At 74.1% G+C, this 55033-nt stretch carries 52 protein-coding genes (1 of these 52 cut by a window edge); 20 read left to right on the top strand and 32 right to left on the bottom strand.

Annotation, left to right across the window (positions count from 1 at the left end):
- The 7 genes from AQJ30_RS01300 to AQJ30_RS01270 form a co-directional block, all read right to left on the bottom strand.
- Window positions 1-553 carry the 5' portion of an SRPBCC family protein gene (locus AQJ30_RS01300; protein ID WP_079083705.1) on the bottom strand. 32 nt of this gene lie to the left of the window's left edge, so 553 of the gene's 585 nt are visible here — the first part of the coding sequence; the start codon lies at window positions 551-553; its stop codon lies beyond the left edge, outside the window.
- Between the two features lie 78 nt (window positions 554-631).
- Window positions 632-1987: a carotenoid oxygenase family protein gene (locus tag AQJ30_RS01295; RefSeq protein WP_067227771.1), complete on the bottom strand. Its 1356-nt coding sequence runs from the start codon at window positions 1985-1987 to the stop codon at window positions 632-634.
- Between the two features lie 46 nt (window positions 1988-2033).
- Entirely contained in the window at window positions 2034-2474 is a 441-nt protein-coding gene (locus tag AQJ30_RS01290; protein ID WP_067227769.1) for an SRPBCC family protein, read from the bottom strand.
- A gap of 51 nt (window positions 2475-2525) precedes the next feature.
- A complete protein-coding gene (locus AQJ30_RS01285) occupies window positions 2526-3971 on the bottom strand; it encodes an MFS transporter (protein WP_067227767.1) in 1446 nt (481 codons plus the stop codon).
- A gap of 98 nt (window positions 3972-4069) precedes the next feature.
- Complete coding sequence (locus tag AQJ30_RS01280; protein WP_067227765.1) at window positions 4070-4636, bottom strand: TetR/AcrR family transcriptional regulator; 567 nt, start codon at window positions 4634-4636, stop codon at window positions 4070-4072.
- A 228-nt stretch (window positions 4637-4864) separates the two neighbouring features.
- On the bottom strand, window positions 4865-6862 hold the full coding sequence (locus AQJ30_RS01275; RefSeq protein WP_067227764.1) for an ATP-binding protein: 1998 nt from the start codon (window positions 6860-6862) through the stop codon (window positions 4865-4867).
- Between the two features lie 570 nt (window positions 6863-7432).
- Complete coding sequence (locus tag AQJ30_RS01270; protein WP_067227762.1) at window positions 7433-8689, bottom strand: geranylgeranyl reductase family protein; 1257 nt, start codon at window positions 8687-8689, stop codon at window positions 7433-7435.
- A 193-nt stretch (window positions 8690-8882) separates the two neighbouring features.
- On the opposite strand from AQJ30_RS01270, the gene AQJ30_RS01265 reads away from it, so the two are divergent.
- Window positions 8883-10238 carry a dipeptidase gene (locus AQJ30_RS01265; protein WP_067227761.1) on the top strand — a complete coding sequence of 452 codons (1356 nt, stop codon included), beginning with the start codon at window positions 8883-8885 and terminating at the stop codon, window positions 10236-10238.
- A gap of 60 nt (window positions 10239-10298) precedes the next feature.
- On the opposite strand, the gene AQJ30_RS39060 is transcribed toward AQJ30_RS01265, so the two are convergent.
- From AQJ30_RS39060 to AQJ30_RS01240, 5 genes are all read right to left on the bottom strand, one after another.
- A complete protein-coding gene (locus AQJ30_RS39060) occupies window positions 10299-10604 on the bottom strand; it encodes a hypothetical protein (protein WP_245726763.1) in 306 nt (101 codons plus the stop codon).
- Window positions 10605-10989: 385 nt separating this feature from the next.
- Window positions 10990-11430, bottom strand: coding sequence for an ALF repeat-containing protein (locus AQJ30_RS01255; protein ID WP_067227759.1), 441 nt, complete (start codon window positions 11428-11430; stop codon window positions 10990-10992).
- Between the two features lie 209 nt (window positions 11431-11639).
- Entirely contained in the window at window positions 11640-12701 is a 1062-nt protein-coding gene (locus AQJ30_RS01250; protein ID WP_067227758.1) for an NUDIX hydrolase, read from the bottom strand.
- Between the two features lie 148 nt (window positions 12702-12849).
- Window positions 12850-13041, bottom strand: coding sequence for a hypothetical protein (locus AQJ30_RS01245; protein WP_067227756.1), 192 nt, complete (start codon window positions 13039-13041; stop codon window positions 12850-12852).
- 221 nt (window positions 13042-13262) lie between these two features.
- The gene (locus tag AQJ30_RS01240; RefSeq protein ID WP_067227754.1) at window positions 13263-14216 is read right to left on the bottom strand and encodes an ROK family protein; all 954 of its coding nucleotides are present in this window, start codon (window positions 14214-14216) and stop codon (window positions 13263-13265) included.
- Window positions 14217-14457: 241 nt separating this feature from the next.
- Here AQJ30_RS01240 and AQJ30_RS01235 point away from each other — a divergent pair, with 241 nt between their 5' ends.
- From AQJ30_RS01235 to AQJ30_RS01225, 3 genes are all read left to right on the top strand, one after another.
- Complete coding sequence (locus AQJ30_RS01235; RefSeq protein ID WP_067227752.1) at window positions 14458-15507, top strand: LacI family DNA-binding transcriptional regulator; 1050 nt, start codon at window positions 14458-14460, stop codon at window positions 15505-15507.
- Between the two features lie 7 nt (window positions 15508-15514).
- Window positions 15515-16261, top strand: a complete 747-nt coding sequence (locus AQJ30_RS01230) for a hypothetical protein (protein ID WP_067227750.1) — start codon at window positions 15515-15517, stop codon at window positions 16259-16261.
- A 101-nt stretch (window positions 16262-16362) separates the two neighbouring features.
- Window positions 16363-16752, top strand: coding sequence for a VOC family protein (locus AQJ30_RS01225; RefSeq protein ID WP_067227748.1), 390 nt, complete (start codon window positions 16363-16365; stop codon window positions 16750-16752).
- Window positions 16753-16823: 71 nt separating this feature from the next.
- On the opposite strand, the gene AQJ30_RS01220 is transcribed toward AQJ30_RS01225, so the two are convergent.
- Entirely contained in the window at window positions 16824-18128 is a 1305-nt protein-coding gene (locus tag AQJ30_RS01220; protein ID WP_067227747.1) for a DUF6986 family protein, read from the bottom strand.
- A 191-nt stretch (window positions 18129-18319) separates the two neighbouring features.
- Here AQJ30_RS01220 and AQJ30_RS01215 point away from each other — a divergent pair, with 191 nt between their 5' ends.
- Complete coding sequence (locus tag AQJ30_RS01215; protein WP_067227745.1) at window positions 18320-19240, top strand: endonuclease/exonuclease/phosphatase family protein; 921 nt, start codon at window positions 18320-18322, stop codon at window positions 19238-19240.
- Between the two features lie 56 nt (window positions 19241-19296).
- On the opposite strand, the gene AQJ30_RS01210 is transcribed toward AQJ30_RS01215, so the two are convergent.
- The 4 genes from AQJ30_RS01210 to AQJ30_RS01195 all read right to left on the bottom strand — a co-directional run bounded on the left by AQJ30_RS01210 (window position 19297) and on the right by AQJ30_RS01195 (window position 22522).
- Complete coding sequence (locus AQJ30_RS01210; RefSeq protein WP_067227743.1) at window positions 19297-20259, bottom strand: electron transfer flavoprotein subunit alpha/FixB family protein; 963 nt, start codon at window positions 20257-20259, stop codon at window positions 19297-19299.
- Window positions 20260-20310: 51 nt separating this feature from the next.
- Complete coding sequence (locus tag AQJ30_RS01205) at window positions 20311-21099, bottom strand: electron transfer flavoprotein subunit beta/FixA family protein (RefSeq protein ID WP_067227742.1); 789 nt, start codon at window positions 21097-21099, stop codon at window positions 20311-20313.
- A 219-nt stretch (window positions 21100-21318) separates the two neighbouring features.
- Complete coding sequence (locus AQJ30_RS01200; protein WP_079083704.1) at window positions 21319-21900, bottom strand: flavin reductase family protein; 582 nt, start codon at window positions 21898-21900, stop codon at window positions 21319-21321.
- 208 nt (window positions 21901-22108) lie between these two features.
- On the bottom strand, window positions 22109-22522 hold the full coding sequence (locus tag AQJ30_RS01195; RefSeq protein WP_079083703.1) for a TlpA family protein disulfide reductase: 414 nt from the start codon (window positions 22520-22522) through the stop codon (window positions 22109-22111).
- A 75-nt stretch (window positions 22523-22597) separates the two neighbouring features.
- Between AQJ30_RS01195 and AQJ30_RS01190 the strand changes: the two genes are divergently transcribed.
- Together AQJ30_RS01190 and AQJ30_RS01185 are read left to right on the top strand one after the other, a co-directional pair.
- Entirely contained in the window at window positions 22598-23014 is a 417-nt protein-coding gene (locus AQJ30_RS01190; protein WP_067227739.1) for a DUF4395 domain-containing protein, read from the top strand.
- 188 nt (window positions 23015-23202) lie between these two features.
- Window positions 23203-23931: a lysophospholipid acyltransferase family protein gene (locus tag AQJ30_RS01185; RefSeq protein ID WP_067227738.1), complete on the top strand. Its 729-nt coding sequence runs from the start codon at window positions 23203-23205 to the stop codon at window positions 23929-23931.
- A gap of 91 nt (window positions 23932-24022) precedes the next feature.
- Here the strand turns inward: AQJ30_RS01185 and AQJ30_RS01180 are convergent, their stop codons facing one another.
- A complete protein-coding gene (locus tag AQJ30_RS01180) occupies window positions 24023-24916 on the bottom strand; it encodes an SDR family oxidoreductase (RefSeq protein ID WP_067227736.1) in 894 nt (297 codons plus the stop codon).
- 209 nt (window positions 24917-25125) lie between these two features.
- Between AQJ30_RS01180 and AQJ30_RS01175 the strand changes: the two genes are divergently transcribed.
- A complete protein-coding gene (locus AQJ30_RS01175) occupies window positions 25126-26019 on the top strand; it encodes a LysR family transcriptional regulator (protein WP_067227734.1) in 894 nt (297 codons plus the stop codon).
- A gap of 5 nt (window positions 26020-26024) precedes the next feature.
- Here AQJ30_RS01175 and AQJ30_RS01170 read toward each other — a convergent pair whose 3' ends face one another.
- From AQJ30_RS01170 to AQJ30_RS01155, 4 genes are all read right to left on the bottom strand, one after another.
- A complete protein-coding gene (locus AQJ30_RS01170; RefSeq protein WP_067227733.1) occupies window positions 26025-26618 on the bottom strand; it encodes a transglutaminase domain-containing protein in 594 nt (197 codons plus the stop codon).
- A gap of 89 nt (window positions 26619-26707) precedes the next feature.
- Window positions 26708-27778, bottom strand: coding sequence for a threonine aldolase family protein (locus AQJ30_RS01165; protein WP_067227731.1), 1071 nt, complete (start codon window positions 27776-27778; stop codon window positions 26708-26710).
- Window positions 27775-28521 (bottom strand): SDR family oxidoreductase, encoded by a 747-nt coding sequence (locus tag AQJ30_RS01160; protein WP_067227729.1) that lies wholly within the window; start codon window positions 28519-28521, stop codon window positions 27775-27777. The genes AQJ30_RS01165 and AQJ30_RS01160 overlap by 4 nt, the downstream gene beginning before the upstream one ends.
- Before the next feature lie 38 nt (window positions 28522-28559).
- Window positions 28560-29957 carry a DUF6421 family protein gene (locus AQJ30_RS01155; RefSeq protein ID WP_067227728.1) on the bottom strand — a complete coding sequence of 466 codons (1398 nt, stop codon included), beginning with the start codon at window positions 29955-29957 and terminating at the stop codon, window positions 28560-28562.
- Between the two features lie 252 nt (window positions 29958-30209).
- Between AQJ30_RS01155 and AQJ30_RS01150 the strand changes: the two genes are divergently transcribed.
- Window positions 30210-30893 (top strand): glycerophosphodiester phosphodiesterase, encoded by a 684-nt coding sequence (locus AQJ30_RS01150; RefSeq protein WP_067227726.1) that lies wholly within the window; start codon window positions 30210-30212, stop codon window positions 30891-30893.
- A 19-nt stretch (window positions 30894-30912) separates the two neighbouring features.
- Here AQJ30_RS01150 and AQJ30_RS01145 read toward each other — a convergent pair whose 3' ends face one another.
- The gene (locus AQJ30_RS01145) at window positions 30913-31455 is read right to left on the bottom strand and encodes a GNAT family N-acetyltransferase (RefSeq protein WP_067227724.1); all 543 of its coding nucleotides are present in this window, start codon (window positions 31453-31455) and stop codon (window positions 30913-30915) included.
- 141 nt (window positions 31456-31596) lie between these two features.
- On the opposite strand from AQJ30_RS01145, the gene AQJ30_RS01140 reads away from it, so the two are divergent.
- Both AQJ30_RS01140 and AQJ30_RS01135 read left to right on the top strand, forming a co-directional pair.
- A complete protein-coding gene (locus tag AQJ30_RS01140) occupies window positions 31597-31989 on the top strand; it encodes a VOC family protein (RefSeq protein WP_067227723.1) in 393 nt (130 codons plus the stop codon).
- Window positions 31990-32061: 72 nt separating this feature from the next.
- Window positions 32062-32826: a VOC family protein gene (locus tag AQJ30_RS01135; protein ID WP_067227721.1), complete on the top strand. Its 765-nt coding sequence runs from the start codon at window positions 32062-32064 to the stop codon at window positions 32824-32826.
- A gap of 40 nt (window positions 32827-32866) precedes the next feature.
- Here the strand turns inward: AQJ30_RS01135 and AQJ30_RS01130 are convergent, their stop codons facing one another.
- Window positions 32867-33520: a MarR family transcriptional regulator gene (locus tag AQJ30_RS01130; protein WP_079083702.1), complete on the bottom strand. Its 654-nt coding sequence runs from the start codon at window positions 33518-33520 to the stop codon at window positions 32867-32869.
- A complete protein-coding gene (locus AQJ30_RS01125; protein WP_067227720.1) occupies window positions 33517-35202 on the bottom strand; it encodes an FUSC family protein in 1686 nt (561 codons plus the stop codon). The genes AQJ30_RS01130 and AQJ30_RS01125 overlap by 4 nt, the downstream gene beginning before the upstream one ends.
- 198 nt (window positions 35203-35400) lie before the next feature.
- Between AQJ30_RS01125 and AQJ30_RS01120 the strand changes: the two genes are divergently transcribed.
- Both AQJ30_RS01120 and AQJ30_RS01115 read left to right on the top strand, forming a co-directional pair.
- On the top strand, window positions 35401-35991 hold the full coding sequence (locus AQJ30_RS01120) for a DUF5134 domain-containing protein (RefSeq protein ID WP_067228838.1): 591 nt from the start codon (window positions 35401-35403) through the stop codon (window positions 35989-35991).
- Between the two features lie 150 nt (window positions 35992-36141).
- Window positions 36142-37077: a M56 family metallopeptidase gene (locus AQJ30_RS01115; RefSeq protein WP_067227718.1), complete on the top strand. Its 936-nt coding sequence runs from the start codon at window positions 36142-36144 to the stop codon at window positions 37075-37077.
- 86 nt (window positions 37078-37163) lie between these two features.
- Here AQJ30_RS01115 and AQJ30_RS01110 read toward each other — a convergent pair whose 3' ends face one another.
- Window positions 37164-38615 carry an MFS transporter gene (locus AQJ30_RS01110; RefSeq protein WP_067227717.1) on the bottom strand — a complete coding sequence of 484 codons (1452 nt, stop codon included), beginning with the start codon at window positions 38613-38615 and terminating at the stop codon, window positions 37164-37166.
- A 106-nt stretch (window positions 38616-38721) separates the two neighbouring features.
- Between AQJ30_RS01110 and AQJ30_RS01105 the strand changes: the two genes are divergently transcribed.
- The 3 genes from AQJ30_RS01105 to AQJ30_RS01095 all read left to right on the top strand — a co-directional run bounded on the left by AQJ30_RS01105 (window position 38722) and on the right by AQJ30_RS01095 (window position 40806).
- Complete coding sequence (locus AQJ30_RS01105) at window positions 38722-39228, top strand: winged helix-turn-helix transcriptional regulator (protein ID WP_067227715.1); 507 nt, start codon at window positions 38722-38724, stop codon at window positions 39226-39228.
- A 129-nt stretch (window positions 39229-39357) separates the two neighbouring features.
- Window positions 39358-40047, top strand: a complete 690-nt coding sequence (locus AQJ30_RS01100) for a phosphatase PAP2 family protein (protein ID WP_067227714.1) — start codon at window positions 39358-39360, stop codon at window positions 40045-40047.
- 60 nt (window positions 40048-40107) lie between these two features.
- Window positions 40108-40806 (top strand): HAD family hydrolase, encoded by a 699-nt coding sequence (locus AQJ30_RS01095; RefSeq protein WP_067227712.1) that lies wholly within the window; start codon window positions 40108-40110, stop codon window positions 40804-40806.
- Window positions 40807-40881: 75 nt separating this feature from the next.
- Here AQJ30_RS01095 and AQJ30_RS01090 read toward each other — a convergent pair whose 3' ends face one another.
- Complete coding sequence (locus tag AQJ30_RS01090) at window positions 40882-41136, bottom strand: DUF2630 family protein (RefSeq protein WP_067227711.1); 255 nt, start codon at window positions 41134-41136, stop codon at window positions 40882-40884.
- Window positions 41137-41377: 241 nt separating this feature from the next.
- Here AQJ30_RS01090 and AQJ30_RS01085 point away from each other — a divergent pair, with 241 nt between their 5' ends.
- On the top strand, window positions 41378-42091 hold the full coding sequence (locus AQJ30_RS01085; RefSeq protein ID WP_067227710.1) for a TetR/AcrR family transcriptional regulator: 714 nt from the start codon (window positions 41378-41380) through the stop codon (window positions 42089-42091).
- On the opposite strand, the gene AQJ30_RS01080 is transcribed toward AQJ30_RS01085, so the two are convergent.
- Window positions 42079-43581, bottom strand: coding sequence for an LVIVD repeat-containing protein (locus AQJ30_RS01080; RefSeq protein ID WP_067227708.1), 1503 nt, complete (start codon window positions 43579-43581; stop codon window positions 42079-42081). The genes AQJ30_RS01085 and AQJ30_RS01080 overlap by 13 nt on opposite strands.
- Window positions 43582-43771: 190 nt before the next feature.
- Here AQJ30_RS01080 and AQJ30_RS01075 point away from each other — a divergent pair, with 190 nt between their 5' ends.
- The gene (locus AQJ30_RS01075) at window positions 43772-44413 is read left to right on the top strand and encodes a DUF305 domain-containing protein (RefSeq protein WP_067227707.1); all 642 of its coding nucleotides are present in this window, start codon (window positions 43772-43774) and stop codon (window positions 44411-44413) included.
- A gap of 130 nt (window positions 44414-44543) precedes the next feature.
- The gene (locus tag AQJ30_RS01070) at window positions 44544-45902 is read left to right on the top strand and encodes an FAD-dependent oxidoreductase (protein ID WP_067227705.1); all 1359 of its coding nucleotides are present in this window, start codon (window positions 44544-44546) and stop codon (window positions 45900-45902) included.
- 69 nt (window positions 45903-45971) lie between these two features.
- Here the strand turns inward: AQJ30_RS01070 and AQJ30_RS01065 are convergent, their stop codons facing one another.
- Window positions 45972-46346 (bottom strand): ArsR/SmtB family transcription factor, encoded by a 375-nt coding sequence (locus AQJ30_RS01065; protein ID WP_067227704.1) that lies wholly within the window; start codon window positions 46344-46346, stop codon window positions 45972-45974.
- A 120-nt stretch (window positions 46347-46466) separates the two neighbouring features.
- Between AQJ30_RS01065 and AQJ30_RS01060 the strand changes: the two genes are divergently transcribed.
- Window positions 46467-47543: an NADH:flavin oxidoreductase/NADH oxidase gene (locus AQJ30_RS01060; RefSeq protein ID WP_067227702.1), complete on the top strand. Its 1077-nt coding sequence runs from the start codon at window positions 46467-46469 to the stop codon at window positions 47541-47543.
- Between the two features lie 156 nt (window positions 47544-47699).
- On the opposite strand, the gene AQJ30_RS01055 is transcribed toward AQJ30_RS01060, so the two are convergent.
- From AQJ30_RS01055 to AQJ30_RS01045, 3 genes are all read right to left on the bottom strand, one after another.
- The gene (locus AQJ30_RS01055; RefSeq protein WP_245726762.1) at window positions 47700-52238 is read right to left on the bottom strand and encodes a cation-translocating P-type ATPase; all 4539 of its coding nucleotides are present in this window, start codon (window positions 52236-52238) and stop codon (window positions 47700-47702) included.
- A gap of 9 nt (window positions 52239-52247) precedes the next feature.
- A complete protein-coding gene (locus AQJ30_RS39920) occupies window positions 52248-52973 on the bottom strand; it encodes a hypothetical protein (protein WP_342671609.1) in 726 nt (241 codons plus the stop codon).
- Between the two features lie 501 nt (window positions 52974-53474).
- Window positions 53475-54833: an extracellular catalytic domain type 1 short-chain-length polyhydroxyalkanoate depolymerase gene (locus AQJ30_RS01045; protein WP_067227700.1), complete on the bottom strand. Its 1359-nt coding sequence runs from the start codon at window positions 54831-54833 to the stop codon at window positions 53475-53477.
- Between the last annotated feature and the right edge of the window lie 200 nt (window positions 54834-55033).

Below are 55033 nucleotides of genomic sequence, written 5' to 3'. Positions count from 1 at the left end.
TGAGGTTGTTGACCCAGTTGTGGAGGGAGTTGTCGAGGGCGGCCTGCAGGACGGCCTGGTTGGCTTCGACGGGGGTGCCGGTCCAGGACTCCTCGGTGTGGACGAGGACGCCGTGCGCCGTGGGGGTGAACGTCCACACGTGGACGGCGGTGATGCCCTGGGCGGGGCCGCCCCAGGCCAGGCGCTTGCCGGGAACGACCTGCCGGACGGTAGAGGTGATGTCGAGGCCCTCCGTGGTCCAGCGGAAGGTGGAGCCGGGTCGCAGGCGTCCGGGGGTGTCCTTGACGACGGAGACGACGTCGGGCTGCCAGGCGGGCCAGTTCTCGACGTCGGTCTGGATCTTCCAGATGGTGCGCAGGGGGGCGTGGATGAGGATGTTCTCGCGGGTGATGACGGGGGCGTTGTGGTCGATTTCCACGTTGCCGGTGTGGGCGATCAGGGCCTGGCTGGAGGCGGCCGGCTCGTCGTCGCCGAGGGCGTAGGCGGTGCCGGTGGCGAGGAGGAGGGCGCCGGTGGTGGCGGCGAGGAACTTGGTGGCGGTGAGGATGCGCATGGTCAGGTCCTTGCGTGTCGGTGAGCCGGTTGGGGGCCTGCCTGCGGCGGGGCGGGTCCGCCCCGCCGCAGGGGTGGGTCAGTTGTGGGGCTCGCTGTCGGGGATCCAGGAGCCGTGGATGCCGCCGGTGACGCGGCGCGGGAGGTGGACGGTGGCGATCCGGTCGAGGCCGGAGGCGTCCAGGACCAGGAGCTGGGAGGCGTCCTGCTTGAGGTCGGAGACGACGGTGAGGAGGTAGCCGTCGTCCTCGCGGGTGGCGCCGGCGGCGGGGACGAAGACGGCTTCGCTGGGCAGGCGGGCGTCGCCCATCTGGTGGACGCGGCGGGCGCCGGTGGTGCGGTCGTACTTGACGACGCCGTAGCCGCCGAAGCCTTCCTGGTCCGGGAAGGAGACCGCGTACTGGTAGCGGTGTTCGGCTCCGAGGAACTCTTCGTTGAGGGTCGGGAATTCGACGGCGAGGTCGTCGATGATCTGCTCGTCGACGCTGCCTGCGTCGAGGTCGACGACCCAGCGGCGGGTGTAGGAGCGGGTGTTGGGCTCGGTGCCGCGGCCGGGTGCGCCGACCCACCAGTTCCAGGAGAGCTGGAAGCCTTCCCGGTCGACGGTGGGGCCCTCCAGGACGATGCGCCCCTGCGCGTCCTCGTAGGCGTTGGCGGCGTGGAGCATGTTCCCCGGCTCGATGGAGAACCAGCGGATCTTCCCGGCGCCCTCGTCACCGCGGGGCATGACGCCGATCCGGGCCGGCTGGTCGTCGTTCCAGCCGTAGGGGATGCCGGAGTGCTCGTCGGGGTCGAAGGTGACGGTGCCCTCGACGAAGACCACGTGATGGCGGGTGATCGCGAAGTCGTGCTTGAGGGAGGCGGTCGCGCCGGGGATCTCGGCGCTGTGCGTGATCTGCCCCGTGGCGTCGGCCACGTAGTGGATCAGGTAGGGCGGGAACGGGGAGGAGCCGAAGAAGTGCAGTTCCCCTGAGACCGGGTCGGTCTTCGGGTGCGCGGTCATGGCGCTGCGCAGCTTGCCGTCGAAGTCGAAGGCGCCGACGGTGTCCAGCTCGGGTGTGAGTTCGAAGGGGAAGTTCGCCTCGCACAGGGCGAGCAGGCGGCCGGCGTGCTCGATGACGTGGGTGCCGGCAGTGCTGGCGGTCAGGTCGATCCCGTGGTCGGTCATGTAGGGGGCGCCGTCGAGGGCGGGGGTGCGGACCCAGCGGTTGCGGTACCACTCGGCGTGGCCTTCGCGCAGCCGGATGCCGTGGACCATGCCGCTGCCCTTGAACCAGTGGCTGGGGGTGACGCCCGGCTTGGGGTTGTGGCTGTTGCGGATCAGGCGGCCGGTCAGCTCCGGCGGGAGGGTGCCCTCGACGGTCAGTCGGGTGGCGGTGATCTCGTCGACGGCGGGCGTGTAGTGGCCGGTGAGGTACGGCTTGTCGGCGGTCATGGCGGGAATCTCGTTTCGTGGGTGCGGCGGGGACAGGACTGGTGCTTCAGTTGCTCTGCTCGGCTCGGGACTTGAGGCTCGCGAGCCAGGTGGTCAGGGACTGCTGCAGGGCCTGGCCGAGCTGCTCGGTGGCGGCGTCGACGGGGGCGCCGCTCCAGGACTCCTCGGTGTGGACCGTGACCTGGCTGCCGGTCTGCTCGAAGGTCCACACGTGGACGCCCTCGATGCCGTTGGCGGGGCCGCCCCACACCAGGCGCTGCCCGGGGACGATCTCGCGGAGGGTGGAGGTGATGTCCAGGCCGTGGGTCTTCCAGTGGAAGGAGTTGCCCGGCAGGAGGGGTCCGTCGAGCTCGGCCTGATCGACGTCCGCGTTCCACTCGGCCCAGGCGTCGATGTCGGTGTGCAGGGCCCAGATGCGCTCCAGGGGGGCGTCGATGACGGTGGACAGGCGGACGATGACGGGGGCGGTCTCGTCGATGGTGAACATGGACGCGGTTCCTCTCGGTCGATGTGGTGTCGGGTGCTGGGGGTCGGTGGGTCAGTGGTGGGCCGCGGGCTGCGGGACGGGCCCGTCGGAGGCCGGGGCCGCAGAGCGTCGGCGGGAGAGTCCGAGCGCGAGGGCAGCGGTGGCGGCCAGGACCGCGGAGCTGATGGCGAAAGCGGTCCGGTACCCGGCGGTCAGTGCCTCCAGGTGCGGTTGGTGGGGGGCCGCGTGGGCGGTGGCGGTGCCTGCGAGGGTGGCCAGGACGGCCAGACCGACCGCGCCGCCGACCTGGCGGGTGGTGTTGACCAGGCCGCCGGCCAGTCCCGAGTCCTGGACGGGGGCACCCTCGACGGACAGGGCAGTCAGCTGGACGAAGGCGATGCTCAGCCCGAGGCCGATCAGGATGCTGGGGCCCAGGACGTCGACGGCGTAGCTGCCATGGGCGCTGACACGCGACAGCCACAGCAGTCCGGCGGCCTCGGTCAGCAGCGCGCCGGTGACCGTGACGGTGGCGCCGATGCGGCGGGAGATCCGCGGCGCGAGGGTGGAGCCGAGCATGTTGGCGAAGGCGAGCGGGAGTTGGCCGAGCCCTGTGGCCAGCGGGCTGTCGCCGAGGACCTGCTGCTGGTAGAGCGGCAGGAAGAAGAACAACGCGATCCACACCGATCCCAGCAGCGCCATCAGCACGTTCCCGGCGGCGACCCGCCCGGTCCGCAACACGCGCGGCGGCAGCAGCGGGTGCGGGTGGCGGCGCTCGACCAGGACGAACGCGGCGAACAGTGAGGCAGCGACGGCGAAGCTCCCCAGGACGGAAGCATCACTCCACCCGGTGCGGCGCGCGGTCGTCAGACCCCACACCAGCGCGGTGAGGGCGACGGTCACGGTGGCCGTGCCGAGGAGGTCGAAGCGTCCGCTCACCTGGGCAGGCGCCCTTGGCACGCCGGCGACCGCGGCGGCCAGGACGAGGGTGGTGCCGATCGCGACCGTGTAGAAGATCCACTGCCAGCCCCACGCCTGGGTGAGCACGCCTCCGAGGAGGACCCCGGCCGCCCCGCCCGCACCGGACACCGCCCCCCACACCCCGAGCGCCTTCCCGCGACCGGGGCCCGGAGGGAACACGTCCATCACCAGGGCCAGTGCCGCGGGGGCGATCGCCGCCGCCCCCAGCCCTTGCACCGCCCGCGCCGCGATCAGCACCGGGGACGTGGCGGCGAGCCCCGCGGCCAGCGACGACGCGGCGAAGACCCCGAGGCCCACCAGCAGGATCCGCCGCTGGCCCAGCAGGTCCGCCGCCCGGCCGCCGGCCAGCAGCAGGGCCCCGAAAGCCAAGCCGTAGGCATTGACCACCCAGGTGGTGGCGCTGTCCGACAGGCCCACGCCCGACCGGATCTGCGGCAGGGCCACGTTCACGATCGAGGTGCCCAGCATGACGGTGAACTGCGCCCCTGCCAGGGCCGCGAGAGCGGCTCCAGGGCTGCGGGTGGTGCCGGTCGTTCTCACGGGAACACTCCTTGTGTGGTTGACCACTCACATTTGTCGTCCAAGAGAGGCGGGACTGGGTGCCCCGCCGATGGTCCGGCCGCGCGGTCGCGCTCGGCTCAGTAGTGCCTGATGCCGGCCGACAGCGTCCTGGCCCAGGGGGTGTCCACCCCTTCGGCCCCCATGGAGACGATGAGATGGCACAGCATGCCCCGCGCGAAGAACTCCTGGACCTGCTGCTCCGCGCCACTGGAAGCGCCGCGCACGTACTCCACCAGCCGGGCGTAGCCCTGCCGCACGGCCTCGCGCACGGCCGGCTCGGACACTGCCGCCGCCTGGGCGTGGAGCTGGATCAGCATCAGATCGTTGTCGCTGATCAGGCGGGCGTACGCCTCGCCCATGGAATCGAGGACGACCTCCGGGGAGCTACCCGTGGCCTCGGCCGCAGCCCGCTCCAGAGCGGCCCGCACCTGCACGAAGCAGTACTCGACCACCGCCGTGAACAGCAGTTCCTTGCTCGGGAACAGCCGGTAGACGTACGCCTGCGAGATGCCCGCCGCCTTGGCCACCTCGGTCGTCGTGGTGCCCCAGTAACCGCGGGCGGCGAAGGCGCCGATCGCGGTGCGCAGCACCGTCTCACGGCGCTCCTCGGCGGTGGACAACTGACGGGGTCGATCGCTCTTCATGTGAGTACTCAACCACTCACACATTGGGGAGTCAACCCGTGGCGGCGTCCGCAGGCGGTGCGGCTCGCGGTCCGGAGGTGCGCGCCGTGGGCCGGCGGGGTGGAAGCGTCGGGGCCTGCAAGCGGTGGGGTTCATGCCTCGTAGCGTGGCCCCGTCGGCCGTCCACTTCCCAGCCCTCCAGGTGTCCGGCGCTGTCCACGCCTGTCCACTCGGCCGGCGCCGGAGGACTCACGCCGTGCCGTACAGCTCCTTGTCCCACAGTGACGCGCACAGCAGGTCGAGCCCCTGCCTCAGGTGGCGCCGGAATGTCCCGTAGGGAAGGCCCAGGCGCCGCGCCGCGGCCTCCTGCGTCGGCGCGCCCGAGAAGAACGCGGTCGCCAGGGCCTCCTTGGCCCGCACGCCGCGCGGGTCGCCTGCGAGCGCCTCAACCGACTCTCGCAGCAGGTCCTTCAGGCCCTGCACCGGATCATCGCAGTCGGCCACCAGGCGGGTGCGCAGCAAGGCGCAGGCGGCGAACGCGCCGGGGTCGCGCCACAACTGCAGTGCTTCGCGGACGGCTTGGTCGAAGGCCGGGCGCGGTGTTCCCGACGGCCCGGACAGCGGCGGCATCTCGGTGGCGTCGATCAGGTGCCGGATCCACTGTTCCACCGGGATCTTGCGCCAGTCGATGGTGAACAGCCCGTACTCGCGGCCGCCGACTTCGCACCGGACCCCGGAGTCGGCCAGGACTCCCTGCAGCCGCTCCGCCCAGGCCGTGTGGTCGTGGTAGACGAGGAAGCCGTGCGCGCGTCCGCGTGCCCGCATGGCTTCCGCCTGGACTCGGGAGTTGCTCAAGTCGATCACGCGCGAGGGCACTTGGTAGCGCTCGGGATAGATCGAGAACCGGGTCATGGCGATGTGCTCGCCCTGCCGCACCGGTGCGGTCTCCTGGCTGTACTGCCACGCGGCCGCAACGACCGGGTCGCGGTCGATGTCGTCCTCCGGCGGCGCCGGGAGGACCAGGCGCGTGGTGAACGCGACGATCCGCCCGCTGGAGGTCAGCCGGAAGACGCTGAAGCCCTGCGGTTGCCGGGCCAGCCAGTACCGCACCAACTCGGCCGATTCCGGGCCCTCGGCCTGCTCCGCCATGGACAGCACCAGGCTGTGGTCTTCCTCCCGGAGGACATCCTCGTACAGGTCTTCCCCGGCACTGACCCACACCCTCGTCCGCTGCAGCTTCCGGACGTCCCGGAACAGGTAGAACAGATCGTCGGTGACCGCCCGCACCCGCTCCGGCCGGGCCTCGCGCAACAGACGCAAGTACTCCTCCGCCAAGCGCTGCCGCATCGCCTGGAACGCGGTGGGCGCCCGCCAGCGCAGGTCGGCCACCAATGTCTCCCGCGCCGCGTCATGCGGGTACAGCCCCAAGGGCGTCGACTCGATGAACGGCAGCTCACGCAGCCACTGGAACAGCTCCGACGCGTCCTGATCGGCGAGCACTGCCGCGAGCAGTTCCTCGGTGGTCGAGTGGGCCTGCGCTGCCACCTCAAGGGCTCGACGATGAGCAGCGGAGGGAACCTCCCCGACCAGTCCGGCCACCAACGTGCGGAGCACCTCGGCCGAGGGGGTCCACTCAGCGCCCACCCGCCCGGCGGAGTCGGCTGCCGCGGCCAGCGTCAGCGCCAACGGATTGCCCCCGGCGAAACGCAGTACCGCGTCCCGCCGCTCCGGCCGCACCGATGCCGCCTCCAGCAACGCTTCGGCCTCGCCCCCGCTGAGCGGACGCAGCTCCCGGACCTGCAGCAGACCTGCCCACGCGGGGTCAGCGGTCCACTGCGGCTGCGGAGCAAGCCGCCCGGCCAACACCACCAGCGCCCCCGGAGCGGCCCGGGGCAGGAACCGCTGCCACAACCGGCTCTCCAGCCACTGGCAGTGCTCGAACGAGTCGACGAACAGCACCGTCCCGGGAACGCTCACGAAAGCGTCCGCCGCGTCCTCGAAGTCCGCCGGGTCGCGCCCGAGGAACCGGCCGTCCAACTCGACCAGACCCCGTCCCTCGGCCCGCACCGTATCCCCCAGACGCCGCAGCAAAGCCGACTTGCCGATCCCGCCCGGCCCGACCAGCCAGAACACGAACGGCGCGTCGGCGTCCCCCCGCAGGGCCTTGCCGAAGCAGTCCAGCTCGACCTCACGACCCACGAAGGAACGTGCCCGAGCACTGGTGAGCCTGGCACCCAGCGAGTGCATCCCGCCTCCTGTGTCCCCGAAGAGTCCGCGACGGACCCGACCGACGTCAGTAACTGCCCCGCCGCATCATCGCCACAGGCCAACAGACAGCCTCCCCGGCCACCGTGGCGACCGGGTTGCCCCGCGAGGTCATCATCCCGCTCGCCGCACCCGGTGCGCATGCGTCGCGGGCACCCGCCGCGCGACGACGGCACTCTGGCCTGGCCGGACGCCCCCGCAGGATGCACCGCCCTCCGCCGCGAACCCGGTTTCGTGTGCGTCGTCGAGCTCTCGGCCGAGGCGTACCGGCCGCCCGCCCACAGCTCGGTTTCCGCCGGCGAGCAGTCCGGTCCAGGACGGTCTACCGGCACCGCACCGAGCGGCCTGGCCGGCGGCCGATCGTGCTCGGTGTGGCCGGCCGGGGACAAGAGTCCGGAGTCGAGGGCCCCGGGCGGCCCGGAACCGACGAGCGGGGTTGCCCGGGGCCGGTCGCCGAACGGGTGCGGGGGAGCCGGTCGGTCACCTTGGGCGAGGCCGGCCCGACGGGACAGCGGCGGGAGACGGTGGGCGACCGCCTCCCGGACGGGCGGGTCAGGACTCCGCCTGCTCCTCCGCCTCCGGCTTCGCCGGCACCGCAGCCGGCCGCCGGTCGAACGCCAGGAGTGCGCGCTGGGCGAGCGGGTGGGTGCGCATCAGCTCGCCGAGGGTCGTCCGGCCGCGGGTGATGTCCGTGAACGCCCGCCAGGCGGGCCGGAAGCCGGTGAGCGCGGCGTGGAAGACGCCGGGGCGCCGCTCGAACACCGACAGCATGCTCTTGCCGACCGCCATCTCCACGCCCAGCCCCGCCTTGATCGCGAACGCGTAGTTCAGCGCCTGGCGGCGGGTGTCGACCGCGTCGTGCGCCTCCGCGATACGCACCGCCCACTCGCCCGCGAGGCGGCCCGAGCGCAGCGCGAAGGAGATGCCCTCACGGGTCCACGGCTCCAGCAGACCGGCCGCGTCCCCGCAGACCAGGACCCGCCCGCGGGACAGCGGCGAGTCGTCGGCGCGGCACCGGGTCAGGTGGCCGGAGGAGATGCTCGGCTCGAAGCCGGCCAGGCCCAGGCGGCCGATGAAGTCCTCCAGGTACCGCTTGGTGGCGGCACCCTCGCCGCGCGCCGAGATCACGCCCACCGTGAGCGTGTCGCCCTTGGGGAACACCCAGCCGTAACTGCCGGGCATCGGGCCCCAGTCGATGAGCACCCGGCCCTTCCAGTCCTCCGCGACGGTCTCCGGGACCGGGATCTCCGCTTCCAGGCCGAGGTCCACCTGGTCCAGCTTCACCCCGACGTGGGCTCCTATGCGGCTGGCGCTGCCGTCGGCGCCGACCACCGCGCGGGCCAGCAGCGTCTCGCCGCCCTGGAGGACGACCGCAACGGTGCGCCGGTCCGGGACGGCCGAGCCGTGCTGCTCGACCCGCGTCACCGTGACGCCGGTGCGCAGCTCGGCGCCCGCCTTCTGGGCGTGCTCGACCAGTTGCTGGTCGAACTCGGGCCGGTTGATCAGACCGAACAGCATCTGCCGGGAACGGCGGGTGCGGCTGAAGCGGCCGTTGTTCGAGAACGTCACCGCGTGCACCCGGTCCTTGAAGGGCAGCTCGAAGCCGGGCGGCAGTGAGTCGCGGGAGGGGCCGATGATGCCTCCGCCGCAGGTCTTGTAGCGCGGCAGTTCGGCCTTCTCCAGCAGCAGGACGCGTCTTCCCGCGACCGCCGCCGCGTACGCGGCCGAAGCCCCCGCGGGTCCCGCGCCCACCACGACGACGTCCCACACCTGCCGCACGTCGTCCGCCGAAGAGTTCTCGCTGCTCACGATGGTCTACTGCTCCCGATCCGCCGCCTGCCGCTGCTGTCCCCCGCATCCTACGGCGGAGATCGTCACGCACCGCCGGGCAGGGAGACGACCGCGAGATGCCCCGCGCCGCGGCAGGCGCGTACGCTCGCACGGTCGTTACGCACACACGTGCGCTCACGAGTACAACGTCGCACCCACAAGGAGCGTGCCCATGTCGTCGCATCCGATCGCCGGGACCGTCGCCGCGCTGATGCCGCAGGCCAGGACGGAGCTGGCCGAGCTGGTGGCCTTCCGGTCGGTGGCGGACTTCGACCAGTTCCCGAAGAGCGAGAGCGAGGCCGCCGCGCGCTGGATCACGGACGCGCTGACCGCCGAGGGCTTCCAGGACGTGGCCGTGCTCGACACGCCCGACGGCACGCAGTCGGTGTACGGCTACCTGCCCGGCCCCGAGGGTGCGAAGACCGTCCTGCTCTACGCCCACTACGACGTGCAGCCGCCGCTGGACGAAGCCGGCTGGACCACTCCGCCGTTCGAGCTGACCGAGCGGGACGGCCGCTGGTACGGGCGCGGCGCCGCCGACTGCAAGGGCGGCGTGATCATGCACCTGCTCGCGCTGCGCGCCCTGAAGGCGAACGGCGGGGTCCCGGTGCACGTCAAGGTGATCGCCGAGGGGTCCGAGGAGCAGGGCACGGGCGGTCTGGAGCGGTACGCCGAGGAGCACCCGGAGCTGCTGGCCGCCGACACCATCGTCATCGGCGACGCGGGCAACTTCCGCGTCGGACTGCCCACGGTCACCTCGACGCTGCGCGGCATGACGATGCTGCGGGTGCAGGTCGACACGCTGGAGGGCAACCTGCACTCCGGGCAGTTCGGCGGCGCGGCGCCCGACGCGCTGGCCGCGCTGATCCGGGTCCTGGACTCGCTGCGCGCCGAGGACGGCTCGACCACGGTCGACGGACTCGGCGGCGAGGCGTCCTGGGAGGGCCTGCAGTACGCGGAGGACCAGTTCCGCCAGGACGCCAAAGTCCTGGACGGCGTGGACCTGATCGGCTCCGGCACCGTCGCCGACCGCATCTGGGCCCGCCCGGCCGTCACCGTCCTCGGCATCGACTGCCCGCCGGTGGTGGGCGCCACGCCGTCCGTGCAGGCGAGCGCGCGGGGTCTGATCAGCCTGCGGGTGCCGCCGGGTGTGGACGCGGCGGAGGCCACCAAGCTGCTCCAGGCCCACATCGAGGCGCACACGCCGTGGAACGCGCGCGTGCGCGTGGAACAGGTCGGCCAGGGCCAGCCGTTCAGCGCCGACACCACCAGCCCGGCGTACGCCGCGATGGCCGACGCGATGGCGGTCGCCTACCTCGGCCAGGAGATGCAGTACGCCGGCCAGGGCGGCTCCATCCCGCTGTGCAACACCCTCGCCGCCCTGTACCCGAGCGCGGAGATCCTGCTGATCGGCCTCAGCGAGCCGGAGGCACAGATCCACGCGGTCAACGAGAGCGTCTCCCCCGAGGAGCTGGAGCGCCTCGCGGTGGCGGAGGCCCTGTTCCTGAGCAACTACGCGACGGACTGACCCGCACAGCACGGGGACCCGGCCCCCGGCCCGCTCGATGGGCCGGGGGCCGTGCCCCGATCAGGTGGCCGACGTGTTGCGTGTCATGTCGGCTGCCTCGGTGATGGCGCGTTGCCTGAGATCGCCGAACAGGTGCATCGAGACGGCGGCCAGGACGTCGAGTCCGCCGACGGTACGCCCGTCCCCGTGGCGGGTGGACACGGCGAGGAGGGGGTCCCCGATCAGCGACGCCGGGGCCGGCTCGCCGGGCGCCACGGGACTGACCGTCCCCCACCGCTCGACCCGGCCCTCGCGGACGACCCGGGCCGCGTGCCGGCCCAGGCCGGTCAGGAACACGCTGGTGATTCCGTCCAGGTCGCGCACCATCGCCGGGACCGCCCTCACCCGCGCCGTCGGTGATCTCCGTCAGCAAGGTCCGCGTCACCGAAGGGGCGACCCACGTGGCCGGCCTGGAAACGTGCAACGAGGTCACCTGAACACCGCTCTGACCAGTGGCGGCTTGAACGGCAGGTCGGTCACCGGGGAAGCGGTCAGCGGTCAGCGGAACGCTGCGCTCGATGCGCAAGGGTGGTGTGGTCACCCGGAGTGGACTTTCTCCTGTCGGAGGCCGGTGGCGCGCCGGGCAGCGGGACCACAGGGCTCATCGGAGGGCACCGGGCCGGCACGGGGCCTCCGGGTGGGGCCGCCGGCACGCGGAGGTGCGGACGGCCCCACCCGGGTGACGCGCTCGGGTGGGGCGCCGCCGTGCCGGTCAGGCGATCCGGTACCTGCCGACTTCCAGGAAGTGGCGCAGCGCTTCGGGCGTGTTGTCGTCGAGGGCGGCGTTGGCTGCCGCGCGCAGGGCCGGGCTGATGGACGGGTCGGCGAGGATCCGGGCTATGGCGACGCGGTCGTCCTCGGCCTGGGCGATCCGGTAACCGGTCTCCAGCCAGGCCCGCATCGCCCCGGGGTCGCCGGCGTCCAGCAGGGCGTTGGCCTCTCGCGTCACACGCCGCCCGCTGTCCGGGTCGGCGAGGATCCGGGCTATGGCCACCTTCAGGTCGTCGGCGTCCGGCTCGTCCACGGACGAGGACACCGCGGACCCCGCCACCGCGGCCGGCGCCGTCGTGGCGGCGAACGACGGGGTGGCGAGCAGGAGGGCCGGGGCGAGGACGGCCGCGGCGATGCCGGGCGCTACCCGATGAAGTCGCAAGGGAGGATGCTCCTCTTCGTTCGCTGTGGAGGTCCGTCGAGGACGCCTCGGAGCGCCCACTCAGGTGATGCTGCCACCTGGGTCTGACAACCGGAGTCGCCCCGCTCCGGTCGCGGGGCACCTGCCACGTCAGCGGCGGGCGAGGGGCACAGGACAGGGCCGGCGGCGCGGGTGCCCGGTGCCGCTGCCCGGAAGGATCGACCGTCGGATCAGGCCCCGGGGGGCGTCTCGCCCACCGGTTCCCCCGCCTCGAGGTACAGCGCGGCGCCGCGTTCCCGGGCCCGCAGGGCCCAGCGCAGGCGGGTGTAGCGGACCGGGGGCAGCAGGGTGGCCGCCTCCTCCTCGGTCGCGAAGCGCCAGGCGCGCAGTTCGGGGCCGGGCAGCAGCAGGCCCTCGACGGTCGCCGGGTCGAGCCGGCCGCCGTCGAAGAGGAGGCGCAGACCGCCGTAACCGGGCGGCTTCGGGGGCTCCCAGTCGACCACGAGCAGCCGGGGCACCTCGGTGAGCCGTATGCCGGTCTCCTCCTCGACCTCGCGCATGCCCGCCCGGGCGGGTGCCTCGCCGCGCTCGACCACGCCGCCGGGGAACTCCCAGCCGGGCTTGTAGGTCGGGTCGACCAGCAGCACGCGGTCCTGGCCGTCGAAGAGCAGGACGCCCGCTGCCTGCGTCTCGGCGGTGGGCTCGGGGGTCTGCACGATGTCGCAGACGGGCACCACGCCGGTGCTGACGGCCTCCGCGATGCGCACGGCCGCCTCGCGCGCGGTGAGGGCGCCGGTGTCCACGAGGTGGGCGTCGGCGGCCAGCCAGGAGGTGAGCGCCGCGCGGTACGGCTCGATGTGGTCGTACGCCCACCCGCGCGGGCGCAGCTCGCCGTCGGGCAGGTCGGCGGGCACCTCCCGCGCGGCGATCCGTCGGCGCAGGATCGTTTCCGCCGGGGCGAGCAGCACATGCCGTACGGGGATGCGGCGGGCCGCGAGGCCGCCGAAGATCTCGTCGCGGTACTCCTGGCGCAGCAGGGTCATGGGGACGACGAGGGTGCCGCCCAGCTCGGCGAGGAGCGCCGCCGCCGTGTCGATCACCAGGCGCCGCCAGATCGGCAGGTCCTGGAAGTCGCCGACCTCGGCGAGGTGCTTGGCCGGCAGCAGCTGCGGGAGTCCCGCGCCGATGACCTCGGGGTCGAAGAGCGTGCTGTTCGGGATCAGTTCGATCAGCTCCCGTGCGGTGGACGTTTTCCCCGCACCGAACGCGCCGTTGATCCAGACGACGGTCACGTGTCCCCCTCTTCTGTTGGCCCCCTGTGGCTTGCCCGCTCCACCCTGCCACGGAAACCAGGCCCAGTTGAGGGCGCCCCGGACGACGGCGACGGCGCCGGCACCCCCTCGGGGCACCGGCGCCGTCGTACGGGGAACCGGCTCCGCCTCAGTCGGTGTGCCCCGGCGCGTCGTCCAGGGCGAAGCTCTCGCTGGCGATGGTGTGGTCCAGGGACGTGAGGGTGTCCCCCACGTTGAGGTTCCCGAGGTCCTCGGCGTCCTGACCGTGGGACGGGGTGATGGCCGCGACGACGAACCCCGTGGCCAGGGAGGCGATGGCGAGCATGCTGCGCTTCTTCATGCCGGGATCAACTACGGGACGGGCCGGGAGGTCACGGGCCGTGGGGGGCACCGACGGCCGGGTGGCCCACCTGGCCGACCCCCGGGTGACCCACCGGGCCGACCTCCGGACGGCCCACCCCGGGCCCTCGGCCCTGGGCACGCCGTCCCCGGCCCCTCCGGCCACCCGCTTCGGCCACTCCGGCCACCCGCCCCGGCCGCCCGGACCGTTCCTGCGGCCGCTCACACCCCCGCCGGTGCCGTCCCGGCCCACCCCGCCAGCGCCGCCGCTGCGGCCCCCACCAGCCCCGCGTCCGTGCCCATCTGGGCCGGGACCACCGTCAGGCGCCGGACGAACGACAGGGTCGCGTACTGCGTGAGGGCCTTGCGCAGCGGGGCGAACAGCACCTCGCCCGCCTTGCCCACGCCGCCGCCGACGACGGCGATGTCGATCTCCACCAGCGTCGCCGTGGCCGCGATGCCCGCGGCGAGGGCCTGGGCGGCGCGCTCGAAGGAGGCGACGGCGACCGGATCGCCGGCCCGGGCCGCGGCGGCCACCGCGGCCGCGGACGGGTCGCCGTCCGGGCCCGGCCGCCAGCCGTCGGCGAGCGCCCGGCGGGCGATGTTCGGCCCGCTCGCGATCCGCTCGACGCAGCCGCGCGCCCCGCAGGGGCACGGGTCGCCGTCCAGGTCGACGCTGATGTGCCCGATGTGACCGGCGTTGCCCGTCGGCCCCGGGTGCAGGCGGCCGTCGAGGACCAGTCCGCCGCCGACGCCCGTGGAGACCACCATGCACAGCGCGTTGTCGTGGCCGCGCGCCGCTCCCTGCCAGTGCTCGGCCGCCGTGATGGCCACGCCGTCGCCGATCAGCTCGACGGGCAGGTCCCCGGCGACGGCGCGGACCCGGTCGACCAGCGGGTAGTCGCGCCAGCCGGGCACGTTGACCGGGCTGACGGTGCCCGCCGAGGCGTCCACCGGCCCGGCGCTGCCGATGCCGACGGCCCGCGTCCGCCCCCACAGCTCGGACGCGGTCAGCTCCCCCAGCACCTCCGCGACCGCCCGCATGACGGTGTCGCCGTCCTCCTGGGCGGGCGTGGGGCGCTGCGCGCGGACCAGGATCGTGCCGTCGCCGTCCACCAGCGCCCCGGCGATCTTGGTGCCGCCGATGTCGAGCGCGGCCACGAGGTCGGTGTGCATCAGTCTGGGATCTCCCGCTCACCACGAAGAAGGGGCTGGCCGGTCCAGCGGTGGGGGACGCGGGCCGGAGATTGCGATGGACAGTCTCCCCCGCATCTGACAACGTTGTCCAGGCTCTATGCTCGACGCCACATCCTCATACACACCACGGACTTCCGCATCCCCGCGGACCCGTTCCGTGCGGACCGGCGCCGCCGGGCCCCCGCGGACCCGTGGATCACAGGACAAAGGACTCCGCATCGTGCCCGAGACGCCCCGCCGCGCCGACCGTCCGAGCGCCCCACGCTACGGCAACCGTCCCACCATGAAGGACGTCGCCGCGCGCGCGGGCGTGGGCCTGAAGACCGTGTCGCGGGTGGTCAACGGCGAGCCGGGCGTCACCCCCGAGACCGAGCGGCGGGTGCAGGAGGCCATCGACGCGCTGGGCTTCCGCCGCAACGACAGCGCGCGCGTGCTGCGCAAGGGCCGCACCGCCAGCGTCGGCCTGGTCCTGGAGGACCTCGCCGACCCGTTCTACGGGCCGCTCAGCCGCGCGGTGGAGGAGGTGGCCCGCGCCCACGGCGCCCTGCTGATCAACGGCTCCAGCGCCGAGGACCCCGACCGCGAGCAGGAGCTGGCGCTGGCGCTGTGCGCCCGCCGGGTGGACGGCCTGGTGATCATCCCGGCCGGTGACGACCACCGCTACCTGGAGCCGGAGATCAAGGCCGGCGTGGCCACCGTGTTCGTGGACCGGCCCGCCGGGGGGATCGACGCCGACTGCGTCCTGTCGGACAACTTCGGGGGCGCCCGGCAGGGCGTCGCCCACCTCGTGGCGCACGGGCACCGCCGGATCGGCTTCATCGGCGACATGCCCCGCATCCACACCGCGTCCGAGCGGCTGCGCGGCTACCGGACGGCCATGGAGGACGCGGGGATACCCGTCGAGGACGCCTGGATGTCCCTCGGCGCCACCGACCCGGCGCGGGTGCGCCGCGCGGCCGAGGAGATGCTGTCCGGGCCCTCGCCGGTCACCGCCGTCTTCTCGGGCAACAACCGGGTGACGGTCACCGTGATCAGGGTGCTGGCCGAGCAGTCCCGGCGGGTGGCCCTGGTGGCGTTCGACGACCTGGAACTGGCCGACCTGCTCCAGCCGGGCGTCACCGTCGTCGCGCAGGACGCGGCGGCCATCGGGCGCACGGCGGCGGACCGGCTGTTCCGGCAGCTGGACGGGGCGCTCCTGCTGCCCGAGCGCATCGAGCTGCCCACCCGGCTGATCGCGCGCGGCTCGGGCGAGCTGCCCCCGGCGGACTGAGGCCCCGGTGGAGGCCGGAGCGACGCTGGAGGAGCTGGGGCTGGCCGACGCCCCGCGCGCCTTCCCGCTGGCCTATCCCGGCGCCTGGCCACGGGAGTCGGGGCTGCTGGCCGGCGACCGGATGCTGCCCCTGGACCGCCTGGCCCACCCGGACCGCACGCCCGTCCTGTGCGTCGGCTCCAACGCCTGCCCCGGCCAACTGCGCGACAAGATGGCCACGTTCGGGATCACCGCGCCGGTCCCGATGGTGCGGTGCCGGGTCACGGGCCTCGGGGTCGGCGTCTCCGCCCACGTCAGCCGCATGGGGTACGTCTCGGCGGCGCCGGTCCGCTGTCCCGCCGCCGTGCGGGAGTTGGTCCTGCTCTGGCTGGACGCCGAGCAACTGGCCGTGATCGACGCGAGCGAGGGCGCCACGCTGCCCGACGGCAACTTCGTGCGCGTACGACTGCCCGTACCGGACGTGCGGGTCGAGCTGGCGGACGGCACGGTCCTGCCGGAGGTGTTCGCCTACGCCAACCGCCGGGGCGTCCTGCACGACGGCTCCGGCGTGCCGCGCGACCACCCCGGGCAGCGCGCCCTGCTCACGGAACTCCTGCTGTCCTCCCCCGCGTTGCGGCGGCTCCTCGGGAACACCCCGGAGGAGTTCTGCGCCCGGGCACGGGCCGACGCACACCGCTGCGTGCGGGGCACCCTGCTGTTCGCGCGGGAGGGGTGGGTGACCCGGTCCGGGCTGGAACACTTGTTCAACGACTAGGGGGTGTCCGACTAGGGTCCGGAGTACGGCATCGCGTGTCGGTCACCGGCCGGGTGAGGCATGGAGGTGCCCGTGAGATTGCCCGCGGAGGCATTCCACACATGTCCGTCGAGTTGAACCACACCATCGTCCACGCAGAGGACCACCACGAGTCCGCGCGCTTCCTGGCCCACGTCCTGGGGCTCGAAGTCGGCGCCGAATGGGGCCCGTTCGTCCCGGTCGCCACCAGCAACGGCGTCACCCTGGACTTCGCGTCCGTCCCTGCCGGGTCCATCGTCACGCAGCACTACGCGTTCCTCGTCTCCGACGACGAGTTCGACGCCGCGTTCGACCGGATCCGGGAGACCGGGATCACCTACTTCGCCGATCCGCACGGCCGGCAGCCCGGCGAGATCAACCACCACCACGGCGGCCGGGGCGTGTACTTCCTCGACCCCGCCGGGCACGGGATGGAGATCATCACGCGCCCGTACGGCAGCCACCCTCAGTAGGACGACCGGGCCGGGTCGCCGTCGCGCTCCCGCGCACGGCGGCCCGGCCTCGGCTCTTCCGTCCGCCGGCCCTACTTCGTCGACGCCGTGAGGTCGCCCCGGCGGGGCGCGGCGAAGCCCTCCAGTGCGGCCCGGGTCAAGCCGGTGGCCTCCGTGACCTCGGCGGCGTCCAGGGCGCCGCAGTCCAGGCCGCGCAGGAGGTAGCCGCTGAGGGCCTTGGCGGTGGCGGGCTCGTCCATGACGTCGCCGGCGGTGCGGCTGGCGTAGCGCGCGAGGCGGGCGGCGGCCTGGGCGAAGCCCTCGCGGTAGAAGGCGAACACGGCGGCGTAGCGGGTGGGCAGGTGGCCGGGGTGCATGTCCCAGCCCTGGTAGTAGGCGCGGGCGAGGGCGCGGCGGGTCAGGCCGTAGTGCAGCCGCCAGGCGTCGTGGACCTGCGCGGCCGGGCCGACGGGCAGCACGTTGGTGGAGCCGTCGGAGAGCCGGACGCCGGTGCCGGCGGCGGCGACCTGCATGACCGCCTTGGCGTGGTCGGCGGCCGGGTGGTCGCTGGCCTGGTGGGCGGCGGAGACCCCGAGGCAGGCGCTGTAGTCGAAGGTGCCGTAGTGCAGGCCCGTGGCGCGGCCCTCGGCGGCCTGGATCATGCGGGCGACGGTCGCGGTGCCGTCGGCGGCCAGGATCGCCTGGCTGGTCTCGATCTGGATCTCGAAGCCGATCCGGCCGGGTTCCAGGCCGCGCGCCTTCTCGAAGGCCTCGAGGAGCCGGACCATCGCGGTGACCTGCTCGGGGTAGGTCACCTTGGGCAGGGTCAGGACGAGCCCGTCCGGCAGTCCGCCGTGCTCGGTCAGGCCGGTGAGGAAGACGTCGAGGGTGCGGATGCCCCGGTCGCGCACCGGCGCCTCCATGCACTTCATGCGGATGCCCATGTACGGGGCGGCGGTGCCGTCGGCGTACGCCGCGGCGATCAGGCGGGCGGCGCGGGCGGCCGCCTCGTCCTCCTCGGCGTCGGGGCGGGGGCCGTAGCCGTCCTCGAAGTCCACGCGCAGGTCCTCCACGGGCTCGCGCTCCAGCTTGGCGCGCACGCGCGTGTACACGGGCTCGGCAAGGTCGTCGGGCAGGCCGAGGACGGCGGCGAAGGACGCGGCGTCGGGGGCGTGCTCGTCGAGGGCGGCGAGGGCCTGGTCGCCCCAGGTGCGCAGGGTGTCGGCGGCGAAGGCGTCACCGGGGACGTAGACCGTGTGGACGGGCTGGCGGGTGCCGGGGTCACCGGGGTAGCGGCGCTCCAGTTCGGCGTCGACCGGCGCGAGGGAGGCGCTGATCTCCTCGCCGACGGCGCCCGCGAGGCTCGTCGCGACCGTCTCCTGCTGGCCCTGCCCCATGCCACACCCTCCCGTTTTCCGCTGTGCGGAATCAACAATCCGTAGAACGAAGCTAACGGGGGATCTTCCCGTGGGTCAACACCCGGTCCACCGACAGGACCGAGCGGTTCTTCATCTGGCCTTCCCCGTCCGGCCCCTTCCGTCCGCCCGCCCGCTCCCCCCATCCTGACGCGCAGGGGGAGGGAGGGCACATGACGGGCCCGGGGAGCGTGAGGCGCCGGACAGGGCTGCGCACGGCGCTGGCGGCCGCTGTGGCGGTACCGCTGCTCGCCACGGTGCGGGCCTCCGGCGCCCGGCGCACGCCGGAACGCACCGGGCCTCCCCCGCCGCTGGAGGTCATGAGCTACAACCTGCGCTTCGCGAGCCGCACCCGCCCGCACAGCTGGCCCGAGCGCCGTCCGGTGATGCGGGAGCTGCTGCGCCGGGCGGCCCCGCACGTCATCGGCACCCAGGAGGGCCAGGGCCCGCAGCTCGCGGACGTCCAGTCCGACCTCGGGCCGCACTACGACTGGATCGGCACCGGCCGCGACGGCGGCGAGGACGAGTCGGCGGCGGTCTTCTACGACCGGCGCCGGCTCGTCCCGGTCGGCCACGGCGACTTCTGGCTGTCCGACACCCCCGGCCGGCCCGGCTCCAACACCTGGGGCGGCGTCCACCCGCGCATGGTGACCTGGGTGCGCTTCCACGACCGGGCGGCCGGCGGACGGCCGTTCTGCGTGCTCAACACCCACCTGGACAACGGGAGCGCGTACGCACGCGCGCGTGCCGCCGCCCTGATCGCCGAGCGCGTCCCCGGCCTCGCGGGGTCCGCGCCGCTGGTGGTCACCGGCGACTTCAACGCCGTCGCCCACGAGAGCCCCGCACACGCCACCCTGCTCGGCGCCGGTCTCGTCGACACCTGGGACACCGCCCGCAGCCGGGGTCCGGCGTACTGCACGTGGCACGGCTGGGGGCCGCCGACGCCGGGCGGGGACCGCATCGACTGGATCCTGGCGACACCGGACGTGACGGTCCAGCGGGCCTGGGTCGACCTCTCCGCGGACGGCGGGCAGTGGCCCAGCGATCACTTCCCGGTGTGTGCGGCGCTGCGGCTCCCGGCCGACCCGCAATGAGCCGAGGCCCCCGCGACCGGAAGGGGTCGCGGGGGCCTCGGGCAGCCGGTCGGGGATCAGCCCTTGCGGGTCTTGATCTCGTCGGTGAGCTGCGGGACGACGTCGAACAGGTCGCCGACGACGCCGTAGTCGACCAGGTCGAAGATCGGGGCCTCGGCGTCCTTGTTGATGGCCACGATCGTCTTCGAGGTCTGCATGCCGGCCCGGTGCTGGATCGCGCCGGAGATGCCGTTGGCGATGTACAGCTGCGGGGAGACCGACTTGCCGGTCTGGCCGACCTGGTTGGTGTGCGGGTACCAGCCCGCGTCCACCGCGGCACGCGAGGCGCCGACGGCCGCGCCGAGCGAGTCGGCCAGCGCCTCGATGATCGCGAAGTTCTCCGCGCCGTTCACGCCACGGCCGCCGGAGACCACGATCGCGGCCTCGGTCAGCTCCGGACGGCCGGTCGACTCACGCGCCGTACGGCCGGTGACCTTGGTGCCGGTGGCCTTGTCGGAGAAGGTGACCGACAGCGCCTCGACGGTGCCGGCGGCCGGGGCGGCCTCCACGGACGCGCTGTTCGGCTTGACCGTGATGACCGGGGTGCCCTTGACGACACGGGACTTGGTGGTGAACGAGGCGGCGAACACCGACTGGGTGGCCACCGGGCCCTCCGCGCCGGCCTCGACGTCGACGGCGTCGGTGATGATGCCGGAGCCGATGCGCAGCGCCAGACGGGCGGCGACCTCCTTGGCCTCGGCGGAGGACGGCACCAGCACGGCGGCCGGGGAGACCTGCTCGACGGCGGCCTGCAGGGCGTCGACCTTCGGCACGACCAGGTAGTCGGCGTACTCGGACGCCTCGTGGGTCAGGACCTTCACGGCGCCGTGCTCGGCGAGGACGGCGGCGGTGTCACCGGCGCCGTTGCCCAGCGCGACGGCGACGGGCTCGCCGATGCGGCGGGCCAGCGTCAGCAGCTCCAGGGTGGGCTTGCGGACGGCACCGTCCACGTGGTCGACGTAGACGAGGACTTCAGCCATGGGAATGCATCTCCTGCGGAACGAAGGTGAGGGGGTCGGCGGCTGCGGGGCTCAGATGAACTTCTGGCCCGCGAGGAACTCGGCGAGCTGCTTGCCGCCCTCGCCCTCGTCCTTGACGATGGTGCCGGCCGTGCGGGCCGGGCGCTCGTTCGCGGCGTCGACCTTGGTCCACGCGCCCTCCAGGCCGACCTCGTCCGCCTCGATCTCCAGGTCGGACAGGTCCCAGGACTCCACCGGCTTCTTCTTGGCGGCCATGATGCCCTTGAACGACGGGTAGCGGGCCTCGCCGGACTGGTCGGTGACCGACACGACGGCCGGCAGCGACGCCTCGAGCGTCTCGGAGGCGGCGTCGTTGTCGCGGCGGCCGGTGACGGTGCCGCCCTCGACGGAGACCTCGGACAGCAGCGTGATCTGCGGGACGCCCAGGCGCTCGGCGACCAGGGCGGGCACGATGCCCATGGTGCCGTCGGTGGAGGCCATGCCGGAGATCACCAGGTCGTAGCCGGCCTTCTCGATGGCCTTGGCGAGGACCAGGGAGGTGCCGATGGCGTCGGTGCCGTGCAGGTCGTCGTCCTCGACGTGGACGGCCTTGTCGGCACCCATGGACAGCGCCTTGCGCAGCGCGTCCTTGGCGTCCTCGGGGCCGATGGTCAGCACGGTGACCTCGACGTCGTCGTCGGAGTTCTCGGAGATCTGCAGCGCCTGCTCGACCGCGTACTCGTCCAGCTCGGAGAGCAGGCCGTCCACGTCGTCCCGGTCGACGGTCAGGTCATCGGCGAAGTGCCGGTCGCCAGTGGCGTCGGGCACGTACTTCACAGTGACAACGATCCTCAAGCTCACGCCGGCTCTCCTACTGCATCGTCAGTTCATCGGCTGCCTACTTCCAGGCAGCATAGGCGCCCGAAGCGGCCGATCCCGGTCCGGGGCGGCCCGCGCTCCGACCGAGATATTACTCGTCAGTACACCCAGTTCCTGCCCGCTAAGCAAGCGCTTTGAACTGTGACCTGTGCAACGCAGCGTAACCGGAACGCAGCGATCTCGCAGGGAGAGCAGGCGTGATCAATCACGCAGCGCGGTGAAACGGCCCTGGTGGTAGAGCAGCGGCCGGCCGGCGCCTGCGGGGTCGCCGAGGACGACCTCGGCCAGGACGAGGCGGTGGTCGCCGGCCGGCACGCGCGCGTGGACGCGGCAGACCAGCCAGGCGAGCACGTCGTCGAGGACGGGGACGCCGTGCGGTCCCTCCTGCCAGGAGGTCGGGGCGCCGAACCGGTCGGCGCCGCTGCGCGCGAACGTGGCGGCCAGCTCCCGCTGGTGCTCGCCGAGTATGTGGACGCCGACGTACTCGGCCCGGGACACCGTCGGCCAGCTGGAGGCCCCGGTGCCGATGCCGAAGGAGACCAGCGGGGGCTCGGCGGAGACGGAGCTCAGGGAGGTGGCGGTGAAGCCCACCGGGCCGGTGTCACCGGACGCGGTGATCACGGCGACGCCCGCCGCGTGCCGCCGGAAGACGGAGCGGAACAGGTCGGCGGAGGCGAGCTGGGCGGCGCCGAGGCCGACGGGGGCCGTCGCGGCCGGGGCGGTCGGCGTGGTCGGGGCGGCAGACGTGGTCGAGGCGGCGGACGTGCCGGACGTGACAGTCATCGAGTGGTGGTCCTTCTGCGAGGAGGGGCGCGGGAGTCCGTGGGTGCTCAACGGCCCGGACAGCGCGCGCTCGCGTGACGGGCCAGGTCGACGTGGACCCGCCCGTGGAGAAGGAGTTCCTGGGGCATGGGGTCAGGCTGACGAGGCACGGCCCGGCCGGTCAAGTGCGTACCGGTCCGCGTGAGGGGGCCCGGGGCCGCCGCCGGCCTCACACCGCCTCGCCCAGCGCGGCGATGACGTCGGCCTTGCGGGGCTGCCCGGTGGCGCGGCGCACGACCCGTCCGTCGGCGTCGAGCACCAGCACGGTCGGCGTCTTGAGGATGTCGAGCTCACGGACCAGGTCGAGCCGGGCCTCGGCGTCGATCTCCAGGTGGGTGACGCCCGGGACCATGGCCGCCACTTCGCCGAGGACCCGCCGGGTGGCCCGGCAGGGCGAGCAGAAGGCGCTGGAGAACTGCACGAGCGTGGCGCGCGTGCCCAGTTCGCCGCCCAGCCGGTCGGACCGCAGCCGCTTGCCCTCGTCCCGCCCGCGCACCCGGACCCTCCCGCTCCGTCGTCGTTGCACGACCCCGAAGGCGCTCGCCGCAGCGAGCACCGCGAGGCACACCACGATTCCCGTCATCGTCCGATCAACCGTTCACGAGACTGAAAAGATTCCCGCCTCCCTTCCCCGTTTCCGCTGCGGAATGCTTGATTCATGGACATCGATGCACGAGGGCCGCGCTTCGGCGCGGCCGTCACGACCGTGGTCCTCGCGGTCGTGCTGATCACCGGCAGCGCCTGGCTGCTGGCCTGGCAGACGCTGGCGTTCGCACTCGGCGCGGCGGGCGGGGTGGCGCGCTCACCCTACGGCCTGCTGTTCCGTGCGGTGGTGCGGCCCCGGCTGGGGCCGCCGACCACCTTCGAGTCGCCCGAACCGCCGCGGTTCGCGCAGGCCGTGGGGCTGGTGTTCGCCGGGGTGGGGCTCGTCGGCTTCTGGGCCGGCCCCGCGTGGCTGGGGCTCGCGGCCACGGGGGCGGCGCTCGCGGCGGCGTTTCTCAGCGCCGCCTTCGGGTACTGCCTGGGCTGCGAGGCGTACCTGCTCCTGCGCCGGGTGACGGTGCCCGCCGAGTGAGGCGGCGGGGCGGGGCGGGTCGCACTGCGGACGTGACGAGGATCTCGCGGTGGCCGGGCACCAGGACTGGAGGTCCGGCCGTTCTTCGGGCACGATCTGCGAGATGCCGCAAACCTACGGCAGCGTAACTTTCCCCGCCGGGAGTCCCCTTCCCAGGCCGAGAAGAAGAGGAAGGGTCCGCCCCACCCATGGCAGAGCTTGTCTACCGTCCCGTCATCGGTTTCGCGAAGACGTTGTTCAAGGTCTGGGACCTCAAGATCGACTGCAAGGGATCCGAGAACATCCCGCGGTCGGGTGGAGCCGTGCTGGTGAGCAATCACATCAGCTACCTGGACTTCATCTTCGACGGCCTGGCCGCGCTCCCGCAGAAGCGCGTCGTGCGCTTCATGGCCAAGGAGTCGGTCTTCCGGCACCGGATCTCCGGCCCGCTGATGCGCGGGATGAAGCACATCCCCGTGGACCGTGCCCAGGGCGAGGCCGCCTACCAGCACGCCCTGGAGTCGCTGCGCTCCGGCGAGATCATCGGTGTCTTCCCCGAGGCCACCATCTCCCCGTCGTTCACGCTGAAGAGCTTCAAGTCGGGCGCCGCCCGCCTCGCCCAGGAGGCGGGCGTGCCGCTGATCCCGATGGCCGTGTGGGGCACGCAGCGGCTGTGGACCAAGGGGCACCCGCGCAACTTCCGCCGCAGCCACCTGCCGATCACGATCCGGGTGGGCGAGGCGGTCGAGGCCCCGCGCGACCAGTACGCGGGCGCCATCACGCGCCGTCTGCGCGAGCGCGTCCAGGAACTGCTGGAGGCCGCCCAGCGCGCCTACCCGGTGCGCCCCAAGGGCCCGGACGACACCTGGTGGATGCCGGCCCACCTCGGCGGTACGGCACCGACGCCGGAGCAGGTCCGGGAGGCCGAGGCGCGCTGAGCGGGCCGGCCGGGGACCCCTCGGGGGAAGGCCGCCGGGTCCCGTCCCGTCGGGCTCCCCGCGCCCCATCGCCCCCTCCCCCGGCGGGGGTTCACGCCCCGAAGTAGTGGCCCTCGTCCAGGTCGGCCAGCAGGCCCGGCTGTTCGGGGTGCCAGTCCAGCAGCTCGCGGGTCAGGGCACTGGAGGCCGGGCCGTCCACCGACAGGAACGGCGCGAGCCAGCCGAAGTGCTGCTCCGCCCCGTCCGCCGGCAGCGACCGCACCGGGACGCCCAGGTGACGGCCGACAGTCTCGGCGATGGCGCGGACCGGCACGCCCTCCTCGTCGGCGCCGTGCAGCCGGCTGCCCGCCGGGGCCTTCTCCAGGGCCAGCCGGAACAGGCGCGCCGCGTCCAGGCGGTGGACGGCCGACCAGCGCTGGGAGCCGCCGCCCGGGTACGCCGACACACCCTGGGCGCGGGCCACCTCGATGACCCGCGGGACGAAGCCGTGGTCGCCCCGGCCGTGCACGGTCGGCGACAGCCGCACGACCGAGGCGCGCACGCCCCGCTCCACGAACGACAGGGCGGTCTCCTCGGACTTGCGCGGCAGGGCCCGGCCCTCCGCCGAGGGGACGTCCCGTTCGGTGGCGAGCCGTCCCGGGGCGACGAGCAGCGTCCCCGAGGTGGCGACGAACGGCCGGTCGGAGCCCGCCAGTTCCCCGGCCATGGTTTCGATGGCCCGGGTGTCTGCCTCGGCGGCCGCCGCGTAGTTCTGGAAGTCGTGGATGAAGGCCAGGTGGATGACGCCGTCCGCCTCGGCGGCGCCCCGGCGCAGGGTGTCGGGGTCGGTGAGGTCGCCGCGCAGCGGCTCGGCGCCGGCCTCCTTCAGTGACGCCTCGCCCCGGTCGGAGCGGGCCAGGCCGACCACCTGGTGGCCGGCGTCGAGCAGTTCACGGACCACGGCGGAGCCGATGAAGCCGGTGGCACCGGTGACGAAGACACGCACAGTGACTGCACTCCTCAAGGGGGATGGAGCGGGGACCGAACGGGATCGAACGGCGGGGGCCCGGCGGATCCGCCGCCGGGCCGGTGACTCCAGCCTGCGGGCGGGCCGCCCCGCGGGTCCAAGACCCGTTCGGCACGACGTGATGCGTTTCGGGCATCACCGCAGCGCACGGCGGTCGCGGCGTGCCGGCCGGGGTTACCGTGGGGGGTATGCCGCCCACCCCGCCGCCGTCCGTGGACCTCGACCTGCGTCTGGTGCGGTACTTCGTCGCCGTCGCCGAGCACCGTCACTTCGGGCGGGCCGCCGACGCGCTGCGCATCGCCCAGCCGTCGCTGAGCCGGCAGGTCCGCCGCCTGGAACAGCAGGTGGGCGCCCGGCTGCTGGACCGCACCCCGCGCGGCACCCGGCTGACGGAGGCCGGCGAGGCGTTCCTGCCGCGCGCGCAGGCCCTGTTGCGGGCGGCCGCGGAGGCGGCGGCGCACGCCCGCTCCGCCGGGGAGTCGGACGTGCTGACCGTCGGCTACACGTTGGGCATCATCGTGACGCCCGCGGTGCGCGAGCTGCGCCACCGCCGGCCCGACGCGGACGTGCGCGCGGTCCACCTGAAGTGGAACGAGTCCCGGGACGCGCTGCTGGACCACCGGGTCGACGCGGCGGTGACCCGGCAGCCGCTGCGCACCCAGGGGCTGGAGGTCACGCGCCTGTACGACGAGCCGCGGGTGCTGGTCGTACCGCTGGACCACCGGCTGGCGGGCAAGGAGGGCGTGACCCTCGACGACCTCGGGGACGAGCCGATGCCGGTGGTGCGGGACGCGGCGTGGAACGCGTACTGGCGCATCGACCCGCGGCCCGACGGGCGCCCCGCTCCGGACGGTCCGGTCGTGGAGGAGCTGGAGGACAAGTTCGAGGTGATCGCCGACGGGCGGGCGGTGGCCATCGTCCCGCTGCCCCGGACGCACGCGCTGCGCCCCGACCTGACGACGGTGCCGCTGGAGGACGTCGGACCCACCCCGGTGCTGCTGGTGACCCGGGCGGGAGACCGCCGCCGTCTGGTGACGGAGTTCCGCCGGACGGCGCGGGCGCTGCTCACCGGCCCGGCCTGACCGGCTCAGAGCGCGGTGGGCAGCGACCTCCACAGGTGCTCACGGTCGGGTGCGGCGCGCAGCGCGTCGAGCACGAGCGGGTGGGGTGCGGCGTACAGCTCCGGGTAGTCTCGCTCGCCGGCCGCCGGGTCGGGGACCCAGGCCAGGCGCTCGCCGTCCAGGGAGAAGCGGGCGTCGACGCCGGGTTTGTTGCCGCGGGGGTCCTGGCGGTGCCAGGCGCCGTGGAAGCGGACGGCGACCAGCCCGTGGACGACGTGTCCGGTGCCGTCGTCGTGGCGCAGGCGCTGGTAGCACAGCGCGGCGGGGATGTCCTCGGCGCGCAGCAGGGCGGCGAGCGCGTGGGCCTTGGCGTGGCAGATGCCGGTGCGCTGCTCCAGGACGTCCGAGGCGCGCCAGGTCACGCGGGGGTCCCCGGCGTCCTGGGAGTGGGGGATGGTGTCGCGGACGAACGCGAAGGCGGCCCGTGCATAGTCATACGAGTCGACGGCCTCCCGGGCGAGGTCGGCGGCCGTCCTTCCGACCACCGGGTGGTCGTGGTCGATGACCTCGTCGGCGGCGAGATACGCGGAGAGGTCGGGCGTGTTCTGGATCAGCTGCATGCCCGCAGAGCATAGGAAAGCGATCACCCGAGCGTCAATGACTTTTCAGGTGACCGCATACCTATGCAGTTGGCGAGCCGGTCCGGCCGCTACCGGGCCATCTCCTCCTTGACCGCCGCGACGAACGCGTCCACGTCGTCCTCGGTCGTGTCGAAGGCGCACATCCAGCGCACGACGCCGGCGGCCTCGTCCCAGAAGTAGAAGCGGAAGCGCTTCTGCAGGCGCAGGCTCACGTCGTGCGGGAGCCGGGCGAAGACGCCGTTGGCCTGCACCGGGTGCAGGACCTCCACACCGTGCACCGCGCGGACGCCCTCGGCGAGGCGCTGGGCCATCTCGTTGGCGTGCCGGGCGTTGCGCAGCCACAGGTCCTTGACGAGCAGGGCCTCCAACTGCACCGAGACGAACCGCATCTTGGAGGCGAGCTGCATGGACAGCTTGCGCAGGTGCTTCATCCGGCGGACGGCGTCCTGGTTGATGACGACGACCGCCTCGCCGAACATCGCACCGTTCTTGGTGCCGCCCAGGGACAGGATGTCGACGCCGACCGCGTTGGTGAACGTCCGCATCGGGACGTCCAGCGCGGCGGCCGCGTTGGCTATCCGCGATCCGTCGAGGTGGACCCGCATGCCGTGCGCGTGCGCGTGGTCGCAGATCGCGCGGATCTCCTCGGGCGTGTAGAGGGTGCCCAGCTCCGTGCTCTGGGTGATCGACACGACCTGCGGCATCGCCCGGTGCTCGTCGTCCCAGCCCCACGCCTGCCGGTCGATCAGCTCGGGGGTGAGCTTGCCGTCCGGCGTCGGCACGGTGAGCAGCTTCAGCCCGCCCATCCGCTCGGGGGCGCCGCCCTCGTCGACGTTGATGTGGGCGCTCTCCGCGCAGATCACCGCGCCCCAGCGGTCGGTGACCGCCTGGAGCGCGACGACGTTGGCCCCGGTGCCGTTGAACACCGGGAACGCCTCCGCCGTGGGGCCGAAGTGGCTGCGGATGATCCGCTGGAGGTTCTCGGTGTAGTCGTCCTCGCCGTACGCCACCTGGTGGCCGCCGTTGGCCAGGGCCAGGGCGGCCAGGACCTCGGGGTGGACCCCGGCGTAGTTGTCGCTGGCGAAACCGCGGACCTCCGGGTCGTGATGACGACGCGCGTCGGTCTTCGGGGGGTTCACGGCTTCTCGGTGAGCCACAGGCGCTGTCCGTTCACTTCCGGGGCGGACTTCTCCCACACCCCGACGATCGCCTCGGCGAGGTCCTTGACGTCGGTGAAGCCCGCGAACTTCGCGTTGGGCCGGTCCGCGCGCATCGCGTCGTGCACCAACGCCTTCACGACCAGGATCGCAGCCGCCGACGTCGGCCCCTGCTCGCCCCCGGCCTTGCGGAAGTAGTCCGCCATGGCGAGCGTCCACGCCTCGGCCGCGGCCTTGCCGGCGGCGTACGCCGCGTTGCCCGCGGTCGGCCTGGTCGCGCCCGCGGCGCTGATCAGCACGTACCGCCCGCGGTCGCTGCGCTGCAGCGCCTGGGAGAAGGCCAGCGAGGTGTGCTGGACGGTGCGCACCAGCAGCAGCTCCAGGAAGTCCCAGTCGTCGAGGCTGGTCTTGATGAAGGTCTCGCTGCCGCGCCAGCCGCCGACGAGGTGGACCAGGCCGTCCACGCGGCCGAACTCCTTCTCGGTGCGGGCGGCCCAGTCACGGGTGGACTGCAGGTCGAGCAGGTCGACCGTCTCCCCGGTGACCGTGGCCCCGCCGGAGGCGTAGCGGGCCGCGTCCACGGCCTCGGCGAGCCGCTCCGGGTCGTTGTCCGCGCCGATGACCGTGGCGCCGGCCTCGGCCAGCCGCAGCAGTGCCGCCCGGCCGGCGGGTCCGCCCGCACCGGCCACCGCGATGACCGCACCGTCGAGAGCCCCGTTGCCCATGTTCTTCCCCTTCGCGGCAGTGTGCTGGAGGCGGTCGCTCACGCGGCGACCCGCTCGGCGCCGTCGGCCGTGATGCCCTTGGTGGAGGCGATCACGTTCTTCAGCTTCTTGGACAGTGCCTCATAGAACATGCTCAGGGGAAACTCGTCCGGGAGCACGTCGTCCACCAGCTTGCGCGGCGGCTGGGTCAGGTCCAGGGCGTCGGGGCCCTTGGCCCACGTGGAGCCGGGGTGCGGGGCGAGGTAGGTGGCGACCAGCTCGTAGCCGGCGAACCAGTGGACGAGCTTCGGGCGGTCGATGCCGTCGCGGTACAGCTTCTCGATCTCGGCGCACAGCTCGTTGGTGACCTGCGGGGCGCGCTGCCAGTCGATGTGCAGCTTGTTGTCGGTCCAGCGGACGACGTCGTGCTTGTGCAGGTAGGCGAAGAGCAGCTGGCCGCCGAGGCCGTCGTAGTTGCGCACCCGCTCGCCCGTGACGGGGAAGCGGAACATGCGGTCGAAGAGGACCGCGTACTGCACGTCACGGGCCTGCGGGACGCCGTCGGCCTCCAGCTTCACGGCCTCCTTGAAGGCGGTGAGGTCGCAGCGCAGCTCCTCCAGGCCGTACATCCAGAACGGCTGGCGCTGCTTGATCATGAACGGGTCGAACGGCAGGTCGCCGTGGCTGTGGGTGCGGTCGTGGACCATGTCCCACAGCACGAAGGCGTCCTGGCAGCGCTTCTGGTCGTGGACCATCGCGGCGATGTCCTCGGGCAGGTCGAGGCCGAGGATGTCGACGGCGGCGGCGGTGACGCGGCGGAAGCGGGCGGCCTCGCGGTCGCAGAAGATGCCACCCCAGGTGAAACGTTCCGGCGCCTGGCGGACGGCGATGGTCTCGGGGAAGAGGACGGCGGAGTTGGTGTCGTAGCCCGCCGTGAAGTCCTCGAAGGTGATGCCGCAGAACAGCGGGTTGTCGTAGCGGGTGCGCTCCAGCTCGGCGAGCCAGTCCGGCCAGACCATGCGCAGCACGACCGCCTCGAGGTTGCGGTCGGGGTTGCCGTTCTGCGTGTACATCGGGAAGACGACCAGGTGCTGCAGACCGTCGCGGCGGTCGGCGGCGGGCTGGAAGGCCAGCAGCGAGTCCAGGAAGTCCGGCACCGCGAAACCGCCGTCGGCCCACGCGTGCAGGTCCTTGACCAGGGCCTCGTGGTAGGCGGCGTCGTGCGGGAGCAGCGGGGAGAGCTCGCGGACCGCCTCGGCCACGCGGCGCACGGCGGCCTCGGCGTCGGCCCGGCCCGGGGCGCCCTCGGCGTCGAAGTCGATCGAGCCGTCCTTGGACTGCCAGGGCCGTATCTGCTCCACGGCATCCTTGAGCCGCGGCCAGGCCGGGTGCTCCACGACCCTGCCGGCCGTAGGAACCTGCTCCTCGGTCGCCGCCTGCACAAGAATTTCCGTCATGTCCCATCCTCCACTGGAGAACCTCGCGTAAGGACACCGTATGCGGACGAGGTTTCCTCCAGCAAGGGGATCATCGGGAAATCGTCCCGTATGACTTTGCGGTAACGGAAGTTTTTCCTGCCGTTCCCCGCCGGGACGGCGCCTTCCCCGGCCGTGTGACGGCGACGGAAACTCCGGTGTAAGGGCGGGTACATCCCTGGCGAAGAGCACTAGGCTGCGGCTCCGGCTGCCGTCGACGGAAGCGAGGCGACGTTGAACTTCCTCACCATCGGTCACCGCGGACTCATGGGCGTCGAGCCCGAGAACACCCTCCGGTCCTTCGTCGCCGCCGAGCAGGCCGGCCTCGACGTCATCGAGCTGGACCTCCACCTGAGCAAGGACGGCGCGCTCGTCGTCATGCACGACGCGGACGTGGACCGCACGACCGACGGCACCGGCCCGATCGCCGAGCAGACCCTCGCCGAGCTGCGCGCGCTGGACGCGGGGCGCGGGGAGCGGGTCCCGGTGTTCGAGGAGGTCCTGGACGCGGTGCGCACCCCGCTCCAGGCCGAGATCAAGGACGTGCAGGCGGCGCGGGCGCTCGCCGAGGTGCTGCACGCGCGCGCACTGGTGGACCGGGTGGAGGTGTCGTCCTTCCACGACGAGGCGATCGCCGAGATCGCCCGGCTGGTGCCCGGCGTGCGCACCGCGCTGATCGGCAGCCTCTACGGCACCGACGTGGTGGACCGGGCCGTCGCCGCGGGCGCCGGGACACTCTGTCTGAACATCCGCCGGCTCACCCTGGAGATCGTGGAACTGGCCCGCGCGAAGGACCTCAGGGTCATCGGCTGGGTGGTGAACACCCAGGACCAGCTGCGGCTCGTACGGGCCCTGGGGCTGGACGGCGCGACGACCGACCTCCCGGAGATCAAGCGCACCGGCCGCTTCACGGCCTGAGCGCCCCGGGGGCGGAACGTCACACCAGCGGCTTGACCAGCAGCTCGAAGGCCAGGTCGGCGCGGCGCGGGATGCCGAACCGCTCGTCGCCGTACGGGAACGGCGTCGTCCGCCCCGTACGGCGGTAGCCGCGCCGCTCGTACCAGGCGATGAGGTCCTCGCGCACCGAGATCACCGTCATGTGCATCTCGGTGGCGCCCCAGGTCTCGCGGGCCCGCCGCTCCGCCTCGGCGAGGACCGCCTTGCCGAGCCCGGCACCCTGCTCCCCGGGGCTGACCGCGAACATCCCGAAGTAGGCGTGCTCGCCGCGGTGCTCCAGCTGGCAGCAGGCCACGATCCGGCCCTCGCGCTCCACCGTGAGCAGCCGGCTGTCGGGCGAGGTGACGATGTCGCGCACGCCCTCGGGGTCGGTGCGCTGCCCGTCGAGGATGTCCGCCTCCGTCGTCCAGCCCGCCCGGCTGGAGTCCCCCCGGTACGCCGACTCCACCAGCGCGACCAGCGCGTCCACGTCCGCCTCGGTGGCGTCGCGGAAGCTCAGCGGGGTGGCTGCGGCGGTGTCCATGCGGGGATCTCCGATCTCGGGCGCGGCGGGGCCGGTACGAGGGTAGCGGGCACCGGCCCGCCGCCCGGATCGGGCCACCCCTGACCTACGGGCGCCTCGGGCCCGGGCCGATCCGGGCGGCAGGCACTAGTGTCCGGGTGCATGGTGCAGGTACTGAGCAGCCGGACGCTGATCCGGCCCACCGATCCGGACCGGTCCCGCGACTTCTACGGCGAGCGGCTGGGGCTCGCCGTGGCCCGGGAGTTCGGCACCGGTCCGGAGCGCGGGACCGTCTACTTCCTCGGCGGCGGCTTCCTGGAACTCTCCGGCCGCGCACCGACCCCGCCGGACCCCTCCCTGCGGCTCTGGCTCCAGGTGCCGGACGCCGCGGCGGCCCACGAGGAGCTGCGGGCGAAGGGCGTGGAGATCGTCCGGCCGCCGGTGAAGGAGCCGTGGGGCCTGGTCGAGATGTGGATCGCCGACCCGGACGGACTGCCGATCGTGCTGGTCGAGGTGCCCGCGGACCACCCGATCCGGTACCGGCCGGGGATCTGATCCCCCGGATGGCCGGGGCGCTGACCCGGGCTTAGCGTGCTGGAAGGGGCCTGTCCGCGCGGAAGGAACCACATGGAGCTCGACAAGCCCGTCCCCGGCAGCCCTTGCTGGACGGAGCTGGGCACCAGCGACGTCGACGGCGCCCGTCGCTTCTACGGCGAGCTGTTCGGCTGGCGGTCCGAGACGGACCCGCGGCAGGAGGCGGGCGGCTACACCATGGCCCACCTCGGCGACACGGCCGTGGCGGCGCTGGCCCCGCTGTACCAGCCGGAGCAGCCGGTGGCCTGGAACGTCTCCTTCGGGGTGTCCGACGCCGAGGTCACCTGCCGGCTGCTGACCGAGCTCGGCGGCCGGGTCCTGGTGGGTCCGATGGACGTCCTGGAGGCGGGCCGGTTCGTGGTGGCGGCCGACCCGGTCGGCGCGGTCTTCCAGCTCTGGCAGGCACGCGCGTTCCCCGGCGCCGGCGTGTTCAACGTGCCCGGTGCGCTCGGCTGGGTGGAGCTGCTGACCCGCGACGCCCCGCGGGCGGAGACCTTCTACACCACGGTGTTCGGCTGGACCGTGCGCACCTCGGAGAACTACACGCAGTGGGGTGTCGGCGGAGCGGACTTCGGCGGGATGGTGCCGATGGACGACAAGTTCCCGCCCGAGGTGCCGCCGCACTGGCTGCCCTACTTCGCGGTGGCCGACGTCGACGACGCGACGGCCGTCGCCACGGGCGCGGGCGGCACCGCCCTGATGGAACCCACGAGCGTGCCGGACGGCCCCCGCATCGCGGTGCTGCGCGATCCGCAGGGCGCGATGTTCGGCGTCTACCGCTCGGGGGACGAGGGATGAGGAACGCCACCGGGAGCGGCGCGGTGCGCGGCCCCGCCGCTCAGGGCCGCAGCCCCTGCATGTGGCCCTCCAGACGGCTGAGCAACTCTCCCAGCAGGGCGGAGAGTTCCCCCTGCCGGTCGTCGTCCAGCGCGGACAGCACGGCCTTCTCGTAGGCGAGCTGTTCGGGCAGGATGCCGTCGACCAGGGCCCGTCCCTCCTCGGTGAGGCGTACGTGGGCCACGCGCCGGTCCCGGGTGTCGCCCCGGCGCTCCACCAGGCCGCGCTCGGTCAGCTGCTTGACGCGCTTGGTGACGGCGGCCCCCGAGGAGAAGGTCTCGCGGGCCAGTTCGCCGGGCGTCAGCTCGTGCCCGGTGCGGCGCAGCGCCCCGAGCAGGTCGAACTCGGCGCGGCTCAGGCCGGCCCGGCGCAGCGGCGCGTCCTCGGCCTGCTGGAGGAGGGCAGCGCAGCGGTTCACCCGTCCGATGACCTCCATGGGCCCGGTGTCCAGGTCGGGGTGCACCTCCCGCCACTGCCGCACGACGGCGGCGACGGTGTCCCGGGCGGCGGCGGGGGTGGTGCCTTGGCCGGTACCTGTGCCGGTGGTGGTGCCGGTGCCCCTGTCGGTACCCGTGCCGGTACCCCGGCCGGTCTCCGTCCGTGCCGTGTCCGCCCCGGCCGTGCTCCCCGCGCTGGCCACCTGGGGTGCCGTCATCGCCGTACGTCCTCCGCTCCGCCGTCCGTGTCCCGGGCCAGGAGCAGGCCCTGGCGCCGTACCGTAGCGGCGAGCGTACGGTGTCCGGACCGCTCGGCCGCCACCACCCTCTCCTGGGGCAGGGCGCGCTGCCACCACTCGCCGGAGGCGGCGTCGGCGGTGGTGCGCAGGTCGGCCAGCGCGGCGGTCAGCGAGCGGCGGGCCGCCTCCAGCGCGGCGGGTGCCGGCGCGGGCTCGGCGAGCAGGCGGGCCGTGCGCTCACGGGCGCGTTCGGCCGTGCCGAGGGCCTGGGCGAGGTGGTCGCCCGCACTGCGGTTGGTGACGACCAGCGCCGCCACGAAGCCGACCAGGGCGCCGACGACGGTGTCCACGACCCGCTCGGTGATCAGCTCGCCGGAGTCCTGGCGGTGGGCGAACTCGGTGATGAGCAGCGCCATCGGGGTCACGCAGACACTGCCCAGCCAGTAGTTGCGGCTGATCAGGGCCTCCGCGCCGAAGTTGAGGGCGAGGCAGCACAGGACGAGCGCCGCCTGGTGCAGGTGGGCGAGCGGCACGAGCGCGGCGAAGGCGAGGACGCCGACCAGGTTGCCGACCACGCGCTGCACGGCCCGGCTCCAGGTGAGGGCGAGGTTCGCCTGGTACAGGGAGGCGGCGGTGACCAGGGCCCAGTACGGGCGTCCCACGCCGAGCGCCAGGGAGACGTAGCCGGCCAGGGCACAGCCCAGCGCGGTGCGGGCGGCGAGGGGCGCGAGGTGGCGCAGGCGGCCGACCCACGGGTGGCGTTCGGCGGCCAGTTCGGCCTCGACACCGAGTATCTCGTCGTCGTCGGCCAGGTCGTCCGGGTGCGGGACGGCCGCGGTGCCGCGCAGATCGCGCGACCACGCGCGCAGCCGCTCCGGGTCGGTGTCGGCCGGGGCGGCGAGGGCGACCTCGGCGCGGACCACGAGCCGTTCCAGGGCGCGGCGCGTGGCGTCGGTGCGGGCACCGGGGGCGAGCAGCGTCTGCCAGGCGGCCTGCACGGCGCCGGCGGGGGCGGCGCGGAGCCCGGGGTCGTCCGCCGCGCCGGGGGCCTCCCGGTACCGCTGGACGTACGTCGCGGTCGCGTTCAGGGCCTGGGCGACGGCCCTCCGCTCGGGGCCGTGCGGCCGCAGCAGTCCCGGGGCCATGCCGACCAGCCACGCCCAGGCGCCGGCAGCGAGGGCCAGGCCCAGGTGACCGGGCACCTGGCCGAGGGTCTGCGGGACGAAGAGGGCGGCGGAGCTGATGAAGGTGAGCACCACGTTCCCGGGCGGTCCCACGCGGGTCGCGTCGCACAGCGTCTTCTGCGCGGCGGCCAGCAGCGCGCCGACGGTGACGAGGACGACGGCGTTCGCGGTGAGCGAGGCGGCGACGAGGGACACGGCCAGCCCGGCGACCATCCCGAGGACCACCCACACCAGGGCGCGCGCCCGGGCGGCGTACGGGCGGTTGTGGGCGTACAGCGCGCACAGCGAGCCGGCCATCGTGTACATCGCCAGGTCGAGGCGGCCGAGCGCGAGCAGGGTGAGGTTCGGCGGGGCGACCGCGACCACGACGCTCAGGGCGGGCTTGAACCAGATCGGCGACGGCCTGCCCAGCCGCAGCACACCCGCGAGGGGGAGTCGGCCTGGGGTACCGGGAGGGGGGAGACGGCGCGGGGACATGCATCCAACTTAGCAGGTGTTTTACCAGTGAAACATCTGCGGGGCGAGCTGCGGGCCGGTGGCTCACCTGCGGCTCACCCCGCGTGCTCCGTCGAATGCCCCCCGTGTACACCTCTGCGCTTGCGTGCGCGCCGCGCGCCTCGGGCATGGCATCCCCTGGAGCGGACCGATGAGCGACCGTCGAGCGGGGAGGTGCGCGTGCACGGACCGGCTTCGCCCGGCTGGCTCCTGGTGGCGCTGTGCGCGGTGACCGGGACCTACTGCCTGCTGCGGATGCGCAGCGGCGTCGAGGAGCAGCGCCGGGCCGCGGGCGGCGAGGCGCTGATGGGGTTCGGGATGGCCGTGATGGCCGTGCCGGCCGCGGTGTTCGCCCCGCCGGGCTGGGCATGGCCGGCCTACGCCGTGGTCTTCGGCGCGGCGGCGCTGCGCGCCCTGTGGGCGGTCCGCCGCAGCACCCACCACCTGCACCACCTCGTGGGCACGGCGGCGATGGTCTACATGGCGCTCACCATGGCCGCCTCCCCCGCCGGGGGCCACGGCCACGTGCACGGGGCGTCCGGCGTCCCGGTGCTGACCGGTGCGCTGCTGGTCTACTTCACCGGCTACGTCCTCGTCACCGGTGCGCGGCTGGTCCCGGTACCGGCGGGGGCGGCGGTGACGGGAGTGCCGTCGGCGGCCGGGGGGCGTGCCGCCGACGGTGCCCCGCGCTGGGGCGACCGGCCGGAACTGGCACGCGCGTGCCGGTTGTCGATGGGGATCGGGATGCTGGCGATGCTGCTGACGATGTGAGGGGGCGCGGTGCCTGCGCAGGTGGCGCGTGCGGCGCGCGTGGCGTGCGTGGCGTGCGTGGGTGCGTGGCGTGCGTGGGTGGGTGGAGTGCGTCACTTTGCCGCGGGAGGCCGTACCGCCGGACGGTGGGCCGCTCATAAGGTGCTGCCCATGATGGTCCCCGCGGTCCTGCTGCTGCTCGCCGCCGTGACGGCCGTCGTGGCCCCCCGACTGCTCGCCCGGGCCGACTGGCCGGACCGCGAGCCGGTGGTCGCGCTGTGGGCGTGGCAGTGCGTGGTGGCGGCGGTGCTGCTGTGCTGCGCGCTGTCGATGACCCTCTGCGCGGCGGCCGCCTGGCAGGCGGTGCGCGGGCACGTGTTCGCGCCCGCGCCGCCCGGGGTCGTGGAGGCGTACGCCCTGGGCGCGCCCGGTCCGTGGGCCGCCCCGGTCGCCGTGGCGCTGTTCTGCGCCGGGCTGTGGAGCGGCGCGATGCTCGTCCGCGAGGTCGCCCGGGCCCGGCGGGGGCTGCGGCTGCGCCAGGCCGAACTCCGGCTGCGCGCACCGCTGTTGCCGGGCGAGGAGCCACAGGCGGGGAGGCTGGTGGTGCTGGAGGGCGAGCGGCCCGACGCCTGGTGGCTGCCGGGGTCCGCGCCCCAACTGGTGGTGACCACCGCCGCGTTGCGTCGGCTGAAGGGGCGGCGGCTGGACGCCGTCCTGGCCCACGAGCAGGGGCACGCGCAGGCCCGGCACCACTGGCTGCTGCACTGCTCGACCGCGCTGGCGAGCGGGTTCCCCCAGGTTCCGGTGTTCGCGGCGTTCCGCGACGAGATGCACCACCTGGTCGAGCTGGCCGCCGACGACGTGGCCTCCCGGCGCCACGGCCGGCTGACCACGGCCCTCGCCCTGGTCGAACTCAACGAGGACCGTGGGGTGTTCGGACCCTCCCCCACCCCGCAGGCGTACGTCCCGCAGCGCGTCCGGCGCCTGCTGACCCCCCGGGACCGCCTCCCCGCGACGCGCAGGCTCGGCCTCACCGCGACGGCCGCGCTGGTCCCCGCGCTCCCGGTGCTGGTGACGCTGGTGCCGGCGCTCCGGGTGCTGGGCTAGGGGGCCGCGGGCCGCGGCCCCCCGGACGCCGCACCCGCAAGCGCCAGTTGGCGCCGATCGTCCCGGCGGGTGTGGGGGTGACCGGTTCAGCGCGGCTCGGTGAGGGGGGCGGCCGCCGGGGCCTCCACCGGGGTGGCGGCTCCGCGTGCACGGGTGGCGGTGCGGGTGAGCCGCACGCCGACGACGGCCGTCGCGACGCTCAGCGCCGCCGCCACCACCCATGCGACCCGGAAGTCCTGCCGCTGCGCCGGGCCGACGTGCGTCCCGACGATGGCGACCAGCAGCGCGACGCCCACGGTGGCGGACATCTGACGCACGGAGTTGACCAGCGCCGACCCGGTGGCCGCCCGGTGGCCGGGCAGGGAGCTGACGCCGGCGGCCACCAGGGTGCCGAGGGTCAGCCCGACGCCCACGCCGCCGAGAACCTGGCTGGGCAGCAGGTCGAGCCAGTAGTCGGCGTCGAGGGACGCGAAGCAGGTGCGCCAGAGCATGGCGGCGGCGAAGAGCAGTCCGCCCGTGGCGACCAGCGGCCCGTGTCCCAGGCGCTGTGCGGAGCGCGCGGTGAGCACGGTGACCACGGGGACCAGGGCCGGGCCGGGCACCATGGCGACGCCGGTGCGCAGGGCGCTCCAGTGCCAGATCTCCTGGCACCACAGGACGTTGGACAGGAGCATGATCGCGAAGGCGATGCCGAACGCGAAGGTGCCGGCGCTCGCGGCACCGAACTGGGGCAGGCGCAGCAGGGGCAGTTCGAACAGCGGGTGGCTGTGCCGCAGCGAGCGGCGGACGAAGACGGCGGCGCCGGCCAGCGCGAGGGCGAAGAGCGCCAGGCTCCTGGCGTCCAGCCAGCCCCAGTCCGGTGCCTGCACCAGGGCGCCGGACAGAGCGGCGATCGCGAGGGTGATCAGCAGGGCACCCGTCAGGTCGGGCAGGCGCCCCTTCTCCGTGCGTGCGGTCGACGGCAGGACGCGCAGCCCCGCGACCACGGTGGCGATGCCGATGGGGACGTTGATCACGAAGACCCAGCGCCAGTCGACCTGGACCAGCAGTCCCCCGGCGACGGGGCCCGCGGCCGCGGCGAGCCCGCCCACGGCCGCCCAGTTGCGGGTGGCGCGGGTGCGCTGCCCGGCCGGCACGGAGGCCAGCAGGAGCGCCAGGGACGTGGGCAACTGGGCGGCGGCGCCGACCGCCTGGAGGGCCCGGGCGGCCACGAGGGTGATCAGGTCGGGCGCCAGGGCACAGCCGAGCGAGGCGAGGGTGAAGACGGTGACTCCCGCGAGGAACACCGGCCGCTGCCCTATCCGGTCACCCAGGCGGCCCGCCACGACGAGGAGGGCCGCGAGGGCGATGGCGTAGGCGTTCAGCACCCAGGACAAGGAGCTCAGGGTGGCCGCCCCGCCGGACGACGAGGCGAAGGACGAGCCGATGGCGGGCAGCGCGACGTTGACGATCCACAGATCGAGGTTCGTCATGAAGACGGCCAGGAGGATGACGATCGACGCCAGGCGTTGCTGTGAAAACCAAAGCGAGGGACTCATGGGGTCAGCGAAGCACGGCACGGTTTGAAATTCAAACCGCTTCGGGCGCGGGATCCCGACCTTGACCGAGCTTTGACATTCAAAGTCCGCGCGGGATACTCGGAGCGTGACCACTCCACACACCGATCCGTACGAGGTCCCCGGCCGCCCCTGCTCGATCGCCGCCACCCTGCAGGTCGTGGGCGACCGCTGGTCGCTGCTCGCCGTCCGCGAGGTCACGTTCGGCAACCACCGCTTCCGCCAGATCGCCAGGAACACCGGTGCCCCCACGGACCGCCTGTCCGCCCGGCTGAAGAGCCTGGTCGCCGACGGCGTCCTGGAGCGCCGCCCGCTGCCCGACGAACCGCGCCACGACGGCTACTACCTGACCGAGGCCGGCCACGACCTGGTCGGCGTCATCCGCGAACTGCTGCGCTGGGGGGACCGCTGGCTGACCGACGCCCCGCCGATGAAGCTGCGGCACCACGACCACGACTTCAGCCTCCGCCCGGTCTGCGCGCACTGCGGCGAGCCGGTCACCCGGGGCGAGCTGCACGCGGAGGTGGCCGCGGCGGGCTGGACGCTGGCGGGGCCGGACGCGGACCCGGCCGGCCAGGGCGTCCAGGACGCGTAGGCCGCCCGCAGGCCGCCCGTGCACCTGCTGGATGCCCTGCTCCAGCAGGCGGCCCCCGCCGCGTAGTGCCCCTGCCGGCACCGCCGTCCGGGTTGGCCTCGCACCCCGCCCTTCGGCGAGGATCGCTGCATGAGCACCCCGCCCGTCGACGCCCCGTCCCGTCCGCCGGTGTCCCGTACGGCCGTCCGCGCCACGGTGCTGTTGTCGCTGTGCTCCCTGGTGCTGCTGGTGCTGGTGGCCGTCGGATGGGAGCCGCTGATGTCCGCCGACGACTCCGTCGCCCGCACCACGCACCGCTGGGCCGTCGACGAGCCGGGTGTGACCCACACGTTCCGCATCCTGTCCGACTGGGTGTGGGACCCCAACACGATGCGGCTGCTGGGCGCGGCGGTGGCGGCGTGGCTGGTGTGGCGGCGCGGGGCCTGGTGGACGGCCTGCTGGCTGGTGGCCGTGTCGGCGCTCGGCACCCTGGTGCAGCAGGGCCTGAAGGCCGCGGTCGGCCGCCCCCGCCCGTGGTGGCCCGACCCGGTGGACACCGCCCACTTCGCGGCGTACCCGTCGGGCCACGCCCTGACCGCGACCGTGGTGTGCGGCCTCCTGCTGTGGCTGCTGCACCGCGCCGGGCCGCCCGCGGCGCTGTGGCGCACGGCGGTGGCGCTGGCGGTGGTCTCGGTGGCCGGCGTCGGTCTGACCCGGGTGTGGCTCGGCGTGCACTGGCCGTCGGACGTGCTCGGCGGCTGGCTGCTGGGCGCAACCCTGGTGGCGGGGGCGATCATCGCGCACCGCCGGTGGCGGCCGGCGCCTCCCGCGCGGCGGTGAGGTCCATCTGCCCAGGGAAGCGGGCCACGCGCGCGATCACCGCCTCCTAGGATCGGTGCCATGGCGACCGTCCTGTTCGACTTCTCCGGCACGCTGTTCCGCATCGAGTCCGCCGGGTCCTGGCTGCGGGCCACCCTGGACGAGACCGGCGCGACGCTCCCCGAGGCGGAACTGGAGGGGAAGGCGCGGGCGTTGGAGGCGGCCGGTGCGCTGCCCGGGGGCGCGCCCCCGCAGTGGGTCCCGGAAGAGCTGACGGAACTGTGGCGGCGGCGCGACGAGAGCGCCGCGCTGCACCGGGCCGCGTACACCGGGCTGGCCCGCCGGGTGCCGCTGCCCGACCCGGCGCTCTACGACGCCCTGTACGAGCGGCACATGAGCCCGGCCGCGTGGGCGCCGTACCCGGACGCCGCCGAGGTGCTGCGGACGCTCGTGGACCGCGGCGTCCGCGTCGGCGTGGTGAGCAACATCGGCTGGGACCTGCGCCCCGTGTTCCGCGCGCACGGCCTCGACGCGCACGTGGACGCCTACGTGCTGTCGTACGAGCACGGCGTGCAGAAGCCGGACCCGAGGCTGTTCCGGGTGGCCTGCGAGGCGCTCGGCGCGGACCCGCGGCGCACGCTGATGGTGGGCGACAACCGGCGGGCGGACGGCGGCGCGGCGGCGCTGGGCTGTGCCGTGCACTTCGTGGACCACCGGCCCGCGCGCCTCCGCCCGGACGCCCTGCGCCCGGTACCGGACCTGGCGGCGGCGCTCGGCTGACGCCGGGCGGTGGCGGTGGTCCGCCGCGGCGCGCGACGCCCCGCGGGCGCCGACCGCTGCCCGGTCGTCGGCCGTTCAGGTCCGGTAGCCCTCCACCTGCGACGAGGGGCGCACGCGGGCCTCGTCGGGGTCCTCCCCGTACTCGCTCTTGGCGCGCCGCTGGCGCAGCAGGTCCCAGCACTGGTCCAGCGCGCGCTCCAGCTCGGCCAGCCGCTGTCGCTCGGTGTCGCCGTCGATGCGCCCGGCGGCGAGGTCCGACCGGAGCCTGTGCTCGTCCTCGACCATCTCCGAGATCCTCGACAGGATCCGGCGGTCCTGCTCCTGCTCCATGTCCGCTCACCTTCCCCGGGCCTGGGTGTCGTGGCCAGCCTAAGGAGATCACGCCCGCGGGGCGACCGTTCGGCCGAAGCCTCCGCGACAGAAGTAGCCTGAGCGAACTTTCGGGGTGGAAAGGGTCCGCCTCGGACGATCCCCCGTGTCGTCCGAGGCGGATTGCGGTCGTGCGCCCCAGGGCGCCGACCGGCATGCGTTGAGTATATTGGCTGGCAGCCAATCAACGCAGGAGTCCAGCATGTCCCCGCGCAGCGCCTCGGTCAATGAAGAATTGCGACGGCGCTCCCGGGAGCGGCTGCTGCAGGCGTCGTTGGAGCTGGTCGGCGAGCGCGGCTACGACGCCACGACGCTGGCCGACATCGCGGACCGGGCCGGTTCGGCGCGCGGTCTGGTGTCGTACTACTTCCCGGGCAAGCGCCAGTTGGTCCAGTCGGCCGTGCACCGGCTGATGCACCGCACGCTGGAGGAGGCCCTGGAGCGCGCGCCGCGCACCGAGGACGGCAGGGAGCGGATGGCCCGGGCCATCGACGCGATCCTGGGACTGGCTCGGGACCGCACGGTCCTGATGCGCCAGCACATGGCGGGGCTGCTGGACACCGAGGGGTTCGTGCAGTGCCCGGAGCAGCGGCGGCTGGCGGAGCTGCTGCGCGAGACGGTGGTCCGGCACGGCTCGCGGGACGTCGACGTCGATTACCCCATGATGCGGTCGCTGCTGATGGGCGCGGTGTTCGCGATGGTCCTGCCCAACGTGCCGATGTCGTTCGCGACGATGCGCGCGGAGCTGTTCCGGCGCTACGGGCTGGACTGGGAGCTGGGCGTCCCGCCGGACGGCGAGGCGCCCGGCGGGACGTGCGAGACGGACCTGTCCCGGTACTTCGCGACCGGGACGCGGCCCGGGGAGCAGCCGCGGCCGGGCGTCCGGCCGAAGCAGCCGGGGGCTCAGTCGAAGTAGTCGGGCTGGGTCTGGACGTTGAGTCCGGGCAGCCGGACGCGCTGGGCCGGGTCGGTGCGGCGGTCGGTGAGCTTCAGGACGTCGAAGCCCTTGGCGATGTCGTTCGAGTAGATGTAGCCGTTGTAGTAGTACGCCGACCAGGAGCCGCCCACGCTGAGCGCGTCGGTGGTCAGCGGGCCGCGCTCGAAGTAGGCGATCTCCTTCGGGTGGGCGGAGTCGGTGAACTCCCAGACGGACACGCCGCCCTGGTACCAGGCCTGCACCATGATGTCGCGGCCCCTGACCGGGATCAGCGAGCCGTTGTGGGCCACGCAGTTCTCGGTGTCGGCCTGGTGGCGCGGGATCTTGTAGTAGCCGCGGAAGACGAGCTTGCGCTTGTCGCCCTTGCCGACGATGTCGTAGATGCCGTCGGCGCCGCGGTCCGGGCCGACGGCGGCGTTGCAGGTGGCCGCTCCGCCGCCGCCCAGCTCGTCGGTGAACACGACCTTGTTCGCCGTCTGGTTGAAGGTCGCCGAGTGCCAGAAGGCGAAGTTGACGTTGTCCTGGACCCGGTCGATCACCTTGGGGTGCTCCGGGTCCTTGACGGAGAACAGGATGCCGTCGCCCATGCAGGCGCCCGCCGCGAGGTCCTGCGCCGGCAGCACGGTGATGTCGTGGCAGCCGGTCGTCTTGGACACCCCGGGGTTGGTGGGCGCGCCCGGGTTGCCGCCGCCGTCCGGGCCCTCACCGGGGAACAGGACGGGGAAGTTCACCACGGCCGCCTGCTCGGGCGCCTTGCGCGGCACCTTGATGACGGAGATGCCGTCGTGCGGTGGCTGGCAGTCGGGGTAGCTGGCGCTGGGCGAGTAGGAGGAGACGTAGATGTACACGTTCTTCCGCTCGGGCACCAGGGTGTGGGTGTGCGAGCCGCACGCGGTCTCGACGGCGGCGACGTACTTCGGGTTGCGCACGTCGCTGATGTCGAAGACCTTCATGCCCTCCCAGGAGGACTTCTCCGTCGCGGGCTGGGTGGTGCTGTTGCAACTGCTGTCGCTGCGCGAGGAGTCGGTGGACAGGAAGAGGAGGTCGCCGGAGACGGACACGTCGTTCTGCGAGCCCGGACACAGTACCTGGGCGATCGTCTTCGGCGCCCTGGGGTTGCTGATGTCGAAGACGCGGAAGCCGTCGTAGTTGCCGGCGAAGGCGTACCGGCCCTGGAAGGCGAGGTCGGAGTTGATGCCGGCGAGGGCGTCCTTGGGGACGTTGACGAGGTGCTCGAGGTTGGCGGAGTGGACGATCTCGTCCTGGCCGGGTATCTCGCCGGCCGCGATCGCCTCGGCCGCGTCGGCCTGCGCCCGGGCGGACACCGCCTTGTCGGCGGTGGGGGCGTCCCCGGGGTCGGGGGTGGCGCCCGCCGGGGTGGCGGTGAGCAGGGCGGCCAGGAGGCCCGCGCCGGCCGCCACGACTCCCAGTCGTCTGTGCCGCGTTCGGGATGCGTTCAACAGGGTCACTGCTTCCTCCCTCGTTGCCGTTCACGGGGAACGGATCACGGTCCTCCGCAGTATCGTCTTAGTCATGCTCAAGCCAACAGATGGCAACGCGTTCACCCCACAACTTTTCGACAGGTGACACACAGGACAGGTACGGGTCCTGACGGTCGGCCCTGACGGGCCACCAAGTACCGCGCTGCAGGAGGTTGTTGTGCTGTTCCGCCGTGCGTCCCTGGCTCTCACCGCCGCCCTGGCCCTGGCCCTCGCGGGCTGCGACTCCGGGTCGGACGCCGCTCCGGAGCCGGCCGGCGGGAGCGGCCCCTCGGTGATCGTCCCGGGTGCGCCCGGGGAGGGGAACCGGACCCTGTCCGCGCGGGAGGCGGCCCAGCAGCGCGCCGAGGACGACACCCCCAACGCGGCCGACGTGGCGTACGCGCGGATGATGATCGTCCACCACCAGCAGGCCCTGGACATGGCCGCGCTCGTCCCCGACCGCGCCGCGTCGGGCGACGTCAAGCGGCTCGCGTCCCGGATCGCCGCCGCACAGGGGCCGGAGATCACGTCGATGCGGGGCTGGCTGACGTCGTACGAGAAGGACGGGACGGCCGGCCGGCACGACCACGCGGCGATGCCGGGGATGGCGACCGGGGCGCAGCTGGCACAGCTGAGGGCGGCGCGGGGCGCGGCGTTCGACCAGCTGTTCCTGACCCTGATGATCACCCACCACCAGGGGGCGATCACCATGGCCACGGACGTCAAGGCGCAGGGCAACAACCTGCGGATCGAGGAGATGGCGGACGACGTGGTCGCCCAGCAGACCACGGAAATCCAGCGGATGCTGACGATGCGCTGAGGGCGTACGGGGCGCGGCCGACCGTGCGGGGGCGCCGCCGATCAGGGGTGTGCCGCCGGCCGGGTGACGCGCGCGGCCGGTGCGTGCGGTACCCCTGTCGGGCGGCCGCCCGCGGTGCGATGCTGGAGCCATGCGAGTCGCCGTGGTCGGCTCCGGGCCGAGCGGGGTCTACACCGCCCAGAGTCTGCTCCAGCAGGACCCCGAGGTGCGCGTCGACGTCCTGGACCGACTGCCGTGCCCCTACGGGCTGGTGCGCTACGGCGTCGCCCCGGACCACGAGAAGATCAAGTCCCTCCAGCACACGCTGCGCACGGTGCTGGAGGAGGAGCGGGTGCGCTTCCTCGGCGGGGTGGAGGTGGGCGCCGGAGGGGTGCCCGTGGCCCGACTGCGCGAGCTGTACCACGCGGTCGTGTACTGCGTGGGCGCGGCGGCCGACCGGCGGCTGGGGATTCCCGGTGAGGACCTGCCGGGCAGCTGGTCGGCGACCGAGTTCGTGTCCTGGTACAGCGCCCACCCGGACGCGGTCGCGGACGGCTTCTTGCGCGGCGTCCGGTCGGCGGTGGTCGTCGGGGTGGGCAACGTCGCGGTGGACGTCACCCGCATCCTGGCCCGGGGCTCGGCCGAGCTGAGCGCCACCGACATGCCGCAGGCGGCCCTGACCGCGCTGGCCGCGAGCCGGGTCGACACCGTGCACATGGTGGGCCGGCGCGGTCCCTCCCAGGCGCGCTTCACCACCAAGGAACTGCGCGAGCTCGGGTCCCTGCCGGAGACCGAAGCGGTGGTGGAGGCGGCCGAGTTGGCGCTCGACCCCGATGCCGCCGACCCCTCCGGGCTGCCCTCGGCACAGCGGCGCAACGTCGATGTGCTGCGGGACTGGGCCGCGCGGCCGCCGGGAGCGGCGCGGCGGCGCATCCGGCTGCGGTTCTTCCTGCGGCCGGTCGAACTCCTCGCCCGGGACGGGCGGGTGGCCGCCGTGCGGTTCGAGCGGACGGCGCCCGACGGGCACGGCGGGGCGACCGGCACGGGCCGGTTCGAGGAGATCGAGGCCCAGTTGGTGCTGCGGTCGGTGGGCTACCGCGGAGTGCCGCTGGAGGGGCTGCCCTTCGACCCCGCGCGCGGGACCGTGCCGCACCGGGCGGGCCGCGTGCTGCGCGGGGTGGCGGTGGCGCCGGGCGAGTACGTGGCCGGCTGGATCAAGCGCGGGCCCACCGGGGTCATCGGCACCAACCGGCCCTGCGCCAAGGAGACGGTCGCCTCCTTGCTCGCGGACGCCCCGGCGCTCGCCCGCCGGGAGGTGCCGGCGGATCCCCTGCCGTTGCTGCGGGCGGCGGGGGCCGAGCCGGTGGAGTGGAGCGGCTGGCTGGACATCGAGCGCGCCGAGGCGGCGCTCGGGGCCGCGCTGGGGCGGGGCGGCCCGGTCAAGCTGCCGGACCGGGCGGCGCTGCGCGAGGCGGTCGGCGGGGCGGGCCCGGACCGGCGACACGGCTGAGGTCATCGGGGTCGCCCGAGGCACCCGGATGCGTGGCGCCCTCCTCGGCCACTCCCCCGGAGAACCGGCTCAGCCGTCCCCGAGGCGCAGCGACTGGCGGTGGGCGGCGGTGAGGACGCAGTCGAGGAGCCCCGGGAAGAGGGCGTCCAGGTCGTCCTTGCGCAGTCCGTTCATCTTCGCCGTGCCCCGGTAGACCTGGTGGATCACGCCCGCCTCGCGCAGGACCCGGAAGTGGTGCGTGCTCGTCGACTTGGTCACCGGCAGGGCGAACTGGGAGCAGGACAGCTCGTCCCCCTCGACGGCGAGCTCCCGCACGATCCGCAGCCGCATCGGGTCCGAGAGCGCGTGCAGCACCGACTCCAGCCGGATCTCCTCGGGCGCCGGGTGCGGCAGGTCACGGCCACCGCCGGCGGCGGGGACGGGGGCGGGCGCTGCGGTGGTCACGGTGGCTCCACTTTCCTCGGGGTCAGCCCATCGTACGAGGTCCATCGTAGTTTGACATCTCCCGTAGTACGACGAGTATCGTACGACGTGACACCGGCACCCCGACGAACGGAGCTTTCCGTGAGTGCGCTCTTCGAGCCCTGGACACTGCGCGACGTGACGATCCCGAACCGCGTGTGGATGCCTCCCATGTGCCAGTACTCGGCGGCTCCCGAGGGCCCCGCGACGGGCGTTCCCACCGACTGGCACCTCACGCACTACGGGGCTCGCGCGACCGGCGGCACCGGCCTGGTCATCGCCGAGGCCACCGCCGTCAGCCCCGAGGGGCGCATCTCGCCGTACGACCTGGGCCTGTGGAACGACGCCCAGGTCGAGGGCTTCCGCCGGATCACCCGGTTCCTGACGGAGCAGGGCACCGTGCCGGCCGTTCAGCTGGCCCACGCCGGGCGCAAGGCGTCGACCGACCGGACGTGGAAGGGCGGGGCGCCGCTCGCGCCGGAGGAGGGCGGGTGGCGGCCGGTCGGGCCGAGCGCGCTCGCCTTCGACGAACGCCACCCGGTGCCGGACGAGTTGACGACCGCTCAGATCGGCGACGTGGTACAGCAGTTCGTGGACGGGGCCCGGCGGGCGCTCGCCGCCGGGTTCGAGGTCGTGGAACTGCACGGCGCCCACGGCTACCTCATCCACGAGTTCCTCTCGCCGCACAGCAATCACCGCACCGACGCCTACGGCGGCTCCTTCGACAACCGCGCCCGCTTCGCGCTGGAGGTCGTCGACGCCGTGCGCGCCGTCTGGCCCGAGGACAAGCCCCTGTTCTTCCGCGTCTCCGCCACCGACTGGCTGGAGGAGGACGGCTGGACGGCCGACGACACCGTGCGCCTGGCGCGGGACCTGCACGCCCACGGCGTCGACCTCGTGGACGTCTCCACCGGTGGCAACGCCCCCGTCCGCATCCCCACGGGCCCCGGCTACCAGGTGCCCTTCGCCGCCCGGGTCAAGGCCGAGACGCCGATGCCGGTCGCGGCCGTGGGCCTGATCACCGACGTCGAGCAGGCCGAGAAGATCGTCGCCAACGGCGAGGCGGACGCGGTCCTCCTCGGCCGCGAGCTGCTGCGCAACCCGTCCTGGGCCCGGCACGCCGCCCGGGCGCTCGGCGTGGAGGTGCGGGTGCCGCACCAGTACCACCGGTCGGTGTGACAGGGGCCGGGGGGCCGCAGCGGCCGGTGCCGCTGCGGCCCCCGCCTGCCGCCGGGCCCGTACGGCTCCTGGCCCTGCCGCCGAACCCGTACGGCTCCTGGCCCTGACGCCGAACCCGTACGGCTCCCGGCCCTGACACCGGCCTTCGTCCGCCCCTCACCGCTTGAGCCGCAGCACCGCCTCCTCCAAGCGGGGCAGGGCCCGCTGGCCCGCCAGGGCGAGGACGATGGAACCGCACACGCCGGCCCACGCGACCGGCCCCAGCGGGGTGCAGCCGAAGAGGCGGCTCGCGCCGGGCGTCTGCACCAGCAGCACCAGGGCGACGGCCGAGCCCAGCACGGTCGCCCGCACCAGTCCGCTCTCGCGGCGGTCGGCCAGGGTCTGCGCCAGCTGGGTGCCGACCACCGCGCACAGCGCCATCGTGGTCGACCGGCGCTGCGTACCCGGCGTGAAGCGCCCGAACAGCCAGGCGGCCACCGCTCCCAGACAGGTCGTCAGCGCGCGGTGCCGGATCTGGTCGATCAGCGGCGCCCCCAGCAGCGCGGTGCCGAGCGGTCCGTCCGTGTCCTCGGTCGCCCGCGGCACCGGGGTGACCGCCACGGCCATCGCCGGGAACAGGTCCGTGAACAGGTTCACCAGCAGCATCTGCCGCGTGGACAGCGGCGCCCGGCGTCCCAGCAGGGTGCCGACGATGCCGAAGCCCACCTCGCCCGCGTTGCCGCCGATCAGGATGGCGATGGCGTCGGCGACGCTGTGCCACAGGGCGCGGCCCTCGTGGACGGCCTCGATGAGCACCCGCATGTCGTCGTCGGTCAGGACGATGTCGGCGGCGTTGCGGGCGGCGGCCGAGCCGCGCGCGTTGAGGCCGACGCCGACGTCAGCGGCCCGGATCGCGGCGGCGTCGTTGGCGCCGTCGCCGACCATGCCGACCACCCGGCCGGCGTCCCGCAGGGCCTCGACCACCTGGAGCTTCTGCTCCGGCGCGACCCGGGCGACCACCCCGGCGTCGCGCAGTTTGCCCGCGCGTTCCGAACGGTCGGCCGACGCCAGCTCGTCGCCGGTGACCACGACGGTGTCCTCGGGCCAGCCGAGCTCCACGGCGATCGCCCGCGCGGTCTGCGGGTGGTCGCCGGTGAGCATCACCGGCCGTACGCCCGCCCCTTCGAGGGACCGCACCAGTTCCGGGGAGGTCTCGCGGGCCACGTCGGCGAGCGCCACCAGTCCGGTGAACTCCAGCTCGCCCAGCGGCCCTTCGAGTGCGTCGGCGTCCGTCTCGCCGTCGCGCAGGCGGCGTTCGGCGACCGCCAGCACCCGCAGCCCGTTCCCGGCCAGCCGGTGCGCGGTGTCGTCCGCCTCGTCGGCGCCGGCCGTGCAGGCGGGCAGGACGTTCTCCGGGGCGCCCTTGACCACCAGGGTGCGCGCGCCGTCGGCGGCGTGGCCCACGGCCGCCGCGTAGCCCCGGGCCGCCTCGAAGGGCAGGTCCTCCGTCTGGGTCCACTCCGGGTCGGCCCCGGCCGCCTCCAGCACCGCCTCGTCGGTGGCGTGCACCGGGCGGTCGGAGCCGCCGTTGGTCCGCGGGCAGGCCCGCGCGGCGACGGTGAGGGTGTGGCTGTCCGCCGCCTCGTCCCGGCCGTGGACCGTGCCGTCGGCCTCGGTGACCCTCACCAGCCGGAGCCGGTTCTCGGTGAGGGTGCCGGTCTTGTCGAAGCACACGGTGTCCATGCGGCCCAGCGCCTCCAGGGTGCGCGGCGCGCGCACGAGCACCCCGCGCCGGCTGAGCCTGCGGGCCGCCGCGAGCTGGGCGACCGTCGCCACCAGCGGCAGCCCCTCGGGCACCGCGGCCACGGCCACCGCGACACCGCCGCTCACCGCGTCGCGCAGCGCGGTGCCCCGCAGCAGCGACAGACCGGTCACCGCGGCACCCCCGGCGAGGGTCAACGGCAGGGCCTTGCGGGTGAGTTCCTGCAGCCGGGCCTGGACACCGGCGGCCGGGGGCGTGCGCGCGGCCAGGTGGACGGCGCGCGACGCCTCGGTGCGGTCACCGGTCTCCACGACCACCGCGCGCGCGTGGCCCGCCACCACGGTGGTGCCCTCGAACACCATGCAGCGGCGGTCGGCCACCGAGGCGCGCGGTGTCGGCTCGGTCTGCTTGTCCACGGGCAGCGACTCGCCGGTCAGCGCCGACTCGTCGACCTCCAGCCCGTCCGCCCACAGCAGGCGCGCGTCGGCGGGCACCACGTCGTCCGCCTGGAGCTCGATCACGTCGCCCGGGTGCAGCTTGGCGGCGTCGACGGTGCGCGGGGCGTCGTCCCCGGCGTCCTCGGCGGTGATACGGGCCTTCTGCCGGTGCTCCTTGATCAGCGCGGCCACCGCGCGCTCGGCCCGCAGCCGCTGGACGCCGCCCACCAGGGCGTTCAGATCGAGCGCGCCCAGGACCAGCAGGGCGTCCGCGGCCGAGCCGAGGACGGCCTCGGCGGCGGAGCCCACCGCCAGCACCGGCGTGAGCGGATCGTCCAGCTCGTGGCGCACCGCCCGGGCCAGCTGGAACGCCCAGCCCAGCGGCTTCAGCGCGGGGACGCGTCCGGCGCGCCCGGCGGCGGCCTGGACCCGGTCGGCCGCCTGCTCCGACAGCCCGGGCTGCTCCTGCGGACGCCGCGCCAGGCGGTCCCGTACGTCGTCGGGGTGCAGGGCGTGCCAGGCGACGCGCTCCCGGGGGTGCGGGGAACGGGCCAGCGCCACGCCGAGGGCACTGCGCGCACCGCCCAGCAGGGCAGCCGCGGCGGCCACGTCCACGGGCGCGTGACGCAGACCGGGCAGCGGGGTACGGCGTCCGCCGCGGCCTGCATCGCCCACGGCCACCAGCAGCCCCGACAGGGCGGCGCCCGACTTGGCCAGGGTCTGGGCCCGGCCGCTCACGGCCTTCGCGGCCGGTACGGCCCGCAGCAGCCGCCAGACGTCCGGGAGGCCGCCGGGCGCGATCACGTCGGCGGCCCAGGCGACGGCGGCGTCGTCGCCGTTCGCCGTCGCCACGGCCACGTCACCGGCCAGCAGGCCGGCCAGGACGTCGTCCGGGGCGGCCGTCGCGCCACCGGCGGCGTGGGCGGGGCCGTCGTCCCCGGGTGGCTGGGGGGCGGTCGCGTGCGGAGTTCCTCGGTCGGGGCGTGGAGGGCTGTCGGGGTCGCGCGCCTCGCTCGCTTCCCCTGCCGCGCCGGCGTCGTGCGCTTCGCTCGCCTCCCCTGCCGCGCTGGAGTCGTACGCCTCGCTCGGTCCGTGTGCCGCGCCCGGGTCGGGCGGCGCGTCGTCGTCCGCGGGCGCCGGGAGGTGGCGGGCCACGGTGAGGACCCCGCCGCGACGGCGCAAGGAGGTGACCGCCTCGGTCAGGGGCCGGTCCGCCGGCACCACGTGGTCCGCGAGGACGGTGAAGTCCGCTAGGGCCGGGTCCTCCACCATCACCACCCGCAGCCCTGCGCCGCGCGCCGCGTCGAGCACGGCCTCGGCCCAGGCGTCGACACCGCCGCCCGGCGCGCGCAGCGCACTGGGATGCAGCAGCACCGACTCCACCGTCTCCAGCTGGCGCAGCCGCTCGCTGTCGCGCACCACCACGCCCGAGCGCGCCAGCGCACAGCACAGGACGGCGTTGAACGCCGCCGGGCCGTAGCGGGCCGCCTTGGGCGAACCGGCGAGCACGGCCTCGGCCGCCTCGTTCGCGTCGTGCTTGATCAGCAGCGTCGCGGCGGCACCCAGCACGCTGCCGGTGCCCGCGTTGGCGGCGTACTCCGAGGCCGGGGACGGGCGCAGCGGCGGCCGGGGCACGGTCGCGGCGGAGGCGCGGACGCGGTCCGGCGCGCACAGCCGGTCGTGGGCCGCGTCGAAGGCGGTGGCGCGCGTGACGGTCTCGGTGAGCTGCAGGCCCCGCAACGCGCCGTCCAGGACCAGGGCCGTCGGCGTCTGGCCCGCCGCGTGCGCGGTGGCGTTGGCCGCGGCGAGCAGCAGGTCCATGCGGGACCGGCCGACGCGCCGGCCCACAAGCCCGCGGAAGCGGGGGTTCTCGCGCAGCAGCGTCACCGCGGCGGTGACCAGGCGCGGCGAGGGCGGCAGGCGCAGCGTGTACGCGGTCAGCCCGGCCGCGGTGCCCGCCAGGTCGATCAGCAGGGCGGCCGTGGCGTTGCGCACCCCGGCCGGGTCGCCGGGGTGGGGGAACTCCTCCACCGGGTCGTCGCTCGGGCCGAGGCCGTGCCGTTCGGCCAGTTCGGCCGCCCGGTCGAGCACCCGGTCGGAGACGGCGTCCTCGGTCGCGGCCAGCACCAGCCGGCCCAGTCCGCCGTCCCAGTAGGCGTAGGCGACGTCCGGCCGCTCGGCCAGGAGGCGCGCCACCCGGCGCGCCGCCTGCTCCAGGCCGCCCAGCCGGTCGACCTTCTCGCCCGAGGTGGGCCGCAGCGCGAGGTGCGCCCGGCGACCGGACCGCCAGGCGCCGCGGGCGCCCGTCACCGCGTGGCGGGTCACCCGGCCCACCCGGGCCGCGGTGTCCACGCCGCGCACGCCGGCCCGTACGGCTCCGGCCGCCGCGCCCGCGGCGACGCCCACGGCGCCCGCGGCCAGGTCGGCGACGGGCGAACCGCCCCGCTCCAGCAGCGGACCTCCCGGCAGCACCCCGGCGGCCACCGCGGCCGGGACCTTCCACACTCCCAGCGCCATCGCCGTCCCTCACTTCCCGCTGCCGGCCGAACCGGACCCGTCCGTGGGGGCCGCCGTCCCGTCGCGGGCTCCGGCGGCCGGGGTGTCCTGCGGGGTGCCGCGCCCACCGGTCGTACCGGTGGCCGCCCCGCCGCCGGCCGCGGGGCCGGTGTCCTTGTCCTTCGCCGCGCCGGCTGCGCCGGTGTCCGTGTTCGTCGCCGCGCCGGCTTCGGTGCCGGTGCCCTTGCTCCGGGCGGCCGTGGGGGCCTCGGGGCCGGTGTCCGTGTCCTGGGCCGTACCGGTTTTCCCTCCCGCGCCGGTCGCCGGTCCTGCATCGGCAGCTCCCCGCGCGGAACCGGCCGCCCGCGTGGTCCAGGTCGCCGAGCCCTTGCGCTGTCCGGTCCGCGCCCCGTGCCCGGTGGTCGACGCCTTCGCCGCGCTCCCGGCGACGCCGTGCGCCGCGCCCTCCCCCTGCGGGCCGGCGTCCCGCCGCTCCTCCGGCCGGGGCCGGGTCAGCCAGGCCACTGCGGCACCGGTGACCGCGACCGGCCACTCCACGACCCCGGCGACACCGAGCACCCCGGCGCCGGCGTACACCGCCATGCGCCGTCCGCGCGGGGACAGGGCACCGGCCCTGTGCCACGCGCCGCCGGCCGCCCGGCCCACCAGACCCGCACCCGGCACCTTCCCCAGCGTCGACGCCGCGGTGCGCACCGGCCCCGGGAGCGCCGACGTGGACGACTGCTGCACGGTCATGGCCCTCACCTCGCGAGAGTTCGCCGTCGGCCTCTCCGGGTGCCCTCGACGCGCCGTTCATCACGCGGTCGCGCTGTCCGTTTGGTCCGACTTGTCCGTGGGGTCGATGAGCGGAAGATCCGTATTCGTCCGGGAACGTTCCGTGTCCTTCCCGAGAAGTACGGCGCGCGCCGCATCTCCACCCCCTGGAGGGGGTAGATCGACTCCCCGGGCACGATGTGCCGGGCGCCGTCCTCGACGAGGCTGGGCGCATCGGACGTGAGGAGGGCGCCATGAACCGCCAGACCCGTATCCGCGTGACGCACCGCCCCCGTCCGACGTCCCGCGAGGCGGAGATCGACCGCCGGACGCCGTCGGGCCGTCTCCTGCCCTACTGACCCGACCCGCCCGGCCGCAGCGGCCGGCCGCTGTCGCGCGACGGTGCCCGGGGACCTGACCCCCGGGCACCGTCGTGACGTCGGGCACCGGCAGGGGTGCCGGGCCGCCGTCGGCCCGCGTCCGTCACCCGGCCGTGCAGGCCTTGCCGTTGAGGGTGAAGGCCGCGGGTGCCGCGCTGTTGCCGGAGTGGCCCGCCTGGTAGCCGATGGTGACGCTCGCGCCCGGCGCGATCGTGCCGTCGTACGACACGTTCGTGGCCGTGACGGCTCCGGTGGCCGGCGCGTAGGTGGCGCCCCATCCGTTGGTGATCGTCTGTCCCACGGGCAGGGTGAAGGCGAGCTGCCAGCCGTTGATGGCCGCGGTGCCGGTGTTGGTGACGGTGACGGAGTTGGTCAGGCCCGTGTTCCACGCGCTGACCGCGGACTTGACCGCGCAGGCGCCGGGGGCGGGCGGCGGGGGCGTGGTGCCGGAGCCGTCCAGCCCGAAGAAGGTCAGCGCCCGGGCGCCCATGCCCCGGGCATAGGCGCCGTGTCCGACCCCCTGGAGGCTGATGGCCTCGACGGGGGCGCGGTCACCGGTGCCGCCGTAGCGGGTGCGGGTCCACCCGCTGGCCGGCGTGTCGGTGGCCGCGGGCGTCCGGCTGACGCCCTGCACGTCGGTCCACTGGTCGATCTCCTCGCCGAAGTTCGGGTAGCGCAGCGTGTCGTCCTCGGTGCCGTGCCAGAGCTGCATGCGCGGCCGGGGGCCGGTGTAGCCGGGGTAGGCGGCGCGGACGAGGTCGCCCCACTCGCGGGGCGTGCGGTTGATCGTGCCGCCGGAGCAGGCGCTGTTCCACTCGGAGCCGTCGGTGGTGGCGAAGCAGCCGAAGGGGACGCCGGCGAACGCGGCGCCGGCGGCGAACACGTCCGGGTAGTCGCCGAGCAGGACGTTGGTCATCATCGCGCCGGAGGAGTTGCCGGTGGCGAAGACGCGGGAGGTGTCGGCGGCGTAGGTGCGGGTGACCCAGTCGACCATGGAGCGGATGCCGACGGGATCGCTGCCGCCGTCGCGGTGGAGGGCCTGCGGCGAGGAGACGTCGAAGCACTTGCTGGCACGGGTGACCGACGGGTACACCACGACGAAGCCGAGCCGGTCGGCGAGCGAGGCGTATTCGGTGCCGTTGTACATGTCCGGGCCGGAGCCGGTGCACCAGTGGACGGCGACGAGGACCGCAGGGTGAGCGGTGACGCTCGCCGGGACGTACACGTACATGCGCAGGTTGCTGGGGTTGGCGCCGAAGCCGGTGACCTCGGTGAGGGTGGCCGCCGGGACGGCCGCGGCGGCCCGGTCACCGGTGGGGGCGGAGCTGGCGGGCGCGGCGGCGCCGAGCACCGCCGCGCACAGCAGGAGCAGGGCGGCGAGGACGGAGCGCAGGGTGCCGCGGGGACGCGGCGGGCCAGGGGGAGCGGTGCGGGCCGCTGCGATCACGGGGATGTCGGACATGGGGGGTCCCTCTCGGGCGGGCGTCCGGGCTGGGGTCGCCTCGCATGGTGGCATGCACACGGCGCCCGTGGAAGCGCTCCCACGCTCCTGGCCGGAAAGCCCTCTCTCCCCACCTGGGGCTAAGGGAAGCGGGGTGTGCGAGGCGTTGACTAGAAAGCGCTTGCCGCCTACGGTCCGTTCAGCGATGTGACCGAGCCGCT

The organism is Streptomyces longwoodensis, from assembly GCF_001514125.1.
In the GTDB taxonomy this organism is placed as follows: Bacteria; Actinomycetota; Actinomycetes; order Streptomycetales; family Streptomycetaceae; genus Streptomyces; species Streptomyces longwoodensis.
The sequence above is the reverse complement of the archived record's forward strand: the minus strand, read 5'-3'. Positions and strand labels throughout refer to the sequence as shown.

What these genes read in the sequence shown, in the direction of transcription:
- AQJ30_RS01245 (WP_067227756.1), bottom strand. Translation starts at nt 13,041, where the DNA reads ATGAAGAAGCGCAGCATGCTCGCCATCGCCTCCCTGGCCACGGGGTTC.
- AQJ30_RS01210 (WP_067227743.1), bottom strand. Translation starts at nt 20,259, where the DNA reads ATGGCTGAAGTCCTCGTCTACGTCGACCACGTGGACGGTGCCGTCCGC.
- AQJ30_RS39920 (WP_342671609.1), bottom strand. Translation starts at nt 52,973, where the DNA reads ATGACCGTGCAGCAGTCGTCCACGTCGGCGCTCCCGGGGCCGGTGCGC.
- AQJ30_RS01200 (WP_079083704.1), bottom strand. Translation starts at nt 21,900, where the DNA reads ATGACTGTCACGTCCGGCACGTCCGCCGCCTCGACCACGTCTGCCGCC.
- AQJ30_RS01135 (WP_067227721.1), top strand. Translation starts at nt 32,062, where the DNA reads ATGGAGCTCGACAAGCCCGTCCCCGGCAGCCCTTGCTGGACGGAGCTG.
- AQJ30_RS39060 (WP_245726763.1), bottom strand. Translation starts at nt 10,604, where the DNA reads ATGGTGCGCGACCTGGACGGAATCACCAGCGTGTTCCTGACCGGCCTG.
- AQJ30_RS01070 (WP_067227705.1), top strand. Translation starts at nt 44,544, where the DNA reads ATGCGAGTCGCCGTGGTCGGCTCCGGGCCGAGCGGGGTCTACACCGCC.
- AQJ30_RS01280 (WP_067227765.1), bottom strand. Translation starts at nt 4,636, where the DNA reads ATGAAGAGCGATCGACCCCGTCAGTTGTCCACCGCCGAGGAGCGCCGT.
- AQJ30_RS01220 (WP_067227747.1), bottom strand. Translation starts at nt 18,128, where the DNA reads ATGGGGCAGGGCCAGCAGGAGACGGTCGCGACGAGCCTCGCGGGCGCC.
- AQJ30_RS01160 (WP_067227729.1), bottom strand. Translation starts at nt 28,521, where the DNA reads ATGGGCAACGGGGCTCTCGACGGTGCGGTCATCGCGGTGGCCGGTGCG.
- AQJ30_RS01110 (WP_067227717.1), bottom strand. Translation starts at nt 38,615, where the DNA reads ATGAGTCCCTCGCTTTGGTTTTCACAGCAACGCCTGGCGTCGATCGTC.
- AQJ30_RS01290 (WP_067227769.1), bottom strand. Translation starts at nt 2,474, where the DNA reads ATGTTCACCATCGACGAGACCGCCCCCGTCATCGTCCGCCTGTCCACC.
- AQJ30_RS01145 (WP_067227724.1), bottom strand. Translation starts at nt 31,455, where the DNA reads ATGGACACCGCCGCAGCCACCCCGCTGAGCTTCCGCGACGCCACCGAG.
- AQJ30_RS01175 (WP_067227734.1), top strand. Translation starts at nt 25,126, where the DNA reads ATGCCGCCCACCCCGCCGCCGTCCGTGGACCTCGACCTGCGTCTGGTG.
- AQJ30_RS01155 (WP_067227728.1), bottom strand. Translation starts at nt 29,957, where the DNA reads ATGACGGAAATTCTTGTGCAGGCGGCGACCGAGGAGCAGGTTCCTACG.
- AQJ30_RS01240 (WP_067227754.1), bottom strand. Translation starts at nt 14,216, where the DNA reads ATGCACACCGACCTCGTGGCCGCGCTCGACATCGGCGGCACCAAGATC.
- AQJ30_RS01125 (WP_067227720.1), bottom strand. Translation starts at nt 35,202, where the DNA reads ATGTCCCCGCGCCGTCTCCCCCCTCCCGGTACCCCAGGCCGACTCCCC.
- AQJ30_RS01045 (WP_067227700.1), bottom strand. Translation starts at nt 54,833, where the DNA reads ATGTCCGACATCCCCGTGATCGCAGCGGCCCGCACCGCTCCCCCTGGC.
- AQJ30_RS01195 (WP_079083703.1), bottom strand. Translation starts at nt 22,522, where the DNA reads ATGACGGGAATCGTGGTGTGCCTCGCGGTGCTCGCTGCGGCGAGCGCC.
- AQJ30_RS01090 (WP_067227711.1), bottom strand. Translation starts at nt 41,136, where the DNA reads ATGGAGCAGGAGCAGGACCGCCGGATCCTGTCGAGGATCTCGGAGATG.
- AQJ30_RS01225 (WP_067227748.1), top strand. Translation starts at nt 16,363, where the DNA reads ATGTCCGTCGAGTTGAACCACACCATCGTCCACGCAGAGGACCACCAC.
- AQJ30_RS01055 (WP_245726762.1), bottom strand. Translation starts at nt 52,238, where the DNA reads ATGGCGCTGGGAGTGTGGAAGGTCCCGGCCGCGGTGGCCGCCGGGGTG.
- AQJ30_RS01215 (WP_067227745.1), top strand. Translation starts at nt 18,320, where the DNA reads ATGACGGGCCCGGGGAGCGTGAGGCGCCGGACAGGGCTGCGCACGGCG.
- AQJ30_RS01275 (WP_067227764.1), bottom strand. Translation starts at nt 6,862, where the DNA reads ATGCACTCGCTGGGTGCCAGGCTCACCAGTGCTCGGGCACGTTCCTTC.
- AQJ30_RS01085 (WP_067227710.1), top strand. Translation starts at nt 41,378, where the DNA reads ATGTCCCCGCGCAGCGCCTCGGTCAATGAAGAATTGCGACGGCGCTCC.
- AQJ30_RS01190 (WP_067227739.1), top strand. Translation starts at nt 22,598, where the DNA reads ATGGACATCGATGCACGAGGGCCGCGCTTCGGCGCGGCCGTCACGACC.
- AQJ30_RS01100 (WP_067227714.1), top strand. Translation starts at nt 39,358, where the DNA reads ATGAGCACCCCGCCCGTCGACGCCCCGTCCCGTCCGCCGGTGTCCCGT.
- AQJ30_RS01185 (WP_067227738.1), top strand. Translation starts at nt 23,203, where the DNA reads ATGGCAGAGCTTGTCTACCGTCCCGTCATCGGTTTCGCGAAGACGTTG.
- AQJ30_RS01170 (WP_067227733.1), bottom strand. Translation starts at nt 26,618, where the DNA reads ATGCAGCTGATCCAGAACACGCCCGACCTCTCCGCGTATCTCGCCGCC.
- AQJ30_RS01095 (WP_067227712.1), top strand. Translation starts at nt 40,108, where the DNA reads ATGGCGACCGTCCTGTTCGACTTCTCCGGCACGCTGTTCCGCATCGAG.
- AQJ30_RS01140 (WP_067227723.1), top strand. Translation starts at nt 31,597, where the DNA reads ATGGTGCAGGTACTGAGCAGCCGGACGCTGATCCGGCCCACCGATCCG.
- AQJ30_RS01295 (WP_067227771.1), bottom strand. Translation starts at nt 1,987, where the DNA reads ATGACCGCCGACAAGCCGTACCTCACCGGCCACTACACGCCCGCCGTC.
- AQJ30_RS01115 (WP_067227718.1), top strand. Translation starts at nt 36,142, where the DNA reads ATGATGGTCCCCGCGGTCCTGCTGCTGCTCGCCGCCGTGACGGCCGTC.
- AQJ30_RS01130 (WP_079083702.1), bottom strand. Translation starts at nt 33,520, where the DNA reads ATGACGGCACCCCAGGTGGCCAGCGCGGGGAGCACGGCCGGGGCGGAC.
- AQJ30_RS01265 (WP_067227761.1), top strand. Translation starts at nt 8,883, where the DNA reads ATGTCGTCGCATCCGATCGCCGGGACCGTCGCCGCGCTGATGCCGCAG.